This window comes from Methylacidiphilum sp. Yel (genome assembly GCF_004421185.1).
In the GTDB taxonomy this organism is placed as follows: Bacteria; Verrucomicrobiota; Verrucomicrobiia; order Methylacidiphilales; family Methylacidiphilaceae; genus Methylacidiphilum.
Genome location: NZ_LXQB01000056.1, coordinates 1 through 45,499 on the forward strand (window position 1 = coordinate 1; position 45,499 = coordinate 45,499).

At 41.1% G+C, this 45,499-nt stretch carries 43 protein-coding genes, 2 pseudogenes and 1 riboswitch; of the genes and pseudogenes, 22 read left to right on the forward strand and 23 right to left on the reverse strand.

Going from position 1 to position 45,499, the window contains the following annotated elements; genetic code table 11:
* Window positions 1-249, forward strand: a pseudogene (locus tag A7Q09_RS11325) (zinc ribbon domain-containing protein); the annotation flags it as partial.
* 100 nt (window positions 250-349) lie between these two features.
* On the opposite strand, the gene A7Q09_RS08010 reads toward A7Q09_RS11325, so the two are convergent.
* From A7Q09_RS08010 to A7Q09_RS08035, 6 genes are all read right to left on the reverse strand, one after another.
* Window positions 350-952 (reverse strand): DNA-3-methyladenine glycosylase, encoded by a 603-nt coding sequence (locus A7Q09_RS08010; RefSeq protein WP_134390946.1) that lies wholly within the window; start codon window positions 950-952, stop codon window positions 350-352.
* A gap of 69 nt (window positions 953-1,021) precedes the next feature.
* Window positions 1,022-1,261 (reverse strand): formate dehydrogenase subunit delta, encoded by a 240-nt coding sequence (locus tag A7Q09_RS08015; RefSeq protein WP_134390947.1) that lies wholly within the window; start codon window positions 1,259-1,261, stop codon window positions 1,022-1,024.
* A gap of 50 nt (window positions 1,262-1,311) precedes the next feature.
* The gene (gene fdhF, locus A7Q09_RS08020; RefSeq protein WP_134390948.1) at window positions 1,312-4,191 is read right to left on the reverse strand and encodes a formate dehydrogenase subunit alpha; all 2,880 of its coding nucleotides are present in this window, start codon (window positions 4,189-4,191) and stop codon (window positions 1,312-1,314) included.
* A gap of 69 nt (window positions 4,192-4,260) precedes the next feature.
* Complete coding sequence (locus tag A7Q09_RS08025) at window positions 4,261-5,829, reverse strand: NADH-quinone oxidoreductase subunit NuoF (RefSeq protein WP_134390949.1); 1,569 nt, start codon at window positions 5,827-5,829, stop codon at window positions 4,261-4,263.
* 2 nt (window positions 5,830-5,831) lie between these two features.
* Window positions 5,832-6,290, reverse strand: coding sequence for an NAD(P)H-dependent oxidoreductase subunit E (locus tag A7Q09_RS08030; protein ID WP_134390950.1), 459 nt, complete (start codon window positions 6,288-6,290; stop codon window positions 5,832-5,834).
* Between the two features lie 194 nt (window positions 6,291-6,484).
* Complete coding sequence (locus tag A7Q09_RS08035) at window positions 6,485-7,573, reverse strand: beta-propeller fold lactonase family protein (protein WP_134390951.1); 1,089 nt, start codon at window positions 7,571-7,573, stop codon at window positions 6,485-6,487.
* Between the two features lie 159 nt (window positions 7,574-7,732).
* Here A7Q09_RS08035 and pqqA point away from each other — a divergent pair, with 159 nt between their 5' ends.
* The 5 genes from pqqA (at window position 7,733) to pqqE (ending at window position 10,979) form a co-directional block, all read left to right on the forward strand.
* A complete protein-coding gene (gene pqqA / locus A7Q09_RS11515; protein WP_079199488.1) occupies window positions 7,733-7,813 on the forward strand; it encodes a pyrroloquinoline quinone precursor peptide PqqA in 81 nt (26 codons plus the stop codon).
* Window positions 7,814-7,881: 68 nt separating this feature from the next.
* Entirely contained in the window at window positions 7,882-8,778 is an 897-nt protein-coding gene (pqqB, locus tag A7Q09_RS08045) for a pyrroloquinoline quinone biosynthesis protein PqqB (RefSeq protein WP_134390952.1), read from the forward strand.
* Between the two features lie 10 nt (window positions 8,779-8,788).
* Window positions 8,789-9,574: a pyrroloquinoline-quinone synthase PqqC gene (gene pqqC / locus A7Q09_RS08050; protein WP_134390953.1), complete on the forward strand. Its 786-nt coding sequence runs from the start codon at window positions 8,789-8,791 to the stop codon at window positions 9,572-9,574.
* A complete protein-coding gene (pqqD, locus tag A7Q09_RS08055) occupies window positions 9,564-9,836 on the forward strand; it encodes a pyrroloquinoline quinone biosynthesis peptide chaperone PqqD (RefSeq protein ID WP_134390954.1) in 273 nt (90 codons plus the stop codon). The genes pqqC and pqqD overlap by 11 nt, the downstream gene beginning before the upstream one ends.
* 9 nt (window positions 9,837-9,845) lie before the next feature.
* Window positions 9,846-10,979, forward strand: coding sequence for a pyrroloquinoline quinone biosynthesis protein PqqE (pqqE, locus tag A7Q09_RS08060; RefSeq protein WP_134390955.1), 1,134 nt, complete (start codon window positions 9,846-9,848; stop codon window positions 10,977-10,979).
* 189 nt (window positions 10,980-11,168) lie between these two features.
* Here the strand turns inward: pqqE and A7Q09_RS08065 are convergent, their stop codons facing one another.
* A complete protein-coding gene (locus tag A7Q09_RS08065; protein ID WP_134390956.1) occupies window positions 11,169-11,372 on the reverse strand; it encodes a hypothetical protein in 204 nt (67 codons plus the stop codon).
* 237 nt (window positions 11,373-11,609) lie between these two features.
* Here A7Q09_RS08065 and A7Q09_RS08070 point away from each other — a divergent pair, with 237 nt between their 5' ends.
* Window positions 11,610-15,188 carry a DUF6537 domain-containing protein gene (locus A7Q09_RS08070; protein ID WP_134390957.1) on the forward strand — a complete coding sequence of 1,193 codons (3,579 nt, stop codon included), beginning with the start codon at window positions 11,610-11,612 and terminating at the stop codon, window positions 15,186-15,188.
* Window positions 15,189-15,226: 38 nt separating this feature from the next.
* Here A7Q09_RS08070 and A7Q09_RS08075 read toward each other — a convergent pair whose 3' ends face one another.
* Window positions 15,227-16,600 carry a glycine--tRNA ligase gene (locus tag A7Q09_RS08075; protein ID WP_134390958.1) on the reverse strand — a complete coding sequence of 458 codons (1,374 nt, stop codon included), beginning with the start codon at window positions 16,598-16,600 and terminating at the stop codon, window positions 15,227-15,229.
* 35 nt (window positions 16,601-16,635) lie between these two features.
* Between A7Q09_RS08075 and A7Q09_RS08080 the strand changes: the two genes are divergently transcribed.
* From A7Q09_RS08080 to A7Q09_RS08095, 4 genes are all read left to right on the forward strand, one after another.
* Window positions 16,636-19,068 carry an AsmA-like C-terminal region-containing protein gene (locus tag A7Q09_RS08080; RefSeq protein ID WP_244228616.1) on the forward strand — a complete coding sequence of 811 codons (2,433 nt, stop codon included), beginning with the start codon at window positions 16,636-16,638 and terminating at the stop codon, window positions 19,066-19,068.
* Window positions 19,069-19,117: 49 nt separating this feature from the next.
* Window positions 19,118-19,993 (forward strand): deoxyribonuclease IV, encoded by an 876-nt coding sequence (locus tag A7Q09_RS08085; protein WP_244228614.1) that lies wholly within the window; start codon window positions 19,118-19,120, stop codon window positions 19,991-19,993.
* A gap of 44 nt (window positions 19,994-20,037) precedes the next feature.
* Window positions 20,038-20,382 carry a glutaredoxin domain-containing protein gene (locus tag A7Q09_RS08090; protein WP_134390961.1) on the forward strand — a complete coding sequence of 115 codons (345 nt, stop codon included), beginning with the start codon at window positions 20,038-20,040 and terminating at the stop codon, window positions 20,380-20,382.
* Window positions 20,383-21,613: 1,231 nt separating this feature from the next.
* Window positions 21,614-23,683 (forward strand): TonB-dependent receptor domain-containing protein, encoded by a 2,070-nt coding sequence (locus A7Q09_RS08095; protein WP_208526718.1) that lies wholly within the window; start codon window positions 21,614-21,616, stop codon window positions 23,681-23,683.
* A gap of 397 nt (window positions 23,684-24,080) precedes the next feature.
* Here the strand turns inward: A7Q09_RS08095 and A7Q09_RS08100 are convergent, their stop codons facing one another.
* A complete protein-coding gene (locus A7Q09_RS08100) occupies window positions 24,081-24,788 on the reverse strand; it encodes a uracil-DNA glycosylase (RefSeq protein ID WP_134390963.1) in 708 nt (235 codons plus the stop codon).
* 8 nt (window positions 24,789-24,796) lie between these two features.
* Complete coding sequence (locus A7Q09_RS08105; protein WP_134390964.1) at window positions 24,797-25,264, reverse strand: nucleoside deaminase; 468 nt, start codon at window positions 25,262-25,264, stop codon at window positions 24,797-24,799.
* On the opposite strand from A7Q09_RS08105, the gene A7Q09_RS10540 reads away from it, so the two are divergent.
* From A7Q09_RS10540 to A7Q09_RS08120, 4 genes are all read left to right on the forward strand, one after another.
* On the forward strand, window positions 25,263-25,502 hold the full coding sequence (locus A7Q09_RS10540) for a hypothetical protein (protein ID WP_166791960.1): 240 nt from the start codon (window positions 25,263-25,265) through the stop codon (window positions 25,500-25,502). The genes A7Q09_RS08105 and A7Q09_RS10540 overlap by 2 nt on opposite strands.
* Window positions 25,467-25,579: riboswitch (SAM riboswitch) on the forward strand. Its footprint overlaps the gene before it by 36 nt.
* A gap of 76 nt (window positions 25,580-25,655) precedes the next feature.
* Window positions 25,656-26,894, forward strand: a complete 1,239-nt coding sequence (gene thrC, locus A7Q09_RS08110) for a threonine synthase (RefSeq protein WP_134390965.1) — start codon at window positions 25,656-25,658, stop codon at window positions 26,892-26,894.
* A gap of 25 nt (window positions 26,895-26,919) precedes the next feature.
* Complete coding sequence (locus tag A7Q09_RS08115; protein WP_134390966.1) at window positions 26,920-27,210, forward strand: ubiquitin-like small modifier protein 1; 291 nt, start codon at window positions 26,920-26,922, stop codon at window positions 27,208-27,210.
* Window positions 27,211-27,212: 2 nt separating this feature from the next.
* Window positions 27,213-27,455 (forward strand): NIL domain-containing protein, encoded by a 243-nt coding sequence (locus tag A7Q09_RS08120; RefSeq protein ID WP_134390967.1) that lies wholly within the window; start codon window positions 27,213-27,215, stop codon window positions 27,453-27,455.
* A gap of 48 nt (window positions 27,456-27,503) precedes the next feature.
* Here A7Q09_RS08120 and A7Q09_RS08125 read toward each other — a convergent pair whose 3' ends face one another.
* The 3 genes from A7Q09_RS08125 to A7Q09_RS08135 form a co-directional block, all read right to left on the reverse strand.
* Window positions 27,504-27,827: an FmdB family zinc ribbon protein gene (locus tag A7Q09_RS08125; protein WP_134390985.1), complete on the reverse strand. Its 324-nt coding sequence runs from the start codon at window positions 27,825-27,827 to the stop codon at window positions 27,504-27,506.
* A gap of 43 nt (window positions 27,828-27,870) precedes the next feature.
* Complete coding sequence (locus tag A7Q09_RS08130) at window positions 27,871-29,712, reverse strand: GreA/GreB family elongation factor (protein WP_134390968.1); 1,842 nt, start codon at window positions 29,710-29,712, stop codon at window positions 27,871-27,873.
* A gap of 81 nt (window positions 29,713-29,793) precedes the next feature.
* On the reverse strand, window positions 29,794-30,447 hold the full coding sequence (locus A7Q09_RS08135; RefSeq protein ID WP_134390969.1) for a metalloregulator ArsR/SmtB family transcription factor: 654 nt from the start codon (window positions 30,445-30,447) through the stop codon (window positions 29,794-29,796).
* 195 nt (window positions 30,448-30,642) lie between these two features.
* On the opposite strand from A7Q09_RS08135, the gene serA reads away from it, so the two are divergent.
* The 3 genes from serA to A7Q09_RS08150 are packed head-to-tail and all read left to right on the forward strand — an operon-like array spanning window position 30,643 to window position 33,025.
* A complete protein-coding gene (gene serA / locus A7Q09_RS08140) occupies window positions 30,643-32,238 on the forward strand; it encodes a phosphoglycerate dehydrogenase (RefSeq protein WP_134390970.1) in 1,596 nt (531 codons plus the stop codon).
* Window positions 32,239-32,279: 41 nt separating this feature from the next.
* The gene (locus A7Q09_RS08145) at window positions 32,280-32,663 is read left to right on the forward strand and encodes a hypothetical protein (RefSeq protein ID WP_134390971.1); all 384 of its coding nucleotides are present in this window, start codon (window positions 32,280-32,282) and stop codon (window positions 32,661-32,663) included.
* On the forward strand, window positions 32,651-33,025 hold the full coding sequence (locus A7Q09_RS08150; RefSeq protein WP_134390972.1) for a DUF488 domain-containing protein: 375 nt from the start codon (window positions 32,651-32,653) through the stop codon (window positions 33,023-33,025). The genes A7Q09_RS08145 and A7Q09_RS08150 overlap by 13 nt, the downstream gene beginning before the upstream one ends.
* Here A7Q09_RS08150 and A7Q09_RS08155 read toward each other — a convergent pair.
* From A7Q09_RS08155 to A7Q09_RS08195, 9 genes and pseudogenes are all read right to left on the reverse strand, one after another.
* Window positions 33,022-33,726, reverse strand: coding sequence for an HAD family phosphatase (locus A7Q09_RS08155; RefSeq protein ID WP_134390973.1), 705 nt, complete (start codon window positions 33,724-33,726; stop codon window positions 33,022-33,024). The genes A7Q09_RS08150 and A7Q09_RS08155 overlap by 4 nt on opposite strands.
* A gap of 15 nt (window positions 33,727-33,741) precedes the next feature.
* Window positions 33,742-34,344, reverse strand: a complete 603-nt coding sequence (locus A7Q09_RS08160) for a histidine phosphatase family protein (RefSeq protein ID WP_134390974.1) — start codon at window positions 34,342-34,344, stop codon at window positions 33,742-33,744.
* Between the two features lie 172 nt (window positions 34,345-34,516).
* A pseudogene (locus tag A7Q09_RS11520) lies at window positions 34,517-34,600 on the reverse strand (hypothetical protein); the annotation flags it as partial.
* 108 nt (window positions 34,601-34,708) lie between these two features.
* On the reverse strand, window positions 34,709-36,736 hold the full coding sequence (gene tkt, locus A7Q09_RS08170; RefSeq protein WP_244228615.1) for a transketolase: 2,028 nt from the start codon (window positions 36,734-36,736) through the stop codon (window positions 34,709-34,711).
* 4 nt (window positions 36,737-36,740) lie between these two features.
* Entirely contained in the window at window positions 36,741-37,763 is a 1,023-nt protein-coding gene (locus tag A7Q09_RS08175) for a phosphoribulokinase (protein ID WP_134390976.1), read from the reverse strand.
* Between the two features lie 9 nt (window positions 37,764-37,772).
* Complete coding sequence (gene cbbX / locus A7Q09_RS08180; protein WP_134390977.1) at window positions 37,773-38,723, reverse strand: CbbX protein; 951 nt, start codon at window positions 38,721-38,723, stop codon at window positions 37,773-37,775.
* 53 nt (window positions 38,724-38,776) lie between these two features.
* Complete coding sequence (locus tag A7Q09_RS08185; protein ID WP_134390978.1) at window positions 38,777-39,193, reverse strand: ribulose bisphosphate carboxylase small subunit; 417 nt, start codon at window positions 39,191-39,193, stop codon at window positions 38,777-38,779.
* 27 nt (window positions 39,194-39,220) lie between these two features.
* Complete coding sequence (locus A7Q09_RS08190; protein WP_134390979.1) at window positions 39,221-40,684, reverse strand: form I ribulose bisphosphate carboxylase large subunit; 1,464 nt, start codon at window positions 40,682-40,684, stop codon at window positions 39,221-39,223.
* Between the two features lie 71 nt (window positions 40,685-40,755).
* Window positions 40,756-42,099: a transaldolase family protein gene (locus tag A7Q09_RS08195; protein WP_134390980.1), complete on the reverse strand. Its 1,344-nt coding sequence runs from the start codon at window positions 42,097-42,099 to the stop codon at window positions 40,756-40,758.
* A 196-nt stretch (window positions 42,100-42,295) separates the two neighbouring features.
* Here A7Q09_RS08195 and rplU point away from each other — a divergent pair, with 196 nt between their 5' ends.
* The 4 genes from rplU to A7Q09_RS08215 all read left to right on the forward strand — a co-directional run bounded on the left by rplU (window position 42,296) and on the right by A7Q09_RS08215 (window position 44,448).
* The gene (gene rplU / locus A7Q09_RS08200) at window positions 42,296-42,628 is read left to right on the forward strand and encodes a 50S ribosomal protein L21 (protein ID WP_134390981.1); all 333 of its coding nucleotides are present in this window, start codon (window positions 42,296-42,298) and stop codon (window positions 42,626-42,628) included.
* 24 nt (window positions 42,629-42,652) lie between these two features.
* Entirely contained in the window at window positions 42,653-42,910 is a 258-nt protein-coding gene (gene rpmA, locus A7Q09_RS08205; RefSeq protein ID WP_134390982.1) for a 50S ribosomal protein L27, read from the forward strand.
* 70 nt (window positions 42,911-42,980) lie between these two features.
* Window positions 42,981-44,078, forward strand: a complete 1,098-nt coding sequence (gene obgE / locus A7Q09_RS08210) for a GTPase ObgE (protein ID WP_134390986.1) — start codon at window positions 42,981-42,983, stop codon at window positions 44,076-44,078.
* A gap of 19 nt (window positions 44,079-44,097) precedes the next feature.
* Window positions 44,098-44,448, forward strand: a complete 351-nt coding sequence (locus A7Q09_RS08215) for a TMEM14 family protein (RefSeq protein WP_134390983.1) — start codon at window positions 44,098-44,100, stop codon at window positions 44,446-44,448.
* A 260-nt stretch (window positions 44,449-44,708) separates the two neighbouring features.
* On the opposite strand, the gene A7Q09_RS11525 is transcribed toward A7Q09_RS08215, so the two are convergent.
* Window positions 44,709-45,065 (reverse strand): zinc ribbon domain-containing protein, encoded by a 357-nt coding sequence (locus A7Q09_RS11525; protein ID WP_134390984.1) that lies wholly within the window; start codon window positions 45,063-45,065, stop codon window positions 44,709-44,711.
* Window positions 45,066-45,499 lie beyond the last annotated feature (434 nt).

The following is a 45,499-nucleotide window of genomic DNA, read 5'->3' on the forward strand; positions in this document are numbered from 1 at the left end:
TTGGGCGGGAGAATCGGCCCAATAAGGGACTGTTGTTTGTATGCGCCCATTGTGGGTATACGCTCCATGCCGATTTAGTGGCTGCCAGAAACACATCAGCATGCGAACGCTCCTCATCTGGCAAGACTGGGTGAGGACGGGGCGATTGTCAGCCGTCCCTGAAGCATCGGGTGATGAAGCCAAAGCCGCGCGTCTTTCGAGATACGCGCAAGCCTGAGGTGGAGCCTGGATGCAAGCTCCGTCCTTTAGGACGGAGTAGTTGAGTAGCTTCATGAGAATGGCTTATAATGTGTGGACTAAAAGACATTTTTTTTCTTGTCCTTGTTGAGGGAACTGGAAGAGGCAACCATTAGAGAAGGCACAATCGGTTTATCGCTTTTTTCCAAACAAAACGCAAAGGTTTTTTTGCCCATTCTTCTGCATAATCGACACCAATTCTAGGAGTTCTCTCAATTTCCGAATCTGGAACTTCAAGTCCGGATTCTTCCACCCAAATGCGCTCTCCAATCAAAGAAATTCCATTGTCTGCTAGAGTAATCCCCATAGTTTTGGTGACTTTTCCAGGGCCATCTGCCCACTGATGTTCAGGAATACCTTTCCTTCTTGGTTTAACCAACTCCTTTCCTTCTGTAATAATCACCCCACGGATTAATACAGCCATGGGAACGCCCTCCGGTCCCAAAACAAAATTCAAAAGATGGTGCATCCCATAGCAAAAATAGACATAAGTAATGCCTCCTTGCTGAAAGATTATTTTATTTCTTGGAGTCAACCGATTTCCATAGCCATGACAAGCTTTGTCCTCGGCTCTACCATACGCCTCGGTCTCCATGATGATTCCAGCAATATTCCCTTTCGGATCTTTAACCGCCAATTTTTTTCCTAGGAAAAAAAGGGCCCCTTGTACTGGATCATCAATCAGATATGCGGCTAAGCCAATTTTCTTTCCCATTATGGCTTTTATTTAAATAGAAAGTGCACAGAAATCCATCGCGAAGAAAAAAAGCAAAGAAATTTTGACCTAGCTACTACTTTTTAGTTTTTCAACGGCTAGTCTTACAAGGGGAGCCAGTTCTCCTCCCTCAGTCTTCTCAACATAGCTAATAATCCTTTGTCGCATGGAAGGAGACCAAAATTTCCGGAGATGATTAGCAATCCCCTCTACGGCTTCTTCAGTGGTAGGATAATTTTTAAAAAAATCGCCTATCTGGTTAGCCATAAAAATGAGATCCTCATACCCCTCTTTCATAACTATGTTCATTGAAAGGAAGATGTTATATAAAATTTACAAATGGTGTAATGCCCTCCTTCTTAACAGGCAACGGTTTTTTCTTTTGCTTCTTTAGCAAGAGGGCTTACTTGCACAGCAGTTACCTTGTATTCCGGACAGTTTGTTGCCCAATCTGAAATTTCAGTAGTGACTATATTTGCACGACTTTCAGGAAAATGGAAAGTCGCATATACAGTTCCCGGTTGCACCCTTTCAGTTATTTTACACCTGAAAGTTCCACTCCCCTTTCTACTGGTCACTTCTACCAACTCTCCATCTTTGATTCCCCTTTCTTCAGCATCTGATGGATGAATTTCTAAGATATCTTCTTTAAACCAGATGACATTTTGCGTCCGCCTTGTCTGTGTCCCCACATTGTAATGATGTAAAATTCTGCCCGTTGTGAGGATAAGAGGGAAACGCCTGGATGGCTTTTCTGGCGTTGGGACATAACCAGTAATATGGAACTGTCCTAAGCCTCTGAAGAATTTTTCCTTATGCATTACTGGAGTTCCTTCAGTCGCCTGTTCATTACATGGCCATTGAATGCTTCCCAATTTATCAAGTTTCTCATAACTTACCCCTCGGAAGGTTGGAGTCAGTCTAGCAATTTCATCCATGATTTCTGAGGGATGATTATAATGCATAGGATAACCCATTGCTTGAGCGATTTCCTGAATCACTTCCCATTCTTGTTTTCCGCAGAGCGGAGGCATTACTTTTCTGACTCTTTGAATCCTTCTTTCGGCATTGGTGAAAGTTCCATCTTTTTCCAAAAAGGAACATCCAGGCAAAAACACATGGCAGTACTTCGACATTTCATTGAGGAAAATGTCATGAAGGACCACTAGTTCCATTGATTTTAGGGCTTGGATGACGTGATTGCTATCGGGATCCGATTGAGTAAGATCCTCCCCATGCACATAGATGCCCTTAAAATTACCATACACAGCTTCCGTCAGCATATTAGTAATTCTTAACCCCGGCTCTGGATCCAAGGGTACATTCCATGCTTGTTCGAAAAGCATCCTCGTTTCAAAATCGGATACATGCCTATAGCCTGAAAATTCATGAGGGAAAGAACCCATGTCACAGGAGCCTTGCACATTGTTTTGACCTCGCAGAGGATTAACTCCTGCTCCCTCTTTGCCAACATTTCCAGTAAGCATAGCCAGATTCGCTATGGCAAGCACAGCAGTTGTCCCTTGGGAATGTTCAGTTACGCCAAGTCCATAATAGATAGCTGCATTACCACCAGTAGCATACAGTCTTGCTGCAGCTCGGATGGTTTCGGCAGGGACTCCTGTTATTTCCTGCACTGCTTCCGGTGCATTCTCAGGCTTTCGAATAAATTGCATCCATTTTTCAAAGGAGACCTTGTCACATTTCTCTTCAATAAATTTTCTATCTTCGAGCCCTTCCTCAAGGATTGTATAGGCGATAGCATTCAGCAAAGCGACGTTAGTCCCCGGCTTTAATTGAAGATGATAATCGGCTCGAATGTGGGGTGTTTTGACAAGGTCGATTTTTCTTGGATCAGCTACAATTAGACGGGCACCTTGGCGAAGCCGACGTTTCATCTGGGAACCAAAAACAGGATGCCCATCGGTAGGATTGGCACCAATGACAAAAATGACATCAGAAAACTGAATAGAATCAAAGGGATTCGTACCTGCTGAGGTTCCAAAGGCTGCCTTCAATCCATAACCTGTAGGAGAATGGCAGACCCGAGCACAAGTATCAATGTTGTTATTGTGAAAGACTGCTCGAACTAGCTTTTGTACAAGAAAGTCCTCTTCATTGGTACACCGAGAAGAACTCACAGCCCCAATCGAATTTCTACCATATTTATCAGCTATTCTCTTAAATTCCGAAGCGACATAAGCAATAGCTTCTTCCCAGCTCACTTCTTTCCAGGGATCTTCGATTTTTTTACGGAGTAGGGGCTTTAATGGCCTTTCAGGACTCAATGCATAAGTCCAGGCAAACCTGCCTTTAACACAAGAATGCCCATGATTAGCATGACCATTTTTATAGGGCACCATTCGAATGACTTCATAGCCTTGGGTTTGAGCTTCGAAAGAACAGCCCACTCCACAATAGGCACAGGTTGTAATCGTTGATTTTAGGGGTAGGCCCTTTTCTATGACCGTATCTTCGATCAAGGCCGCTGTTGGGCAGGCCATAACACAGGCTCCGCAAGAAACGCATTCTGAGCTCAAAAACTCATGGGTAGGACCTGGAGTAATAACAGAATCAAACCCCCTATGACGCGCAGTGAGAGCCAGAGTTCCTTGAATTTCATCACAAGCACGGACGCATCGAAAACAGACAATGCATTTGGAGGGATCAAATGTAAAATAAGGATTTGTTTTATCTTTAGGACTTGTTAGATGATTTTTTCCTGAAAAACCATAACGGACATCTCTCAATCCAACAGCACCTGCCATGTCCTGAAGCTCACAGTCGCCATCCACAGGGCACATCAAACAATCCAAGGGATGATCAGAAATATACAATTCCATAACGTTGCGACGGAGCTTGGCAAGTTTTTCAGAAAATGTTTTGACCTTCATGCCCTGTTCTACTTGGGTCGTACAGGAAGCTGGATAGCCTCTTTTGCCTTCTATTTCCACAAGACAAAGCCTACAAGATCCAAAAGGTTCAAGGCTTTCTGTCGCACAAAGCTTGGGAATCATAATTCCATGCAAGGCTGCAGCCCTTAACAGGGAAGTGCCCTCAGGAACGCTGACTTCTATCCCATCAATGGTTAGAGTTACAATTTTTGGTTGAATCTCGGATTCGGGCACAAATCGAGCCATTTTATTTTGAGTAGCACCATTTTTATGACCGTTTCTATATTTAATCCACTCTATAGGGCTTCCAGGCGTTCCAAGATCTATTCGTCTGTCGGTTAACATGGCTTCATCCTCCTTTTTCTAATTTTCTAGCGGTGTAATTTTTGTCTCTGTCCTCTTTTTTCTCTCGCATTAAAGAGCGCCCGCAAAGGCACAAATTTCTTCTTTACTATAGCCAAAATCCTCTGGAAAATGTCTCAACGCACTCAAAACGGGGAAAGGAGTCATTCCTCCCAAGCCACATAACGAAGCATGAAGCATAGTATCACACAGATCGAAAAGCAGCTCTAGCTCTTTTCGAGACCCTTTCCCCATTAAAATTTTTTCCATTAACTCCATGCCCCTGGTCGAACCAATTCTACAAGGCGTGCATTTTCCACAAGATTCCTCAGCACAAAATTCCATGGCATAATGAGCCATAAACGCCAAGTTTGTTTGATCATCAAAGACAATGATTCCTCCATGGCCTACAATCCCTTTGATTTTGCTTAATTCCTCGTAATCTAGAAGAATATCCAAAAAATGTTCGGGAAGATAAGGACCTAAGGGACCTCCAATTTGAATGGCTTTGAGTGGCCTCCCGCTACGCGTGCCACCTCCAAAGCCATAAACCAGATCCCGAAGAGATATGCCAAAGGGTACTTCTACAAGTCCTGGATAGTTGAGATTTCCAGAGAGTTGAACTGGCAAAGTACCTTTGGATCGATTGACTCCATAGGCTGCGTAGGCCTCTCCTCCATGAGACAAAATCCATGGCACAGAGGCTAGAGTGATCACATTGTTGATTACGGTGGGTTTTCCCCACAATCCTTTAACGGCTGGTAAAGGCGGTCTTGGCCTTACCATTCCTCTTTTGCCTTCAAGGCTCTCCAGAAGAGCTGTTTCCTCTCCACAGACATAGGCTCCTGCTCCAAGAAAAACCTCTAAATCAAAAGAAAAGGAGGAACCAAAGAGCGGGCTGCCCAATATTCCCTGCGATCTGCAAACCGCAATAGCTTTGTTGAGTACTTCGTGGGCAAGTGGATACTCAGACCGAAGATAGATATATCCTTTATCAGCTCCTACAGCAAAACCAGCAATCGCCATTCCTTCAATGAGCAAGAATGGATCGCCTTCCATAACCATTCTATCAGAAAAGGTGCCTGAATCCCCTTCATCAGCATTGCAAACGATGTATTTCTGGGAAGCGATAGCCCTTTGGGTCGTTTTCCATTTAATGCCAGTAGGGAAGGCTGCCCCACCGCGGCCTCTTAACCCAGATTTTGTAATTTGATCAATGACTTTGTCTGGACCCAATTCAATCGCTTTTTTTAATCCCTGAAATCCTCCACAAGCTATGTAAGAATCTAATGACAAAGGATCGTTCTTTCCGATTCGTTCAAAAATCAACCTTGTCTGTTTTTTCAAGTAGGGATGCTCTTGAAGATTTCCTAAACAAAGAGGATGGTCTGAACCTTCAAGAAAACCTGAATCAAATAAGGAGCCAATCGCCTCTTCAGTCACTGGCCCATAGGCGATCCTTCTGCCTCCTTCTAGTTCGACTTCTATAACCGGCTCCAACCAATAAAGTCCATAAGAACCCGTACGGATTATCCGGATGGGGATATTCCTTAAGAATGCTTCTTTTTCTACTGCAAAAGCTACCTCGTCCGCACCTACTGCGATGGCTGAATAATCTTTGGCTATATAAAGAGTATGCATAACTAGCGTATGGAATGGATTAGGTTTTCAATTTTTCGAGTATCAACTCTTCCATAGAGCTTACCATTGAGAGCCACCGAAGGACCATTAGCGCAATTGCCAAAACAAAAAGTGGGAAGTAATGTCACTTTGCCATCAGGGGTCGTCCCACCAAAATCAATTTTCAACGTTTCTTTTGCTTTTTCTATCACTTTATGACAGCCATTGGCTTGACAGGCTTCAGCCCGACAAATCTTTATGATGTTTTTTCCTGGAGGCTTAGTTCGGAAGTCAGCATAAAAAGTAAGAACACCATACACTTCAGCTTGAGAAAGATTGAAAGAAGATGCAATCTGAGGTAGAAATTCTTTTGGAATATATCCAATTTCTTCTTGTACTTTATGATAGAAGGGAATAAGCCCATTGGGTTTCGTAGAATAGAAAGCTAAGCTATCCAGTAGTTTTTGATCCATTGTTCTCATCGATCCGTTCTCTAATTGAATTTCTTTTTTTGTTTTATCATAATTTTTTTTAATAACTATTCAGCAAGGTCATTATCAGCAACATAACAAAATAAATGCATTTACTAATGTAATTATCCGATTTTCCCCTATCAATCAATATTCAAAAATAAAAATTATTAAAATAATTTTTTTTCCATATTCATTAAAATATTTTATGGACTATCAAGACTTCCATAACTTAGGGGATAGGTGATTATTCCCCAAGGCATTTTTATTCCTTCAATCTTGGCTAGTTCTTTGTAATTGTCCGCATCGAAAACGTAGAGAGCATCGGATCGGCCACTAGCAACTAAGATTTTTTTTCCATCCGGGCTAAAAGTAAAATGCCAGCTTCGCATACCTACAGGAGCTTCCGCCAAAAGCTTCAGATTTTGGGAATCGAACACTTGCAGTTTTCTATCCCGGAAAGCAAGTACCAAAAGCTTTTTGCCTGATGGATCGAAAACTACTCCATAAGGACCAGAAGCGGTGGTCGTAGCTTTAAGAAGAGAAAAATGATTGTCGAACAAAGCTAAGGTATTGCTGTTTTCAAAAGTCACCGCATAGATTTCCTCTTGAGGTGCCTTCTTTAAACCTCGAGGTCTTGTGCCAATTTTTTGAAGATCTATCCGGCGGATTTCCCGTCGCGTTTCAATATCATAAAGGCCGATAGAATTTTCTCCCTCATTTGCAACCAATAGCTTAGATCCATCTTGAGAAAACTCTATGGCTTCGGTTTCTTTTCCTCCGGAAAACTCATTGTCTATCCTTTCCTTTTGGATATCAATCTGAGCAATTTTTGCTCCTATAGGACTTGTTGACTCTGAAAGATCTGGCTCATAAGAAACAAAGAGGAATTTTCTTTCTGGATGCAATCGCAAAAATTCAGGATTTTGTCCAAGCCGTATCGTTTTTTTTATTCGCCCATTGTTCGCATCCAGAATTAGCAAGGATCGAGTCGATTTGTCAGCGACAAAAAGAGTTTTTCCTTCTTTGTCAATACCAATACCTCTGAGCATGCTACCAGGAAGTGCAATTGTTTTGAGTTTTTCGTTTTTCTCAATATCAATAATGGCTATGCCTCCTTCACAACTAACATAGGCTAAAGGATGAACGCTAGCTCTTAGGGAGGAAAAACAAATCAACACAGAAAGGAAAGTAACCAAAAAGAAGACACACAAACGGATCAAAAGAGTGGGGAATGATAAAATTTTAAATTTCAGGAGAAAGAAATTAAAAAAACCGTTTTGTTGAATAATCATTGAAAAAGGTAAAAAATTTATTTAGATTGTCGTGCTTCTGAGTTATATTAAAATAATCAATGTAGAAAAATTTAAAAAATTGAAATTGCATTTCAATAAAAAATTGCAATTGAATGAGAAAAAAATAATTTATTAATTTTATTTAAAATAGGAGGACTCATGAATTGGGAAAAACCAGCATTCGAAGAAATGAATCTCTGCATGGAAGTGACTGCCTACGCGTTTGTTGCTGAGAATTAATCTTCGATGAGTTCAAAAGCTTCCACAAAGGGCAAAGGCAATCCTGTCTTTGCCCTTTGTGCTCCAATATGGAAGTCATAGTTTTAGGTTCGGGAGCGGGAGGAGGTATTCCCCAATGGAATTGTCTTTGTCCAAATTGTGTTCGCGCCCGGATAGAAATCAAAGAAAAGAAAGAGGTTTTTTCCTTTAGAAGAACCCAATCCTCCATAGCTGTTCGGATGGAGGGGGAAAAGTGGATTCTTTTAAATGCATCGATCGATTTGCCTACTCAATTAGCACTTCATTCAGAACTGGCGCCTCCAGGCCTTGAAATTCGTTCTTCTCCATTTGCTGCTATTATTCTAACTGATGGACAGATTGATCATGCCTCTGGTCTTCTTTCTTTGCGTGAAGGCAAAGAAATTGAAATTGTTTGTTCTGACAGCACTTGGGAGCTAATTTCTGAGTACTATCCAATAGTTCGAATCTTGTCTTCCTATGTTCGATTGAAACGAAGTTCTTTTCCAATAAAAATAGGCTCGTTGCTTTTTGATGCTTTTGAGTTACCGGGAGGGCCACCACCGTATGCAAAAAGAGAGCCGCGACCAGGTGATGTGATTGCGGTAAGTATCGAAGAGGAATCTGGGTTAAAAGTCGTTTATTGCCCTGCTTTGCCATCAATAAGTAGCAGATTTGAAGAATTTATTCAGGAAGCTGAATGCCTGTTTGTCGATGGGACTTTTTGGTCAGAAAACGAACTTTTACTTTGGAACATTAAAGAGAAAAAAGCTTCAGAAATGGGGCATATTCCGGTGGGCGGTGAAAACGGATCGCTAAGCTGGCTTAGCACTCTACAAATTCCTAAAAAAATCTACATTCATATCAACAATACCAATCCCATGCTTGATCCTGATTCGGCACAGGCAAAAGCTGTGCATTCTTTAGGGATAGAAATTGCTTACGATGGCATGAAACTTTTGCTATGATTTTCTTCCAATGACTGCCTTTGATGCTTTGCCTATTTATCCTTCCTTTATACCGAAAGAAGAATTTGTTTCAAAACTCCCTCTGCCTCCTGCCCAATTCGAAGAAGTGCTTAGATCGATAGGAAATACTAGCTACCATGATAAACACCCCTTTCACCTGCTGATGAACGAAGGCAAACTCTCCAAAGAGGCTTTGCAGGGATGGGTAGCCAATCGGTTCTATTACCAGGAACAGATCCCCATCAAAGATGCCGCGATCCTGTCGAACTGTCCAGAGAGGGAATTGAGGCGCATCTGGATATCCAGGATCCATGATCATGATGGGTTCGGAGAAGATCCTGGTGGCATTGAACGATGGCTTAATTTAGGAAAGGCTGTCGGGCTTAGTCGGGAAGATCTTTTATCTCATCGGTTTCTGCTTCCAACGGTTCGGTATGCTGTTGATGCTTATGTCCATTTTTGTAGGGAACAACATTGGTTAATCGCCATGGCTTCTTCTCTGACAGAGCTTTTTGCCCCTACCATACATAGGATACGAATTTCAGCTTTTCCAAAATATTATCCGTGGATCGATCCTGAAGGATTAAAATATTTCGAAAAAAGAGTTGAACAAGCACCCAAAGATGTCCGATTTACCCTTGATCTCGTGCTGAAAAGATGCACTACCCCATCCCTACAGCTTGCTGCGATTGAAGCCTTACAATTCAAATGTGATCTACTTTGGTCGATGCTCGATGCGCTCTATATGCATTACCAGTTGGGGATTTGTACGCCCAAGCCTCCCTATGCACTCTGATAAAATCCCAACTCTTTCCTCGAAAGCACGGCTCAAATTTGATCAGGCAAGACAAAAGCCGGTTCTATTGTATCCAGAAGGACTCCTTTTCCTTAACCAAACCGCTTACAAAATCTTGCTTTTGTGTGATGGAAAGAGAAAAGTAGATGATATTGTTACCGAACTATCCAAAGAATATTCCATCGAGAGGGTTGAGATGGAAAAAGATATATGGGATTTTATATTAACTCTATGTGAAAGGGGTTTTATTCAACTCAATTAATAGATTTGTATGTCCAACCTAAAGTTGTTACCCTTATCCTTACTCTGTGAACTGACCTTTCACTGTCCTTTAGAGTGTCCTTATTGCAGTAATACCCTAGGATACTCGAAATGGTTGAAAGAGGAACTGTCTACCGAAGAGTGGATAAGAGTTCTTCAAGAGGCTCAAAGACTTGGAATTTTGCAAGTTTATTTTTCTGGGGGTGAGCCATTAGTGCGAAAAGACCTGCCTGTGTTGATTCGTACAGCTCATGATCTAGGGTTATATTCGAATATGAGTACAGGGGGAACTTTGATTAACAGGAAACTTTTAAAAAAGATAAAAGAGGCCGGATTGGACAGCATTCAGCTAAGCATTCAGGATTGCAGGCCCGAAAGTGCTGATCTTTTTTCAGGAGTAAAAAAGAGCTTTGAAAAAAAAATAGAAGCCGTTCAACTCATTAATGAATTTTCTATTCCCTTAGGGATTAACGTTGTCATTCATCGACATAACATCGAAAGAATATCTGAAATTATAGATTTCGCTGCAGCCTTAGGAGCTCAGAGGCTAGAATTGGCTAATACCCAGTACTACGGTTGGGCTCTCCATAATAGAAAGGAGTTACTTCCTAGAAGGCATCAAGTGGAAAAGGCTGCTAAAGAAGCTTCAAACGCAAAAGAAAAGTATAAGGGGAAGATGGAAATTCTTTTTGTAATCCCCGATTATTATAGTTCGTTTCCAAAACCTTGTCTTCAAGGATGGGCTAAAGTATACATGACTGTTTCAGCTGACGGAACGGTTTTACCCTGTCAAAGCGCCCGTGACATACGCTCCCTTTCTTTTCCAAACATCCGATCAGACACTTTAGAGAATATCTGGTGGAATTCGGAAGCCTTCAACAAATTCCGAGGGACCGATTTTCTTCCAGAACCATGCAAGAGTTGTCCTCGCAAAGAAATCGATTTTGGCGGTTGCCGATGTCAAGCCTTCTTGTTCACAGCCGATGCTTCAGCAACTGATCCTGTCTGCATTTATTCTCCACACCATCATCTCATTGAAAAGATTGTAGAAGAGATAAACGCACCTAAAGAAAATAATAAATCTAAAGAGCCAACGTTTGTTTATCGAACCATCAAAAATTCAAAAGCTTTATGCTGCTCTTAACTTTAACTATGCCCGAGGAAACTTCTCCTCTTGAGAGAAGAATACATAAAAATCATCCCACTGTTCAATCCGTTTATAAGGAATAGAATACACAAAAACTAGCTAATGCTTTGCTTGATAGTATAAAAAAGCCAAAGGCTTTTTTTCCCTTGGCTTTTTTTTAAAAATTCCAGTCTATAACAAAACTCTTTATTCAGTCTTTTTCTGTTTCTTTTCTTTTTTACAGGATGGACATTCTCCTGATTTCCCTAAGTAATTATTCCCCTGTTTTCCAACAATAACCATATCCCCTCTTGTTGTCTGGATCATCCGTCCATGGCCTTGAGTGGCAAAAAACGAACCACAAACAACGATAGAAAAGAGCACTGTAAGATACTTTGTCATTTTTTTCATAAAAAACTCCTTTTTTTATTTATCGTTTGTTTTTACTAAAATGTCTCCCACGGATTTTTCTTTTTTTCTTTGGAGAGCTACATTATTTTTACCTTGTCTTTCTCCTCCCCCCCTTTTTTAAAAAAATATGAATTAGAGGTAGAAAATCGGCAAGTTCTTTTTAAATCAAAACGAAACTAACATTTTTATAATGATTTACTTTTCAGAAGAGCTATAATAGAACTACAAAAATATTTCATGGCAACTAAAAGTATTATCACAGCAGCCGATCCAAGATTTCTCAAAGAAGAGGGTTTTGAAGTTTATACTGGTAATGAGGCAATCGTTAAAGGACTTCTTGAAACTGATGGAGGTGTTCATCTCCTAACAGGCTATCCTGGTTCACCTATCTCTGGTATTTTCGATTCAGTTCAATCAATTGCTGGTTTGCTAAAAGAACACGGCATTCAGGCAATCCTTGCCAATAATGAGGCTCTGGCTGCGGCTATGCTTAACGGCTCACAGATGGCTGGACTAAGAGCTGTTGCAGCCATGAAAAGTGTTGGGTTCCATGTGGCTTCCGATGGATTAGCACTAGGTAACTTATGCGGCAGTCATCCTGAAGGAGGGGCAATTGTCATCATTGGGGATGATCCATGGAATGATTCAACTCAAGCTCCAGCAGATTCTCGCTTTCTTTGCAAGCATCTTCATATGCCTCTTTTAGAGCCTTCAACAATCCAAGAAATGAAAGATTGGATTAATTTAGGATTTCTTCTCTCCCGGCATTCCAATCTTTTCATAGGCTATTTAGTCACGACCAATCAAGCCGATGGTGGTGGTACGGTCTCTGTGAAGAAAAACCATTTTCCCATTCACAATGCCCTTAATCCTTTTTTACTGAACAGCTCAGAAATAGACTTAGAGAACCGGGTAATTCTCCCACCAAGGACTTCTAAAAGAGAACAAGATTATCTTTTTCGGTATCGCCTTCTTTGGTCCAAAGCTAAAGAGCTTGGAATAGATAAAAGTGAATTTTTGGATCAAAAAAAAGGCCGCAAAAAAATAGGTTTTATTAGCTCTGGCCTAGTTTATTGTTACCTCGTACAGGCATTAAGCACTCTTGGGATGTATGGCCAAATCCCTATTTTAAAGCTCGGTTTATCTTATCCTTTAAATCCTGAGGTTATCATTCCATTTGCCGAAGCCGTTGAAGAACTCTATGTGATAGAAGAAAGAAGGGCTTTTGTTGAAGAAAACCTTGTTTTGCTTTTTAGTCAGGAAGGAATTACAAAAAAAGTCTATGGGAAAAAATTCCCTTTTGGACTCCAAGGCATTCCCTCAACAGGCGGGCTAGATCCTTCTATCCTTATTCAACTATTGAACCCTCTTTTCTCCAAAGTGTCGATAAGCAATGAGAGGACAAGTTCTTTCAGAGGTTTTTCTTTAGAAAATAATTCAAGGGCTTCTTTTAATCTACCATTAAGGACTCCTACCTTCTGCCCAGGTTGTCCTCACAGAGATTCAGCAGCCGTGCTTTTAGAAATCCAAAAAGATTTTAAGAATCCTCACTACATGAAATCCCGGTACCAATCCGATCCTATTGAACTTGTGTTTCATGGGGATACCGGCTGCTATACTATGCTAATGTTCGAACCTTTTCAAAACCTAATGCACAATTACAGTGGCATGGGTTTGGGCGGAGGCACTGGATTAGGAATCGATCCATTTATTAAAAACAAACAAGTAGTATTCATGGGGGATTCCACCTTTTTCCATTCTGGGATGATCGCCATTTCCAACTCCGTTAAAAATGGACAAGATATCACCTATATTATTTTGGACAATAGGACCACTGCTATGACTGGGCATCAAACAACCCCAGCTCTAGATAAAGACCTTCTCGGTGAACGAACTGATTCTCAGGACATAGAAAAAATTATTGCTTCGGTGACTGAAAAAACTGGAGTTCCCATCTATAGACTCAATCCTGCGTCCAGAGAAAGTTATAAAATGCTTTTAGAGCGGACCCTTCTGAAAGATGGGGTAAAAGTGGTGATTGCCGAAAAGGAATGCGCCATTGTCTCGCACCGCAGACAAACAAGTAGAGAAAGGCAAGAACTTCGGGAAAAAGGATATATTCCAAAGAAAAGATATGTCTTTATTAATCCCGATGTTTGCGAATTTTGCTTGGAATGTACACTATCCACAGGTTGTCCGGGATTAACTTTTGTTGAAACCGATTTTGGGAAAAAGATGGCTACCGACTTATCCTGGTGCATAGCTGATGGAGCATGTGCTAGGGTTGGAGCCTGTCCAGCCTTTGAAGAGCTAACTGTTTATCGAAGCTCACCTCGATCGACTTCGAAAAAAGAAAATTTAAAATTGGATTTACCACCTAGAGAAAATTTGACGAAGCCATTTCGAATCGTCGTAGCTGGAGTGGGGGGAATGGGGATTGCCAGTGTTACTGCTGTTCTTGTGAGAGCAGGGCATAGGGAAGGATATGGGGTGCAATTTTGCGATCGCAATGGACTAGCTATTCGAAACGGCTCGGTAGTTTCTCAAATTGTTTTTTACCCTAAATCCGAAGGAGACAATCCGCCCATTACCGCAATTGGAAATTATGGGGATGCGGATCTGATTTTGGGTTTGGATCCATTAGAAACAGCCAGGATCATCGATCCAGTAGGCCGCTACAGGGTTGCTTCTCCTGAAAAAACCTCACTGATTCTTAACGAAACGATTACTCAAACCGTCCGCTCATTGCTTGGAAAGGATCAACTTCGTTTTGAGCAACTTGAAGAAAAAATTCTTTCCATGATCAATCCAAAGAAGTATTTAAAGTTTCCTTTCTCACGCCTTTCTGAGGAATACTTTGATAACAAGCTCTATTCTAATCTTATGGTTGTTGGAGTAGCCTTTCAGGCTGGACTACTCCCTTTTTCTCTAGAAAGCATAGAATGGGCGGTGCAGGAGACCCTCGGCAAAACAAGTCCAATAAACTTCGAAGCTTTTTCCGTTGGCAGAGCCCTAGCAACGGGATCCATAGAAAGAGCGAAGCCTACCGAGCAAGTGCCAATTCAAGACTACCATCAAGAGTGGGATGCATTCATTAATCAACTCCAGAAATCCAAAAAAGAAGAGGCTCAAAAACTATGGAAATGGAACTCAGAGATATCTTCCTATCCTCTGGATACACCTACAATTCGGGCTTTTAGCGTAAGGCTCAAAAATTTATATCTTTACGAAGACATCAATTATGCCCAGCTCTATTTCGATGCCATACAATCCATTTTAATTAAAGACGAAGCTCAATTCCAATTTGCAGCGACCAAGGCAGCCATTGAAAACATCTACAAATGCATGGCTATCAAAGATGAAGTCGAAGTGGCAAGGCTTCTGACGGAACCTCAAACCCTATCGCAAGACTTGCAGAAACTCCACATTCATTTTGACAAAGGAGACAAGGTCGTTTACAAGCACTGGACCTGCCCAGAATTTGTTATTGGAAAACTGAGGATTAGGTTTCGATTGAAATCTTCTCAGTGGATGCTTCAGCTTATGAAAAGAGCAAAATTTTTAAGACGGCTTCTCCCTGGTTGGCATGCTAAGGAAAGAGCCTTTCGGGATTGGTTCCTCTCTCTTTGCAAAGGCTTCGACTACTCGACTGTGCAAGAATACCAACTCTGGGTAGAGATCCTCAAATTGCCTGAAGAAATAAAAGGATATAGAGAAATCCGTTATCCAAAAATGGAAGCAGCACGAGAAAAGGCTTCAAAAATTATGGCAGCCATTAGTAGCAATAGCCAAAAGGAACAGCGCCTGCTGTCCTAACCTTTGAAGCTCTAAAGAATAGCTAAAGGATCTGCTTGCTATTCAATCTTTTCTCTAAGAAAATCTACAAGCTCCTCAATCCTAACTCTCTCTTGCCTCATACTATCACGATAACGAACAGTCACAGTATTTTTTTCCCCAGCCAGTACTCCCTCCCTTACTCCTTCTAATGTTTCAAAATCTATCGTCACACAGAAGGGCGTTCCAATTTCATCCATTCGTCGGTATCGCCGCCCAATCGCTCCAGATTCATCATAAAATGACTTAAAATGTTTTTGCAATAGCCTAAAGACCTCTTTAGCTTTAGAAACAATATCGATCTTGTTTTTTAGAAGAGGAAATATCCCAACTTTTATCGGGGCAATTCTTGGAGAAAATCCGAGTACAACGCGCTTTTCTTTTTCTCCTTTTTCTCCAAGGATCTCCTCTTCCCTATAAGCTTCACAAAGTAGGGCTAAAAGAGTTCTATCAACGCCAGCGCTCGGTTCGACAACATGGGGGATATATTTACATTTTCTTTCTTCATCGTAATATTCTAAAGATTTTCCACTAAAAGTGCCATGCTGTTTGAGATCAAAATCCGTTCGGTAGGCTATTCCTTCGAGTTCTTGCCTGCCAAAAGGAAAATCATATTCTAAATCGTAGGTTTTTTTAGAATAAAACGCTCTTTCCTCCTCTGGCACATCGCGAACATGAATATGAGCTCTTGGAATACCTATCGACTCATACCATAAGATCCGTTGTTCTTTCCATTCTTCAATATACTGAAAGCCCGTATCAGGAGGAATGAAATATTCAAGTTCCATCTGTTCGAATTCTCTGGAACGGAAAATGAAATTTCTTGGATTAACTTCGTTTCTGAACGCTTTTCCTATTTGGGCTATTCCAAAGGGAATTTTCATTCGGGAACTTTCTAGAACATTTTTGAATTGCACAAAAATGGACTGAGCTGTTTCCGGTCTTAGATAGGTCAGAGTGCTTTCTTCTTCCAGAGGGCCAACATACGTTTTAAAAAGAAGATTGAATCGTCTCGGTTCAGTCAATTCTCCTCCACACTCTCCTGGATGTTTTGAAGGATGTAACGGACAAGCATTCTCTTTTAAATGATCTAATCGGAACCTGGCATGACAGAGTTTACAGTCTACAAACCAATCGGCAAATTGCTCTTCATGACCGCTTGCTTTCCATACTTCCCTGTTCATTAATATGGAGCCATCCAATCCAACCACATCGGTTCTTAGCTGTGTCATGGCTTTCCACCATGACATTTTGATGTTGTTCTTCAGTTCGGCCCCTAGTGGACCATAGTCCCACACCCCATTAATTCCTCCATAGATTTCAGAAGAAGGGAATACGAAGCCTCTTCTTTTACACAGCGCAACAATCTTTTCTAAAAGCGTTAATTCTGTCATAACTTCCAAAAATGAATAGTATATCTTAATTGTACGTGCACAAAAAGACACCAAAATCTGAAGCTATCGACAAAAAAGAAAAAACTTCCACAGAAGTGGTTCCGTATCGGCTGCCTTTTGCCCTTTGGTGTAGTTTTTGTTCGTTCACAAAAAAGCTGCTCCTTCTCTTTATTTTAGCCTTAATAGGGATTATACTAGGTCTTTTTCTTTACCTTCGCTTTTTCGGTTTCCCATCGCCAGTCAAACGCTATGTTCTTTCTGAACTAGAATCCCGTGGAATGATAATATCCCTAGATAAACTCTCCATCGATCCTAAAGGTAATCTTATAGCCAACCGAGTCGTTGTATTCCGTGCAAAAGACAAACAATCGATATGGCTGCAAGTCGATAAAGTTTATCTATCCGTCGGGTGGTATTCATGGTGGAAAGGTCAGCCGTTGATACAATCTGCCATCGTTTCCAACGCAACGATTTCGATTCCTCTGACTCCACACAATGAACTAGAAATCCATCAGGTCAATGCTTCAGTCAAGCTCTTAGCTGATGCCATAGAAATTAAAAAAGCCAATGGCAGGATTCTTAATATAAATTTTGATCTTAAAGGCAAAATTGAACTCAATGGGTTTCCTCCCTTTTATCCACAGACCGAGGAACAAATCCAGTGGATCGATTCGGTATGGTCAAAAGTGATGGCTACATTGGATCAACTGGAAACCCAAAAACCACTTCTGCTTGAAGGGGCATTTAATCTTAGTACTAAAAATCCGGAAAATGCATCGGCAGCCTTTCAACTATCCTCTAAAAAACTTTGGTATAAGAACGCTCCAATTGACCATATTTTTGCTGAGCTAAGACTCAACAGTGGAGTATTACAGGTTGAAGAACTAAGCATTGAACTCCCTAGAGGAGAAATGTCAGCATGGGGAGAAATAGACTTTAAAGGATCTAATTCGTTTATCGAATTTCTCAGCAGCGCCGATGTCACTTTGTTAAAACCAGTACTGGACAAAGGTTGGCAAAAGGCTTTTGAAAACTTAAAATTCAATGATTTGCCTACCTTCAGTGGTCGCTTGACTACAAAATGGGGAGAGCAGAAAATGACCAGTCTGGTCGTAGACATCCATTGCCATAATTTTTCTTATTGTGGCAATCAGTTGAGCGATTTATCCTTACCAATTGCTTATGATGGAAAGAAACTATTTATCCCCGAAATTAAGCTAAAAACTGCCGATGGGATGTTGATTGGAGAAATGCTTTGGGACAGGCTCCATTCCACCATCTGGGCAAAAATTAGCAGTAATAGAATAAATCCTAAGATTTTCAAAAATTTTTTTGGATCTGAATTTGATAGGATCTTGGATGTCACAGAATTCAATAAAGAATTTCCTGTAGTGAGCTTAGAAATCCGAGGTCCTGCATTAGATCCTAAGCAATGGGTCTATTCTGGTCACTACCTAATAAATAATTTTATTTATCAAGGAGTTTTAATTAAATCAGCAGAATCGGATTTTACTTTTTCCAACTACGAGCTTTTTTTACCAAATTTACAAGTCAGTCGTCCAGAAGGAACAGTCAACGGAACCGTTCGACATAATTTTCAAAAAAAACTGGTTTGGATCACCAACCTTTGTTCTTCAGTCAACGTCATCGAATCGGCACCAGCTCTTGGAAAAGAATTTTATTCCTATGTCAAACCTTACCGGTTCCACTCTCCCCCTTTTTTAAAAGTCAACGGGGTTGTTGATTTAGATAAAAATTCTAAAGAACCAAAAACTGACTTGCATATCGAGATAGTCTCTTCCTCTGTTATGGATCTGGATATTTTTAAAGTGACCTTTCCTCTGACCAAACCCAAAGGAGAAATCTTCTTAAAAGGCAGGGAATTAACCATCAAAGTCCATCACGGCTTTCTTTTCGATGGAACCATTCAAGGAGTTTATACTTCCAATTTGTGGCGGAAGACAATTCCATTTCACACTCATTTTACTATCACGCATGGGGATTTTCATAAGGCAATGCTAACAATATTTAAAAACGAAAAAGATTCTGGAATCTTTAATTTCAAAACTCAATTTGGTGGAAATTTAGGAGATCTGTATTCTCTTAAAGGGGATGGGAAAATTGAGATTCATGACGGTTATATTATGTCTATTCCTTTTTTAGGAATCATTTCTACCTCTTTAAGTACAAAAGACAACGATTTTGCAATGGCTAGAGCCGATGAAGCTTCTGCTAGTTTTAATATCAAAGATGGTTGTATTTTGACTAAAGATCTGAAAATTTCTAGTTTTACTTTTTCGGTCCTAGGCTCAGGAAAATACGATTTTATCCGAGATAATCTCGACATGGATATGCGGGTCAATATGCGGGGTCCCATGGGCTATTTGCTCTATCCTATCAGTCAGCTCTTTGAATATCATGGGACCGGAAAGCTTGCTTCTCCAGTCTGGAAATCTAAGGTTTTTTAAAAATGGGAACCTAAAAATGGGCACTAAAGAGAGATTACCAAAGCAGGAAATGTGTAAACATCCCCTTTTGCCTGCTGAGATAAAATCTAGACTTGTCGGAGCGCATGTTTCGATTTCTGGTGGATTTCGATTTGCTGTTTTGCGTGCAAAAGCTTGCGGTTTTAGCGCTGCGCAAATTTTTTTGAAAAACTGTCGAAGATGGGAAGACCCAATAGTAGATTCAGAAGATATAGCTCAATTTTTAAGTTTAAAAGAAAAATATAGAATCTTTTTTTTTGGTCATTTCAGCTATTTAATCAACCTTTGCGCTTCGACAGAACAGACAGTGAGAAAATCCATCCACGCATTGATCCAAGAAATGGCTATAGCCGCAAAGCTTACTCTGCCATTTGTCGTTTTGCATCCTGGCAGTTCTACAGTAGAGAAATCAATAGAAGCAATTGAGGCTCTCTCTGCTCGGTTAAATATAGTAATGGAGATGACCGAAGCAAAAGAGGTAAAAATTGCTCTTGAAACAATGGCGGGGCAAGGCGGTCAGATTGGAAGAAATATTGAACAACTAAAAGCAATCTTTGAAAGACTAAAGAAGCCGGAACGTTTTTGTTTTTGTTTAGATACTGCCCATCTTTGGGAAGCAGGATATGACTTAAAAAGCAAGGAAGGATATGAAGAATTGATTGAAAAAATTTCAGCTGCTTTAGGCCTCTCTAGAATTGCTGCGTTTCATCTCAATGATTCAAGCAGCTCTTTTGGCTCAAATGTTGATCGGCACGCCCATATTGGAGAAGGAACTATTGGCCTTGAACCATTCCGAAGGATAATGGAAGATAGTCGATTTGCGGGCTTGCCTATGGTTTTGGAAACTCCTAAAGAAAATGGCGTAGAGGCGGATTGTCTGAATCTAAGAAAAATTTTAGTTTATTAAAAAAATTTCTAGTCAAAAAGTGTAATCTAAATATAGTAATTGCCATGAGTAATCTACGTATTATTGCCTATTTAAAACCATCTTGTGGTTGGAGTAACGGGGTAAGAGCTATTTTGAAGAAATACAACCTTCCTTACGAAGATAAAGACATCATTAATTATCCTGAAAACATGGAGGAAATGATTATGAAAAGTGGGCAGCCTTTTTCTCCATGCGTTGAAGTCAATGGCGAAATGCTAGCTGATATCAGTGGACAGGAACTTGAAGAGTATCTCATTGCCAAAAATTATGTCCAAAGGATAGACAAGCCAGTCGATGTACCTATTGATCAAGCCTGCTCTGGGGAGCATCACCAGAGTCAGCCTATAAGAGTAAATTTTGAACTTTAAAATCGTTTGGGTTGATTGTATCTCTACTTATTCTTTAAGATAAAATAGAAACACTTTACGGAGCTATAAAGAAAGCCTTCAGTTTTACTTACACCACTGAAAAAGGTTGAGAACAAAGTCATAGGTGTTTTTGACTCCGTTTTTGTCCTTATTTTCTGAGCTGGTTTATTCAGGTAGGCTGGGCGTGCAAGGGGCAAGGTCGGAGCGCAACCTTGCCCACTGCTAAGTTAAGTTTTTGTGTAAACTCAAGTAGTTTTGTGTCCACCTGTTGTGAGAATCACAGCCTCCAGTCCGCCCATCCACAAATAAATTGCCAGGGGGGCTTCTAATCAATCGGTTTGTCATGACTGGATAAGAATTTATCCCGAAAAATCATCTTTATTTGATGATTTGACCTATAACGCACCAATCTAAGAATCATCCATATCCCATTTCATTGGGCAAGAAGAAGGTGTTTTTGACTGGTGCTCCCCACAGCTCTCCTAAATGCAGCAGCGCAGCAACTCTCTCTTTATTGCCTCTTGCCATCTATGTGGATATCGTATTCCCAGAAGCTCAATAGCTTACTAATAAATCATGACAAACAACATAATACTAATTAAATAGAAATTATTACAATTAAAACAGACTTATTGTAATGGTGTTTTTCTATTGACTTTATCGATTCCCTTTTCTACGCAATCCAGTTTTTATAACTCACAGAATTAGACAATAGGCTAAGCTTTTTGGCAACGATTTGTATTGATTTTTTTAGGTAATAAAGCAAGGTTTTTCTCTTTCATCTGGCCGTAAGCAATCCAAAAGAACTTTCTTTTATCTTTGTCTTTTATTGTATTCCTTAATAGTCTGCTATTTCCACATCCTTAAATAAATAGCTCCTATTTTATAACAAACAACGGCATTCAAATAAACATCAATGATGTAATTAAAATATACACATTTTCCATTCTATCGTAACATTTTGAAATAAAAAAATAATAATCTCATTTTATCAGATATGATTTTGCGTAATATTGTCGCTTCTTTGTCATAATGTAAAATATCATAATAAATGATACTTAATCATTGTATTTATGATATGAATCATGAAATTATATATATAATGAAATATAGTAACTATTTTTTAGTAAGAAAACTGTTTATAATATGTATACTAAATAATAGTATAAATCTTGGTTTATTAAATAGTCAACAATCTCAGGAATCACCTAACCCAAATACCAGAGTGGTTATGCCGGAAGTGGAGGTCTCTGAATCTGAGCCTTCTTTAACTGTTCCATCTGCACAAAAAATGCAAGAATTATTAAATGAACTTCCAGCAAGTTCCAATCTCATTGAAGCCAAACGAGTCCGTCAGGGTAGAGCAGCTACTTTGCAAGATCTTTTTTTGTTTCAACCTGGCATATGGACCCAACCTGGATTTACCGGTCCTAATGCCTATCGAATATCAATCAGGGGATCTGGCCTATCGACTGGAGCAGGGACTGAAAGAGGAATATGGTTTTTACAAGATGGGATTCCCTTAAACCCTCCAGATGGAGTACTGTTTAATCAAGGGCAGTTTGATCCATTGGCTTATCAGTATTCTGTGATTTCTCGTGGAGCCGAGGCTTTTAATTATGGATTTGCAACACTTTTTGGAGCCGTAAACTTTGTCACCTACACTGGCTATACTGCGCCTCCTTATTCAGCTTATTTTACAGCTGGTAGTTTTGGTTGGCTGCAAGGGTCCATTGAAGCCGCTGGTGTGGAGTCCAAGACAGATTATTTTGCAGTTCTATCCGATGCTTCAGCAGAAGGCTATCGCTTTCACAACAGCTTTAACAATGCTTGGCTGAACACAAACATAGGCTATAAGATCACGTCAAGTATTGAAAATCGGATCTATTTTACCTATTCCAACCAGCAATGGCAAGTTCCTGGGCCTCTGGCTCTTGAGGAAGTCTTAACGGATCCTACCACTGCTAATCCAGCCTATGTGGAGGGAGACTATCGGCAATTTTGGGACACAACCCGCGTCGCCGACAAAGCAACCTATATTATTGATCCAAACCAAACCGTAAACATGGGAATTTCTTGGACCAATCTCCATCAGATAACTTTTTATGGTCTTTTTTTCCAAAGCTCCAATAATTTCTTCTCTCTGCCCTGCAACTATACAAATACCATGGACCTCTATGGACATCGGAACTTGATTGTTGCTGGGGTCATGCCAATGGGTGAGTTCTATCAAGAGAATTGGAATAGGCTTTTGGGAACTATTCAGGGAACTCCGATGGCCACATATAATATGACCGTCGTGAATATACCCATATATGCCTATGATCAATTCTGGGTTAACGAAAAATTTTCTATTAATCTTGCTTTACAAGCTGTTTACGATCGGATGACTAACGAAGCTTTTAAAGATCTCCTTCATCGAAGTGTCGATACCACACTGACATTTAGTCAATTCAATCCTAAATTGGGACTTCTTTATCAAGTGGATCCTCATAATCAACTCTATACCAGCGTAGCCAGAAGCTTTGAACCCCCTTCTCTTTATGAAACGGCAATCTCCCCTACCGCTTTACCACCCAACCTTGCGTTATACCCTAATCGGGCTCAAAATGCCATCACCGCTGAGATTGGAACCAGAGGCCAATGGGATAGATTTAATTGGAGTTTTGCTTTTTTTCAATCTTGGGTAACAAACGAACTGCTGGAAGTCTCTTTAAATCCTCCTCTTAATACTCTAATTTATACAATTAATGCTCCTCCAACCACTCATCGTGGAATTGAAATCAGTCTCAATACCACCCTGGCTAAGGGTTTAATGGTTAGCAATTCTGATTCACAAAATCAGGATCAAATTGTGCTCTATCAAATTTTTGATTGGTATCGATTTTATTTAAATGGGAATTTTTTCTCCCCTACAACACATCAAGAGATACCTCTAAGGGGTAATCAACTTTTTGGGGTGCCTGAATATTCCTATATGGCACAAATGTTATATATGCATCCTTCTGGATTTTATATTGGACCCAATGTTATGGCATGGTCCACTTATCCAGTGGATCTGGTTAACACAACTTTTGCTCCTGGGACTGCTTTGCTCGGTTTTCGGATTGGATATCAAAACCCAAAAAAACATCTATCCATTTATTTAGACGGAAGGAACTTAACCAACGAGCATTATGTAGCAATGGTGAGTGATGTTTTTGATGCTTCTAATGGAGGAAAGATTCCATTATCAAAACAAACCTACTATTGGCCTGGGGATGGTTGGGCGATTTACGGAGGAATTTCATGGAACTTTTAATATTCAGTCAGAGATTTGAATTTTTTTCTAATTATTTAGCAATTTAAAAGCCCTCTTCTTTTCTTAAGGATAATTTTCTGTTCAAGAAATTTGGCAAAGCTCCTTTCCAAAAGAACCGAATAACTTCAGACCATGAAAGCTGCTAGCTTCTCAGTTGCAAAGAGTTTGAAGAGCTACTCTGACCACACGCTAAGACCATATAAGGGGAAAGAGAAATAGACAGGTGGTCTACTTCTTTTCCTATTGTCCCTCTCTAGCCTTCTTTGAACCTTTTTCACAACATGGAATGGAAACCTTTTATCTCTCAAATTATCTGGAAGAGCAAACATACATCTTACTATAGTTAACCTCGAAGAAGACAGACCCTGCAGTCCTGGCAGTATGAGGAGCTAAACGGCTAGCTATTTAAAAGTTGACCAATCCGTTTTAAAACAGCATCGAACATACTCTTGGTGAGTCTGCCTGTAAAGGTGTTTTGTTGGCTAGGATGAAAGGAAGCCACAAGAATTTTACCGTCCGGGAGGGTTAGTTCGATTCCATGGCTAAAGGAGGGCTTTTTGACTGGAAAAGGTTCTGCTTTTTCTTCGGCCATAATTTTAAGCGTTTTAAAGACACCATCAAAGGCAATGCGGCCCAAAGCCAAAATGACATGGAGGCTTTTTAGAATGTGTAATTCTTCTATCAAATACGGCCTGCAATTGATAATTTCTTCTAAAAGCGGTTTATTATTAGGAGGCGCACAGCGAACCGTAGCCGTAATGTAGACTTTATTAAGGACCAAAGAATCGTTTTTTCCTATAGATAAGGGACTGTTGGAATAGCCAAAACGGTAGAGGGCATCAAACAGAAAATCTCCGCTCCGGTCGCCCGTAAAGATTCTACCAGTCCGGTTTCCTCCATGAGCTGCGGGTGCAAGCCCAACAATAAGTAGCTTAGCAGAACTGTCTCCAAATCCAGGAACGGGTCTGGACCAATAAGTTTCTTTGGCGAATCTTTTCGGTTTATGCTTTAGTATTTTTTCCCTCCAGGCTACAAGCCTAGGACAGAGACGGCAAGCAATCACTCTTGCTTCTAGATCGGAAAGTGCTCGATCTTTAGGATGCATCTAAGGCCCTAGTTAGTGATTTTTCCTATATCTTCGAACCATAGCTCAGGATTCGATGCGATGAAGGAAGTTAATAATCTTTTGCATTCTTCATCATCGAGATGAATAATTTCTACCCCATGCTCTACAAGGACTTCTTCAGGTCCTTTAAAGTTATGATTTTCTCCAATGACAATCTTTTTTATTCCATAGAGAAGAATGGCTCCCGTGCACATCCAACATGGAGAAAGGGTCGTATAGAGTATGGCATTGTGATAAACTTTTGGGGGGTAGCGTCCCGCATTTTCTAAGCAATCCATTTCGCCATGCCTTATAACGCTGCCCAATTGCACCCTACGGTTTCTTCCCCTTCCAAGCACTCTATCTTTGTAGGCAAGGCAGGCACCGATAGGTATTCCTCCTTCTTCAAATCCAATTTTTGCTTCCTCCAGAGCGATTTTCCAGAAAGGATTAGATTGATGCCAATGACTGTTCATGAATTTTTTTTTTTTTTCCTATGATATTCGCTTTGAAGAAAGACGATTGCAAGCACAGTTTGATGATAAACTAATGGATCGAAAAAATTACAAGATTATCTATGTTAAGCTTTTAGTTTATTCCCGCTCTTTTTCTATTTGCCTTATTACTTTTATTTTTATTGACAACTTAACGAAGGCCTTTATGCTTAATAGTCAAAAACTCTTATCGAGAGCGGTGGAGGGACTGGCCCTGTGAAGCCGCGGCAACCGGAAAAGAGCTCTTTTCGTCTAGGTGCCAAGCCCAGCCCTTTGAAGTTAAGGGGAGGATGAGAGGAAGTTTCTTTCTCTTTATTTTTGCCTTTTCTTCCTTCAAAGTAATCCTCGATAAGCATCACAAAGGAATAAAATCGTGAAAGAATTTTTTGATCGTTTGAAGTGTAAGGAATGCGGCAGAAGTTATCCTAAAGAAGCGGTTCATGTGTGTGAATTCGATTTTGGGCCTCTGGAGGCAACCTACCATTATCATAAAATTAAAAAATATGTTTCCAGGCAAATGATCGAATCTGGACCCGATTCAATGTGGAGATATGAACCCTTTCTTCCTTTGGAAGAGGAACCCACTGTTGGACTCCATACGGGAATGACACCACTACTGGCAGCTAAAAGGTTAGCTAAAATACTAGGGATCAAAGAACTCTATATTAAGAATGATACAGTCAATTTTCCTACTCTTTCTTTCAAAGACAGAGTAGTTTCTGTTGCCCTTTCTCGAGCTAAAGAGCTTCATTATGAAGTCGTTTCCTGTGCTTCAACAGGAAATCTTGCCAACAGTCTGGCCGCCCACGCTGCTGCCAATGGATTTAAAAGTTACGTTCTTATTCCTGCCGATCTTGAGCCAGCAAAAGTCATAGGGAGTTTGGTCTATAATACGAGGGTTATCGGTATCAAAGGCTCCTATGATAAAGTAAATAGGCTGTGTTCAGAAATTGCTGGCAAATATCGCTGGGCCTTTGTCAACGTCAATTTTAGACCTTATTACGCTGAAGGTTCAAAAACGATGGGCTTTGAAATCTTAGAACAAATGGGATGGAAAATTCCCGATCACACTGTAATCTGCATGGCTAGCGGCTCTCTATTGACCAAAATCGATAAAGCTTATCAAGAAGCCATTCTCTGTGGGCTGGTGGAAGAAAAACCCTATGCTATTCATGGGGCCCAAGCCTCTGGTTGTAATCCCATTACGGCAGCCTTTAAAAAAGGCACGGATTTGATCAGGCCAATAGCCAATCCAAACACGATTGCTAAGTCTTTGGCTATTGGAACGCCTGCCGATGGTTATTATGCGATTCAGACGATTCGGCGAACCGGTGGATATGCTGAAGATGTCACTGATCAAGAAATTATTGAAGGCATAAAAATTTTGGCTGAAACTGAAGGGGTATTCGCTGAAACCGCTGGAGGTGTTACAGTAGGATGTGCAAAAAAATTGATCCAAAAAGGATATATACCCCAAGAAAGCCAGGTAGTTTTGTGTATTACAGGGAATGGATTAAAAACTGCAGAAGTCCTCAAAGATCATTTAAACCCCATTGATGTGATTGAGCCACATATTCAAGATTTTGACAAAATAGTTGACTTTGAAAAGTAAAAAAGCAAAGGAGTAATGAATAATTATGAATACAATGTTAAACGAAATCACTGTTAGGATTCCCACTCCACTTCGTGGACTAACTCAGAATAAAGAAGTTGTCTATGTTTCTGGAAAGACGATCAAAGAACTGCTGCTTAATTTAGAATCTCAATGTCCAGGGATTTTGAACCGCATATGCAATGAAAAAGGGGAGATTAGGCGTTTTGTTAATGTTTATCTTAATGGGGAAGACATCCGGTTTTTAAACGGTTTAGATACTCCACTCCAACAGAGGGATGAAGTAAGCATTGTCCCCGCTATTGCTGGGGGATAAAGATGATCAAACAACGGTATTGGCTCAGTTTGGATGGAAATCTCTGTAAAAGGCCTTTGATATGGGAGTTGAGTAGGAATTTTGATCTCATTTTCAACATCCGAAATGCAAGTATCACTGGAGAAATTGGCATCATAGGTATTGAACTGGAAGGCAATCCAGAAGTTATTAAAGAGGCAGTTTCTTGGCTAGAATCACAAGGGGTGCATGTAGAGCCTGTGGAGATCAGTACCATTGAAGGATAAGCTCGATGGGGAATGTATCGCTATGGACTGTTTGAAACAGCCAGCGCTTTACTCCATCCCCGCTTTAGGTTTGGCTGAAGTACTATTCGAAGCGCTGCTATTGTCACCAGTTGTTTTAGTTGTAGTTGAAGCTTCTTTTTCTGCTTTGGCAGCTTTCATATAACTAGGGCTGCGATAATCAGTAATATAGAAACCAGAACCTTTGAATAAAAGGCCCATACCACCAGAGATAATGCGTTTAACTTCTCCTTTTGCCCAGGGTTTCATAGCACAGCATTCTTCTGGGCAACAGAGAAAAGGTGGTTCGGTAATCGATTGGAAAATTTCAAATTCCTTACCACATTTACTACATTCGTATAAATAGGTTGGCATCTGCATTCCTTTCTTTGAGAAAAAAATTGCTGTTCGTTAGGTTTCAAACAGAAGGAGCGTCGATCCATCGCGTTATTTTGTCAATCCTGATCTTTTTTGTGTTGCCATCCTCCATAGATACCTGCAACACATCCCCAGGTTTATGCCCTAGTAAAGATTGACCAAATGCCGCTAAATAAGAAATAATCCCCTTGCTTGGATTGCTATCCCATGCCCCTAGAATGGCTATGGAACTAGGAGTATTAGTTTCCAAATTCGTAAAATGAACAACCGTTCCAATATTTACTACTGAAGTATCCACATCTGAAAAGTCTGTAGCCCTAGCCTTGCTAATCATAGATTCCAGTTCGGCTTTCCTTCGCATTAACACTGCTTGCATTTCTTTAGCTGCTTTGTATTCATGATTCTCTCTAAGATCCCCATAAGACCTAGCATGTGCTATTTCCTTACTATTTTCTGGAATCTTTTTCCTCACTAACTCATCCAGTTCTCTTTTCTTTTCTTCCAAGCTACTCCAAGACACAATTAAGGTGTTTTCCTCTTCGATCCCACGATTCCCACTGATCAATTCCTGAACTTCTGGCCTTACCTTTACAATAGCTCCTAGCAATGACCGCTTATCAAGTTCTCTAAAAACAGGACTAAGGAGTACCGTACGGGTGATATCCTTGACGTCATCCAAAGAAGAGCCAGACAGTAAATCCTGGATCAATCCTGTTCCAGTAGTTAAAAGATCGTATAATTTTTCAGCTTTCTTTCCTACCGAACCGAGTTCTCTTTCTAGAACATAAAGGATGCAATAAAAAAGATCAGAATTTAAAAGAGGCTGAAGCAGATTATTTCTGTTTTTACAAAACCAGTATAATAATTCAACGGATAAGACTCTTTCTCTGATCAATCTACTAAATTTTTCAAGCAAAAGATCAGTCAACCCCGACTGCTCAAAAATCTTAACGATATTTTCTGCCAATTTGCCATCCGCATTGATCAAGAGATCGAAAAACAGCTCAATAGGCTTATTCCTCCTCTCCCAAAGCAACCACAAAACTCTCTCTTGGTTTATTGAGGATAATCGTAGAAGGGAAGATAAAAGAAGATCATATTTTTGAGGAATATAAAAAAATAGATCTTCTTCCTTTACAGAAGGCAGAGGAATTTTAGCTTTTTGGATAATTTCTTCTTTCAATAAAACAAAATCTAACGTAGGAAAGGAATCCTCCTTAGGCTGTTGTAATAGGCTCTCTATGCTTGCAACCACTTTCAAAGCTTGATCCTGATCATTCCAATTATCTATCTCTTTGAGTATTTTGTATAACGCATCAATCTTTTTTCGTGGAGGTAGTGCTGACTGAAGAGTTTCAATAATTAGGGAATAGTTATCGGGAGCTTTATCTAAAATAACAATCGGTTCAGACTTTCTAGAAGGAATACGGATCGAGGCAGATTTTTTAATTATTTTTTTTGAATTTTCCCACCATTTCTTCCATTGGTCAGCAGAGATGACCTCAGGACAAAGAACAGCCTGTAACCGCTCTGGGGTAGCCTTTTGCCGAAAAGAAAGAACAAAAATCTTAATTAACTCTTCTGGATTCTCAAGAGAAAGTTTCTGTAAATAAGATAGTTTTTCTTCTTTCAACACCAACAAATGGTTAAAAGAAAGGACTGTGAGAGAAGTATAAGCAAAATCAAGAGCCATTTGATGCGAAGGCTTGCCTTTAAAATCAATGATCACACGATCATTGCTCTCATCTATCTTCTTGATCTTGCCCAATCCCCAACTCCGATGAATGCAAAAAACCCCTTCTTTAAAATTATTTGAATTAATACTTTGTTCCCATTCGTCATCCTCTTTACTAGAAATAATATCAATTAATTCGGTTGTCATATGATAATTAAATTTAATACATATGAACAATTTAACAATAATAAAGAAGTTTAATTGAAAGAAATTTTATTTTTCCCATTTTTATTCCAAAGGAGAAGAGGGTTCAGAAAATAGGAAACTACAGCAATAGCTCCCATAAGATCTCTCCTCGATACGTCGCACAGGCACGCCTAATACTTTTTCAAACATTCTCCTTTCGAATTTTTTTATTACTGGATACTTATCCAACAGAGCTAAAAGAGGATGATGATATTCTATGATTTTTAGCTCTCCATTTTCCTCAATAACAAGCTTACCCATATACCCTCTTTCTTCTCTAAAACTCAGTAATTCTTTAGCTTTTTCAACTAAGCTTAACGCACTGAGAGCCTGACTAAGATTTTCCCCCTCCGTTCTATATATCCAATAGATCAGCCGATCAACCGCTAGGGACCCATAAATGGATTCTATAGCTCTTAGCAGCTGCTCAGTAAAAGAAGAACAGTCTTTAGGAAAAAAAACGTCCGCTTTTTCCGTTAAGCAATAAACAATCTCCGGTCTTCCTACAGATTTCTGCCTTTTACGGGTTTCTAAAAATCCTTCCTTTTCTAGCGCTGCACAATGTTGTTTGACTCCCATGTACGAAAGATTGATTTTTTTAGTCAGTTCCCCTATGGAAAGTCCCGGGTTTATCTTTAATTCAAAAAGAATATTATAACGAGAATCTTTTATCAAATTGGATAAAAGGCTATTCATACTGTTTAAAGCTACATTGGAAATGCATTGCAAAAATATTTGCTTAATAAAGCGATCTTTTTTTATTGAAAAAATTTAAAAAAAAGAAATGCTTTTATTTTTCTTTCCTTTTCAATGAATTTTTCTATGAAAAAGTGCAAATAACTTTTTAACAAATTCAATGTATTCTTAATGAATTTCAATGAGTAAATTATTATGACTATTCCATATCATATCCTTATCGCTGACCCTATTTCCAAAAAAGGGATTCATGAATTAGAAGCTTCTGGGCAAATTAGAATAGAGGAAAAATATGGTTTAAAAGAACCCGATCTTCTCTCCATCATTTCTGAATACGATGGAGTGATTGTCCGCAGTCAGACGAAGATATCTCGAAAGGTAATCGAAGCAGGAAAAAAGCTAAAGGTCATTGGGAGAGCGGGGGTGGGTATTGATAATGTTGATGTCGAGGCAGCAACAGAAAATGGGATAGTAGTGATGAATACCCCCGGAGGCAATACGATTGCTACAGCCGAACATACCTTTTCTTTGCTTCTTGCTCTTGCCAGAAATGTTCCCCAAGCCCATGCCTCCATGCAACGGGGAGAATGGAAACGAAAAAATTTTGAAGGCATAGAGCTTTTTGGAAAGGTCCTAGGCATTATTGGGCTTGGGAGAGTTGGAATGGAAGTAGCCAAACGAGCGCTTGCCTTTGGCATGAAAGTTAAATGCTTCGATCCCTACCTCTCCCCCACGAAGGTGAAAAACCTGCAAGTGGAACTTGTTAACAATTTGGAAGAGCTCTTTTTTGATTTGGATTTTCTTTCCCTTCATGTCCCTCTTACCTCTGAAACCGAAGGGATTATCAACAAGGAAAACTTAAAAAAATGCAAACAGGGAATCAGGCTCGTCAATTGCGCCCGAGGCGGGTTAATCCGGATTGAAGACTTGCTGGAGCTGCTTAAATCAGGGTGGGTGGCAGGAGCCGCACTCGATGTCTATGACCCTGAACCTCCGCCAGCTGACTTTCCTCTACGCGGACTGCCTAATGTCATTCTCACTCCTCATCTGGCTGCATCCACAGTCGAAGCACAGGAAAATGTTGGGACTGAAATCGCTGGCATGATCATAGACTTCTTTTGCCATGGCATAATCCGGAATGCTGTTAATGTTCCGAGTGTTGATCCAAAAGTGCTTTCCATCCTTAGTCCTTATATGGCACTGGGCGAAAAGCTGGGAATTTTTATGAGCCAGTGGATTCCCAACCGAATTGACGAGCTGGTTATCTATTTCTCAGGAAAAATCAATGAATATGATACAAGCCCGCTGACCCGTGCTGTTTTAAAGGGATATTTGCGAAAAGTCGCTGGCAAGGAAGTCAACGAGGTCAATGTCATGTTCTTGATCAACACCCTCGGCATCAATGTCAAAGAAGTCAAAATGAGTAGTGCCGGAGAGTTCACCGAGATTATTGGCATTGAAGCCAAAACTAATGGACTTATCTTTCAAGCTGCCTCAACTTTCTATGGGAAGTCACACAGACTTGTGCAACTCAATTTCAATCCCATTGAAGCCTCTATGGAGGGAATTCTTCTATTGCTCGAAAACAAAGATAGGCCAGGAATCGTTGGCAAAGTTGGGACCATCCTTGGAGAACATGCCGTCAATATTGCAGCGATGTCTCTTGCCCGAGCAAAGGCCCAAGAAAAGGCAATTAGCATACTCAACTTGGACAACATACCTAGTCCCGAAGTCTTAGCTCAGATACGCAATACGGAGGATATTTATAATGTGAGGTTAATTTCTCTATGATTTTCTTTGTTCTTTAAAAGGAAAAATGCTAGAGTTTTCTTGTGAAACGTATCGCAAGATTATTATGCGTCCTTTTCTTTGTAAACTTTCCCTTTTTGCTTCCTGCAGCCAATACGCAGAAAAGTGATCCTGAAGTTTCACAAGCTAAAAAAATTGAAAAGAAACCAAAACCTATTCCTATCAAGCCTGCGCCAGAAAAGGCAAAAAAAGCCCCTACCCTTCTCCCTCCCCGGGCTACGGGCATTATCCCTGAAGGGATAAGACAAGGGCCTCAACTTATTAATCCATTGGCTCCAAAAGAAATGGGATATGGACAAAGGTTCATGGCAAAGGATCCAAGACAGCCTCACCCTACGTGGACAATCAATAGCACAGAGGTCATGACTCCTGGAGGAGGACTGGAACTATTTACATGGGAGTGGTAAAAAAAATTTGCATTAAGCGGGTTTACGAAGAGCCTTCTGCACAAGATGGCTACAGGATCCTTGTTGATAGGTTGTGGCCGAGGGGAATGCACAAAGAACAATTAAAAATCGATTTTTGGGCAAAAGATTGGGCTCCTTCGGATGAATTGCGAAAATGGTTTACCCATGATCCTCAAAAATGGGAGGTATTTTCGAAAAAGTATGTAGAAGAACTTACCAGTAAAGAACATGCTATCAAAGAGCACTTAAGCAATTGTCCTTCCCCGACTGTTACTCTCCTCTACAGTGCTAAAGACACGGTGCATAATCAGGCAGTCGTTTTAAAATCTTTTATCGAAACAAAACTCAAAGATAATGCCTAGGCAGGATTAAGGAGCGAGTCGAGCAAGGAAACATCAAGCCTAGATATGTCAGCCGTTACAAAGACCGCTCCTTTGAAATCTGCACATGCCGTATACTCATTAGGAACGGCAACACATTTTATCCCTGCTTTCAATGCGCAACGTAACCCGTTCATAGAATCTTCTATGGCAATCACCTGTTCTGCTCCTAAGCCCAGCTCTTCTAGACATTTCCTATAAAGGGGGGAGTCTGAAGCTGTTTTCGTTCCAGCTCTTCTTCCTAGAATAGGATGGATATGAGGCCTTAATTCAGGCAGATGGCGAACAAGAAAGGCTTCGATTTGTTCTTCAATGGAGATAGATACAATAGCAATAGCTATTCTCTCCTCCAAGGCTTGCCCAATTAATTCCTTTATTCCTTCTCTTAGTCGTGCCTTATGGACATGTTTTTCAATATAAAGTTTTTTTTTCGTTTCCGCCCAAAGATACGATATTTTTTTTAATTCTTCTTCCCCTACCGAAGGATACAATTGTCTATAAGCATACTCCATCCTTGCTTGATTACCAGGCAATTCAAGGAGAGAGATAAATTCTTTCCAAGACCATTGGATAGGTATACTGAGTGTTCTAAATGCTTCATTGCAGGCAGGCAAATGAGCTTCCTTTTCGCTGAAAGCTATTGTTCCATCAAAATCAAAAATTATTGCTTTTAGCCTGCGCATGCACTTACTACTCTTCTAGCAATTCGAGAGGCACTTTTCAATGAACTCTGAAGATACAATGGATAGGTTTTGGGGTAACGTTGTTTCGATAATTTCTTTCTTGAAATGAGTTAGCTCTAACCCTTGAAGCGCGCACCGTAAAAGGGAGCCTATATATTTATGGATAATGACCAGAACATTTTTCTGCTCGTCATTTTCTTTATAAATAGCAAAGATGGTGCTAAGAATCCTCCTTTGTGCTCTAAACACATCTTCTTTACTGCCAGGAACCAGAGGCACATTCCTTGGATCTTCAATCCATTGCAGATATAAAGAAGGTACTTGAGCAGAAAGTTCTAAAATAGTTTTCCCTTCCCACTCCCCCATATCTATTTCCAATAGACCATCTCTTGTTTCGTAGGGTACATGCAGAGCAGTGGCATAAATTGCAGCTGTCTGCCTTCCTCTTATTAAAGGACTCGAATAAATCTTACCAATCTTCAATGCTTCCAGCAAGCCGATATTCGTTTTTGCTTCTTCAATCCCAATTTCACATAAAGGAATATCCGTCCGACCCTGAATTCTGTGCTCTAGATTCCAAGCGGTCTTACAATGCCGCGCCAAATAGAGATTTCCCATCTTATTAAAAAATATAATCCTTTAGACATCAAGGACTTGTCCAGTAACCGTTCCGTCAGACTTATTCCTTTCTACTACCACAGGTTCGAAGCTGACTTCCTGCTTCCCCGAGGCTGGTTTCACTTGGGTCTTTCGGTCCGAGCCAGAGCCTTCCTCTCCACAGGCTTCACATTCAGCCGGCCTGAGCCGTAGAGCCGCTTAGGGCGGCCAATCCATACGCCAAAAGATTCCTGGCCGAATTTACGTCTCGGTCGTGTGGGGTTCCACAGTCCGGACAGGTCCAAAGCTGACTATCTTACGAGACATGCTCAAAATACATATCTTTGCGCAAGAAAGTGCAACTTACATTGAAGCTCTTCAAGCCCTATTGTAGTTTTCTTAAGGATCGAATGGCAGCTTCCATAACCTTCTCAGCAGTAATACCAAACTGCTGATAGATCACTTTATAGGGTGCCGAGGCTCCGAAATGATCTAAGCCTACTACCTCTCCATCAAGCCCAATCCATTTGTTCCATGCGAGGGTCGCTCCTGCTTCCACCGCTACCCTAGCCCGAATCCGTGATGGAATCACCTCTTCGATATACTGCGTAGGCTGTCGAAGGAATAGATCCCAAGAAGGCATAGAAACGACTCTTGTGGGTATTTGTTTTTGCGCCAGTAATTTTTGAGCTTCCAAAGCAATATGTACCTCTGAACCAGTTCCAATCAAAATGACCTGAAAGTCAGCCATATCAGAAAGTACATATGCTCCATATCTAGCTCCGGAACTAGGGGCATAGTTGGATCGATCAAGTACAGGCAACGCTTGCCGGGTCAGGATCAAGGCAGTTGGCCCATCGGTTTTTTCTAAAGCTACTTTCCAACCTTCCACTGTTTCTGCGGCATCACAAGGTCTGAATACCGTCATATTCGGTATGGCTCGAAGTGCGGTCAGCTGTTCGACAGGCTGATGGGTTGGCCCATCCTCCCCTAACCCTATGCTATCATGAGTGAAAATGTAAATCACAGGCAGTTTCATCATTGCAGCTAATCTCATGGTGGGCCTCATGTAATCCGAAAAGATAAGGAAGGTCCCTCCATAAGGCCTTATTCCCTTATGCAAAGCCATCCCACTCATTATTGCTGCCATCCCATGTTCTCTGACTCCATAGTGGATATACCTGCCTGCATAATTCCCTTTTGTAATATCCTTTGCTTCTTTCGGTTTGGTGTTGTTTGAAGGAGTCAAATCAGCGGAACCTCCTATAAGGGAGCCAACTTTAGAGAAGATGGCATTAATAACACTTCCAGAAGCAGCCCGTGTAGCAATCGGTTTATCTAAGGAGAAGGTTGGCAAATCTTTATCCCACCCTTCCGGTAGCTCATTCTTTAATGCTTTCTCTAGCTCTAAAGCCTCTTTTGGATACTTTTTGGAATAGCTCTCATAGAGCTTGAGCCACTGTTTTCTTCTTTGCTTACCTTTTTGAGCAAAAGCACAAAAATACTCTTTTACTTCCTCAGGGACATAGAACGAAACATTAGGAGGTAACCCTAGTCTTTGCTTGGTTAATCTCACCTCTTCTTCCCCTAAAGGTTCCCCATGCGCTTTTTCCGAATCCTGCTTATGCGGGCTGCCATAACCAATATGAGTTTTGGCAATAATCAGATGAGGCTTATCCATGCTCATCTTCGCCCTTAAAAATGCCGCTTCCACCTGTTTGCGGTCATTGCCATTGATCTGCTGGACCTCCCATCCATATCCAAGGAACCTTTCTTGCACATTTTCGCTGTAGGCAAGCGAGGTATGCCCATCTATTGTAATGCCATTGTCATCATACAATACAATAAGCTTGCCCAGCCCCAGATGCCCAGCTAAGGAACAACTTTCATGAGAAATCCCCTCCATTAGATCCCCATCGCTGGCAAATACATAGGTCCAATGGTTAAAAAGCTCTATATCAGCTTTATTATACCGGCTTGCCAAAATTCTTTCAGCCAAAGCCATCCCTACAGCATTGGATATCCCTTGGCCTAAGGGACCAGTCGTTGTCTCTACTCCAGGGGTGTGTCCATATTCGGGATGTCCTGCTGTTTTTGAACCAAACTGCCTGAAATTTTTTAAATCCTCTAAAGTCAGACCGTACCCACTTAAGAAAAGCAAGCTATAGAGCAGCATAGAGGCATGTCCGCAGGATAGAACGAACCGATCCCGATCAGGCCAATCGGGTGCTTCAGGATCAAAAGATAAAAACCTTGTCCAAAGCACTACAGCTGCATCGGCCAGACCCATAGGCGTTCCTGGATGCCCTGAATTTGCCTTCTGAACAGCATCCATAGACAACCCCCTAATCACATTGACAGCTAGTTGCTCTAGGGCTTCATCTTGAAGTAAATCCTTTATTGTGCGATCCATGATCTTATCCATTGCGCTTGATCTCCGTGTTAATTTCCTTAAGGCTCAACTCTCTTTGCCTTCTAATCCTAGAAAGCGCATCGACTGGGGGAGCAAAAGGAATAGTAGCATTCTCATCATACGCTCTCAACAAATGATAGGCAAGAAGCAATTGAGTTAAAGCCAAAGGATGGCTATGTTTAATCTCATTTCTATCCAAATATCTCCCTAATCGATCCAGATTGAGTGGCGGCACCCCTTTAGGAAGATGATTCCAGATCGTTTTTTCTAATCTTAAGGCCTCTTCTTCTGGAACATTCCCATCAATCTCAAGAATATCCACTGGCTTCCCCATGTCTCTACCCAGTTCAAGCCGTATTCCAGAATTTTCAGCCCGATTATCAATAAGATACGAAAAATCGGGATGAGGAATGGTAGGCCGCAAAACAAGTCTTGTATTCAAATGCCCATCTATTTTTGCAGGATCCACTCCTTTGGGAGGATAAAATGTAACGATAATATCTGCAAACTCTCGTTGCGGTCGAATATAAGCTTCAGAGTCGGGTTCTCTTTTGACCAACTCTTCGAGCACCTGCTCTGCTGTATAGCCCCTTTTGGTCGTATCCCTCTTTATTTTCCAAATTCTGCGGAGTTCTTCAGGAGGATTTAAGTAGACCTTGACGTCATAAAATTGACGCATGATTCGAGTATAGAAGCCAAGCAACCCTTCCACGATGATAAATTCTTTGGGCATAATATATTCAGGACGAACAAGGGTGCCATTAGAATGATCGTACACTGGCTTTAAAATAGGCAGTCCATAATGGAGCCTTTCTAGGTGTTGCTCCATGATGTCTAAATAATTACAATCAGGATGTAAAGCTGTGATGCCAATCTGAGCTCTTTCTTTCCGATCATACTTATGATAATCATCTGTACAGATATGGGTCACTCGATCAGCACCTAAGAGGTTCACTAATCCACCTGTTAACGTGGATTTCCCCGCCGCACTATCTCCCACAATTCCAAGCATTATTGGCCGTCGCATAGAATTAGATCAAGACTTGGTTATTTCTTTCTCTTCTTTTGGTTGATTTTCTTGAAAGACTCGACTCTGTCGAATATCGGACACATCGATTCTCATCAGTTCGCTCGCAGGGATTTTCCCCCCTTTTTCGATCAGACGAGCCGCTTGACGAAGTTTAAATCGATCTATGGCATTTCTAACGCTTCGGGCGTTAGCAAAGAGTGGTTGTTGCATTCGTAGTCTTAAATATTCCTCAAAGGCCTTTCTCGATGCATCATCAAACGTATACATCTGCTGCTTTAGCATAAGTTCAGCAATTGCCATCAGCTCTTCAAAAGTATAACTTGGGAATTGGATATGATGTGTGATTCTGGATCTTAATCCAGGATTCATCTGGAAAAAAAGCTCCATCCTGTCCTGATAACCAGCAAAGATCACCACAAGATCTTTCCGGTTATTCTCCATGGCCTGCAAAAGTATTTCTATAGCCTCTTGACCATAATCCCTTTCGCTTTCAGGACGGTATAAAGCATAGGCTTCATCAATAAAAAGAACCCCACCCATTGCCCGCTTAATCACTTCTTTTGTCTTAGGGGCCGTATGACCAACATATTGACCGACAAGATCTTCTCGTGTTGCCGATACTAAATGTCCCTTTCTAACATAGCCTAGTCTATGTAAAATCTTACCCATCTTCATCGCAACAGTCGTTTTGCCCGTACCAGGAGGACCCGTAAAAGACATATGTAAGGAAGGAGGTTCAGTAATAACTCCAGCCAATTCTCGAAGCCTTTGGACCATCAGAAAAGAAGCAATCTCTTTGACCCTTTGTTTAACTGGCTTTAAACCAATCAACTCCTTTTCAAGATCATTCAACACATCATCGATCCGAAACTGAGTTAATTGTTCTTCCACATCGACGATTATAGCAGTCTCAACACCCTCCGTAGAAACAAACGCTTCTTTTTGCTGAACCTCCATCACTTACCTCTTTTTGGGTTGACTTCAGGAGCTTGACGATAAAACGCTAAGGTTCAATACCGTTGACCTTTTGGCTTATCCAACGCATAAGCCTTAAGCCGGTACTTCTGCTGCCTATCTTCCCATTCCATTCTATCTAGTTCAAAACCAGGCTCTTCTTTCGGCCGGTTACAAATAAAACTGATCATGGTCGATTGATAGCCCTGCTGCCTGTTATAGCCACTAATCCTAATATAATGGTTTGGAAAAGCCTTTCGGCATTCATTTAACTCCTGCATGACCGCCGCCGGATCTTTTATATCAAAAAGAGGCAATCCCCACATATCCCAATAAGTATTCCGCGGATGAGGATCGTCGGTATATTCAATCATGATCGACCATCCCTGATCAATAATATATTGAACCTGAGCAGCTATTTCTTCATCAGTAAAGTCAGGCAGATAAGAAAACGTACCCTGGGTAATTCTCATAATCGTTATCCTTTAGTTATTAAGTTTTTAAACCTCTACAGTCGGCATCGCCACTGCATCAGGCACATCAGTCGATTCAAATTCAAAGCTAATATCCTTCCATGTTTCAATAGCCTTCGCTAGTGCCGGGCTCCACCGACAGGCCTTTTCAAGAATTTCTGGCCCTTCCCTAAGGATGTCTTTGCCTTCATTTCTTGCTTGCACCATAACCTCAACAGCTACGCGGTTAGCTGTCGCCCCTGCAGCAATCCCATCCGGATGCCCAATCGTCCCACCTCCAAACTGCAGGATGGTATCTTCACCCAGATACGATAAGAGTAGATGCATTTGGCCGGCATGGATGCCACCAGATGCCACCGGCATGACCCCTGGCATGGAAGCCCAATCCTGTTCAAAATAAAGCCCAAGCATTGGGTCGGGTTCTGTATACTGTGTCCTTAATGTCTTATAATAGCCTTGCACCGAATGAAGATCTCCCTCTAGCTTTCCCACTACCGTGCCTGCATGGATATGATCCACTCCTGCCAACCGCATCCACTTGGCGATTACTCTAAAATTCACTCCATGGGTTTTCTGTCTAGTATACGTACTATGCCCGGCACGATGGAGATGAAGTAAGACCCCATTCTTTCGACACCACTTAGCCATCGATTGGATCGCTGTAAATCCTGCGGTTAAGTCTACCATGATAATCACACTGCCAAGTTCCTTGGCAAACTCAGCCCTTTCATACATCTCTTCCATAGTAGCCGCTGTCACATTTAAATAGTGGCCTTTAATTTCCCCAGTATGTGCCATAGCCTTATTCACAGCTTCCATACAGAAAAGCCACCGGTCTCTCCACCGCATAAATGGCTGGCTATTGATGTTTTCGTCATCCTTTGTAAAATCGAGTCCTCCCCTCAGAGCTTCATAGACAACCCTTCCATAATTCTTAGCAGATAATCCCAGTTTGGGTTTTACAGTGGCTCCAAGCAGTGGCCTGCCATATTTGTTGAGATACTCTCTTTCCATCATGATCCCATGGGGAGGTCCATGAAAGGTCTTTGTATAATGAGGTGGAATCCTCAAGTCTTCTAATCTTAAAGATTTTAGAGCTTTAAAGCCAAAGACATTGCCGATGAGGGACGAGGACATATTGGCTATTGAACCTTCCTCAAACAAGTCTAGATCATATGCAATAAAAGCAATATATTGGTTAGTTCCAGGGACTTTTTCTACTCGGTAACATTTGCCTTGATAATGCTCATAGGCAGTCAATCTGTCTGTCCATACTACTGTCCATGTCGCTGTAGAAGATTCCCCGGCCACAGCAGCCCCAGCTTCTATGGGTTCTACTCCTTCCTGAGGTACAAATCGAAATGCCGCTAAAATATCCGTATCCTTTGGTACGTAGTCAGCGTTATAATAGCCCATCTCCGCATAGGGAGTCACCCCCGCAGACCACCTGTTCTTTTTTGCTCCAGCTTTTCCATCACCTGCAACTGTCATTTCTTACTCCTTTTTTTGCTTCTTTTATATTTTAAGAATAAATTACCAAAAGAAAAATCCAAAAAGATGATTTAAAAAGATTTTTCTATCTTTTGAATGGTATCTGCATCCATTTTTTCCTGAAAGTTGGAAAAATCACCAAAAGCTAAAAGGCTATAGAGTGTATCCATTGCGATATTCTTTGTCAATGTAGAATTTAAATCTGGCAGTTTTGATTTTCTCAGCTCTTTCCACTCTATTACAGTAGGTGCATAAAAGAAATCCCCAAATCCAGCTTGATCAAATTTTTTCTGTAATCCTTCTCCATCGATCCTCTCAAATTCAGGAGTCTTTCGTAACTCTAGAAGAAATTCAACAAACTGCGGCTCAACCACAAAAAGACGCTCAAGCTGCTTTCTGCCAACTTTATTCAATACCTCTTCTTTTAAATGTAGCTCTTGCAGATAACTCTTCTGCTGCTGAGAAATGATATTTGCAGGAGGCACTTCTTTTTGTTCCAAGAAATCTTTGAGAGCTTTGTATGGAGCAGTGTAGACATCACAGCCAGCTGTAAGGGGAAATGTTTGCCACCGGCGCATGCTAGCCACAATATTTAAAGTTTGCACTCCGTGGGCACTCCTTATGTTTCGAAGCTGTCGTTGAGCCTCCAATACCACATGCTCTCCTAATAAATCTGACTCTAGCCCTTGACTGAGCCGACCGATAAACACGTTACTGCGGTGTGGATTTGCCAGTAGAGCCGCTGCAACAACTTGCCTTGCCGAAAAAGTTGCCGTAAAATTAACGGCAATACCCGCTTTCTCTAGCTCCCGAGCTATCACAAAACAGTGGGGGAAGTGCGGTGTAAAAGGAACTTTGACAAAACAATTGGGATTGCTAGTGTGCAGACACCACCCCGCTCTAAAGGACTCTTCCATGCTGGCAGCTAGTCCCGTATGCAATTCAAGGCTAATTTCCCATCTCCTATCCACTCCATATCTCTCGGTGGTTTCTATCCCTATTCTTCCATTAAGGATAGTATAAAGAATGCTAGCAGCTTTAGAAAGACTTAAGGAAGGAGTAGCCTTTTTTAGCTCTTTTATCCATGCTTCGAGGCTTTCCTGTGAACCTTCTCTGCAGAAGCTATCGAAAATTTTTGCTACAAGCGGCTGATTGGTAGTATTGCCATCGATTTCTGCATTGTAAACACACTGGTCTTGGTCTTCAGAAAAAACGACAAGATCTGAAAGTTCTTTAAAATCAGCGGTATCAACATAAATATGGCTGGTGCCCACTTTTTTGAGTGCCTGCAATAGAGGATGGGAAATATACCTGACTGCTTTTTTCAATCTGTTTTTACCTCGCACCCGTTCAATAATTTCAAGAGCCGTATTTTCTAAAGGTGTAAGGTAATCTGTAATATTTTTTGTTTTCATAGTTCTCCTTTTTCAGGGATAAGTAAACAGAATAGAAGAGGGTTAGGAAACACCCTTAAAAGAAGATACCCAGACAGAGCGACTAGAAAAGTAAATATTTCTTTTTTTCTTTATAGATTTCGAAAAGATATTATATAAATTTTCATTTGCATTTTTAACTATCTTCCATTTTAGTTAGATTCTTCAATTTGGACTTATGAAAGCAATCATACAAACAGGGGGAAAGCAATACTGGGTGAGTGAAGGAGAACAATTCCCAATCGAATTGCCCCGTCAGCAACCTACCCAAGAGAATACGATTAAAATAGAGGAAGTTCTCTACGTGGAGGATGGGAAAAGAAGGCAAGTCGGTACTTCCTTTGTTCCTGGTGCCTCGGTTGAATTAGAATGTATCTCTGAAATAAAGGCACCTAAGGTTGTGGCCTTTAAATTCCGTCGCAGAAAAGGCTACCACCGAACCGTGGGTCACAGACAAAAACTTTTACTTGTCAAAGTTAAAAAGATCCATTATCCAGCTGACAATCAGTAACCCTTTACACCTGGAGAGGTTTTTATGGCTCACAAAAAAGGTCAAGGCAGTACAAGAAACGGTAGAGATAGTCATAGTAAAAGACTAGGCATAAAAGAATACAGCGGAGAAATTGTTAAAGCTGGCCATATTCTTTTACGACAGCGGGGAACAAAATTTCATCCAGGGAAAAACGTTGGCATAGGAAGAGATTTTACCCTCTATTCCCTTGTGGACGGCAAGGTTTTTTGGGATGGACAAAGAAGAGTGGTTCATGTCAAACCGCTGAGGGAACTCACTTGATCCCATCCTTTCTACCTTTTTTTCCTCTTTTTTTTGCTATAGTATTATAAAACCTCATTAATTGATTAACATGTTTACTGATTATGTGCGGATTTTAGCCAAAGCGGGAAAAGGAGGTAATGGCTGCGTTAGCTTTTGTCAAGAAGCCTTTCGTCCTCATGGAGGGCCCGATGGCGGAGATGGCGGTAAAGGGGGTGATGTTATCTTAAAAGTCAACCCTCAAGTTTCGGATCTAACCCCATTCTTCTTTTCCCCACACCAGTTTGCAGAAGATGGGCAAGCAGGCAAAGGCAAAAAAAGAAAGGGGAGAGATGGGAAAAACCTTGAGCTAGAGATACCTCCAGGAGTTGTTGTTTACCGGCTACCAGCAGACCACCTGCTCCATTCCTCCACAGACCTCTTGCCTATTCCCAAACCCGGAGAGCCGATGGATAAAATGGTCGAACTGCTGGAACCTGGCATGCGTTTTATCCTTTGCAAAGGGGGAAGAGGCGGAAGAGGTAATTTTCAGTTTCGAAGTCCTATCAATCAAGCTCCACGCTATGCAGAGGAAGGAGAGGAAGGGGAATCAGGCCAGTTTCTTCTCGAACTAAAAACTATTGCTGATATCGGGTTTTTGGGAATGCCTAATGCAGGCAAATCGACGTTACTTTCTAAGATTTCGAGTGCAAAACCAAAAATAGCGCCCTATCCTTTTACTACAATCAGGCCTCATGTAGGCATCGTTAGTTATGAGGATGGTTTAAGAATTTCCTTTGCCGATATTCCAGGACTCATCCAAGGAGCGCATTTAGGAAAGGGTCTTGGATTTTACTTTCTTAGACACATAGAAAGATCCCGTATCCTCGTCTATGTGCTTGACCTTGCTGATCAGATGACAGACTCAATATCTGTCTTCTACATGCTGCAGGAAGAAATTGAAAAATATAATAAAAAACTATTAGAAAAGCCTTTTATTGTTGTGGGAAACAAGATAGATCTCCTACCTATTGATAATGCCAAACAACAAGCCTATGTGTTTGAACAAAAAACTGGCTATCCATTATTGCCCCTATCCGCTCGCGAAGGCAGCGGGATCCATCAGTTCCTACAACAATGTCGAGAAATGGTCTTATTAGCAAGACAATCATTTCCTTCTTCAAAAATCGAGCTTTCTACCTTACAATAAAGCAGTTGCTCTTTAAAATATGACAGAAAGAATCTCCACCGGCTTAATCCTTTATGGACTAACCCTCCTCATTCTTGGGTTCGTAGGGTATTTGTCTAATCCCCAAAAAGCTAAAACTTCTCTTTTCAGTGGAGGAGGCATGGGCGTTCTTTCTATACTCCTTGGCTACTTTTCTAAACTGCCTTTGGTATTACCTATTTCTTTTATCCTTATTATCCTCTTTAGCCTTATGTTATTGTGGAGAGCAGTCATAACTTGGAAATTGGTACAAGCTGGAAACAAAAACAAACTCTTTGCTGCTTCTCTTCTTTCCATAATGCTCTTCATCTCTCTGTTAACACTCGGCTACCTATACATAGCCCAAAAATAAAATGGTTTTTCATCTTAGAGACTAAAGTTAAGGACTTTTTTATCAGTTCTCTCAAAATATCTTTTGATTAAAAAAAGCCATTTATAGCATTTTTTTAGCCAGCACGGCTATATGCCACATTGCTGCCATTTCCTAAAGCTTCCAATTCAGCTCTTTTTCTTATTATAAGTCTTCTCCTTTTGATCATCTCTTTGAAAAGGGTTCCATTTGAAATGTTTTTAATCTGTTAAAGCCGTTCTGTCAGACTTACTCGTTCCTGCTCAGAGAGGAACAAAGCTAACTTCCTGCTTCACAGAGGACAGTTTTACCATCGTCATGCAACGCCGGCCAGAGCTTTTTTCTCCACCGGCTTCACATTTGGCAGAACTCGCCATAGGGCCGTTTAGGACGGACAAACCATGCGTCATGATATTCTTGGCCCCATTCACCTCCCGGTCGTGGATGCTTCCACACTCCGGGCATACCCACTGGCGAATGGTCAGCGGCAGTGTTTCCTGGACCCTCCCCCATGCCGAACAGCTCTTGCTGGACGGAAACCAGCGACCAGCGACAAGCACCAAACCACCGCGCCTTTCTGCCTTGTATTCCAGTTGTCGCCGAAACTCGAAGAAACCCATGTCGGATAGAAAGCAGGCAAGATTACCGGTTCTTCTCCATGCTGCCCACTTTCAGCTCTTCGACAAGCACGCGGTGAAATCATCGCCTGAGCCGTGAGGTGAGCTTGTGTAAGCCCTCCTGCCGGATGTTGGCAATACGGGCATGGAGCTTGGAGAGTCGGACTCTGGCCTTTTGGGCACTTCCCGATATGGGCAACCGCAAGCCTTTGGGAATCGTTGTGTGGTCCGCAAGGCCCAACGTCTTCCTGGCCCCCTGGTGTTTACGCAAGAGACTGCAAGACAGTCGCCCCAATCGCTTGAGCAAGGCCCTGTGCGGCTTGGGACCGATTACCTTTTCTCCTTGTGGAGAATGTTGCCATGGCCGATACCCCCAAATCCACCCCGGTCGCGCCTTAGTTTTCAGCGGGATGCAGGGGGATAGCGTCGGCAGCGGG

Bases quoted from the DNA above. Each gene is read 5' to 3' on its own strand.
- A7Q09_RS08010 (WP_134390946.1), bottom strand. From the start codon at position 952: ATGGGAAAGAAAATTGGCTTAGCCGCATATCTGATTGATGATCCAGTA.
- A7Q09_RS08015 (WP_134390947.1), bottom strand. From the start codon at position 1,261: ATGAACATAGTTATGAAAGAGGGGTATGAGGATCTCATTTTTATGGCT.
- fdhF (WP_134390948.1), bottom strand. From the start codon at position 4,191: ATGTTAACCGACAGACGAATAGATCTTGGAACGCCTGGAAGCCCTATA.
- A7Q09_RS08025 (WP_134390949.1), bottom strand. From the start codon at position 5,829: ATGCATACTCTTTATATAGCCAAAGATTATTCAGCCATCGCAGTAGGT.
- A7Q09_RS08030 (WP_134390950.1), bottom strand. From the start codon at position 6,290: ATGAGAACAATGGATCAAAAACTACTGGATAGCTTAGCTTTCTATTCT.
- A7Q09_RS08035 (WP_134390951.1), bottom strand. From the start codon at position 7,573: ATGATTATTCAACAAAACGGTTTTTTTAATTTCTTTCTCCTGAAATTT.
- pqqA (WP_079199488.1), top strand. From the start codon at position 7,733: ATGAATTGGGAAAAACCAGCATTCGAAGAAATGAATCTCTGCATGGAA.
- pqqB (WP_134390952.1), top strand. From the start codon at position 7,882: ATGGAAGTCATAGTTTTAGGTTCGGGAGCGGGAGGAGGTATTCCCCAA.
- pqqC (WP_134390953.1), top strand. From the start codon at position 8,789: ATGACTGCCTTTGATGCTTTGCCTATTTATCCTTCCTTTATACCGAAA.
- pqqD (WP_134390954.1), top strand. From the start codon at position 9,564: ATGCACTCTGATAAAATCCCAACTCTTTCCTCGAAAGCACGGCTCAAA.
- pqqE (WP_134390955.1), top strand. From the start codon at position 9,846: ATGTCCAACCTAAAGTTGTTACCCTTATCCTTACTCTGTGAACTGACC.
- A7Q09_RS08065 (WP_134390956.1), bottom strand. From the start codon at position 11,372: ATGAAAAAAATGACAAAGTATCTTACAGTGCTCTTTTCTATCGTTGTT.
- A7Q09_RS08070 (WP_134390957.1), top strand. From the start codon at position 11,610: ATGGCAACTAAAAGTATTATCACAGCAGCCGATCCAAGATTTCTCAAA.
- A7Q09_RS08075 (WP_134390958.1), bottom strand. From the start codon at position 16,600: ATGACAGAATTAACGCTTTTAGAAAAGATTGTTGCGCTGTGTAAAAGA.
- A7Q09_RS08085 (WP_244228614.1), top strand. From the start codon at position 19,118: ATGTGTAAACATCCCCTTTTGCCTGCTGAGATAAAATCTAGACTTGTC.
- A7Q09_RS08090 (WP_134390961.1), top strand. From the start codon at position 20,038: ATGAGTAATCTACGTATTATTGCCTATTTAAAACCATCTTGTGGTTGG.
- A7Q09_RS08095 (WP_208526718.1), top strand. From the start codon at position 21,614: ATGCCGGAAGTGGAGGTCTCTGAATCTGAGCCTTCTTTAACTGTTCCA.
- A7Q09_RS08100 (WP_134390963.1), bottom strand. From the start codon at position 24,788: ATGCATCCTAAAGATCGAGCACTTTCCGATCTAGAAGCAAGAGTGATT.
- A7Q09_RS10540 (WP_166791960.1), top strand. From the start codon at position 25,263: ATGAATTTTTTTTTTTTTTCCTATGATATTCGCTTTGAAGAAAGACGA.
- A7Q09_RS08105 (WP_134390964.1), bottom strand. From the start codon at position 25,264: ATGAACAGTCATTGGCATCAATCTAATCCTTTCTGGAAAATCGCTCTG.
- A7Q09_RS08115 (WP_134390966.1), top strand. From the start codon at position 26,920: ATGAATACAATGTTAAACGAAATCACTGTTAGGATTCCCACTCCACTT.
- A7Q09_RS08120 (WP_134390967.1), top strand. From the start codon at position 27,213: ATGATCAAACAACGGTATTGGCTCAGTTTGGATGGAAATCTCTGTAAA.
- A7Q09_RS08125 (WP_134390985.1), bottom strand. From the start codon at position 27,827: ATGCCAACCTATTTATACGAATGTAGTAAATGTGGTAAGGAATTTGAA.
- A7Q09_RS08130 (WP_134390968.1), bottom strand. From the start codon at position 29,712: ATGACAACCGAATTAATTGATATTATTTCTAGTAAAGAGGATGACGAA.
- A7Q09_RS08135 (WP_134390969.1), bottom strand. From the start codon at position 30,447: ATGAATAGCCTTTTATCCAATTTGATAAAAGATTCTCGTTATAATATT.
- serA (WP_134390970.1), top strand. From the start codon at position 30,643: ATGACTATTCCATATCATATCCTTATCGCTGACCCTATTTCCAAAAAA.
- A7Q09_RS08150 (WP_134390972.1), top strand. From the start codon at position 32,651: ATGGGAGTGGTAAAAAAAATTTGCATTAAGCGGGTTTACGAAGAGCCT.
- A7Q09_RS08155 (WP_134390973.1), bottom strand. From the start codon at position 33,726: ATGCGCAGGCTAAAAGCAATAATTTTTGATTTTGATGGAACAATAGCT.
- A7Q09_RS08160 (WP_134390974.1), bottom strand. From the start codon at position 34,344: ATGGGAAATCTCTATTTGGCGCGGCATTGTAAGACCGCTTGGAATCTA.
- tkt (WP_244228615.1), bottom strand. From the start codon at position 36,736: ATGGATCGCACAATAAAGGATTTACTTCAAGATGAAGCCCTAGAGCAA.
- A7Q09_RS08175 (WP_134390976.1), bottom strand. From the start codon at position 37,763: ATGCGACGGCCAATAATGCTTGGAATTGTGGGAGATAGTGCGGCGGGG.
- cbbX (WP_134390977.1), bottom strand. From the start codon at position 38,723: ATGGAGGTTCAGCAAAAAGAAGCGTTTGTTTCTACGGAGGGTGTTGAG.
- A7Q09_RS08185 (WP_134390978.1), bottom strand. From the start codon at position 39,193: ATGAGAATTACCCAGGGTACGTTTTCTTATCTGCCTGACTTTACTGAT.
- A7Q09_RS08190 (WP_134390979.1), bottom strand. From the start codon at position 40,684: ATGACAGTTGCAGGTGATGGAAAAGCTGGAGCAAAAAAGAACAGGTGG.
- A7Q09_RS08195 (WP_134390980.1), bottom strand. From the start codon at position 42,099: ATGAAAACAAAAAATATTACAGATTACCTTACACCTTTAGAAAATACG.
- rplU (WP_134390981.1), top strand. From the start codon at position 42,296: ATGAAAGCAATCATACAAACAGGGGGAAAGCAATACTGGGTGAGTGAA.
- rpmA (WP_134390982.1), top strand. From the start codon at position 42,653: ATGGCTCACAAAAAAGGTCAAGGCAGTACAAGAAACGGTAGAGATAGT.
- obgE (WP_134390986.1), top strand. From the start codon at position 42,981: ATGTTTACTGATTATGTGCGGATTTTAGCCAAAGCGGGAAAAGGAGGT.
- A7Q09_RS08215 (WP_134390983.1), top strand. From the start codon at position 44,098: ATGACAGAAAGAATCTCCACCGGCTTAATCCTTTATGGACTAACCCTC.
- A7Q09_RS11525 (WP_134390984.1), bottom strand. From the start codon at position 45,065: ATGGGTTTCTTCGAGTTTCGGCGACAACTGGAATACAAGGCAGAAAGG.